Annotated in this window: 41 protein-coding genes (1 of these 41 running past the window's edge); 21 read left to right on the forward strand and 20 right to left on the reverse strand. The window is 74.0% G+C overall.

Features of this window, described 5'->3' with window-relative positions:
* Positions 1 to 55 carry the final stretch of a SigE family RNA polymerase sigma factor gene (locus ACI8AP_RS02635; RefSeq protein WP_456587769.1) on the forward strand. 527 nt of this gene lie to the left of the window's left edge, so the window shows 55 of its 582 coding nt (coding positions 528–582); the start codon falls outside the window, past its left edge; it ends in the stop codon at positions 53 to 55.
* A complete protein-coding gene (locus ACI8AP_RS02640) occupies positions 52 to 726 on the forward strand; it encodes a hypothetical protein (protein ID WP_456587770.1) in 675 nt (224 codons plus the stop codon). The genes ACI8AP_RS02635 and ACI8AP_RS02640 overlap by 4 nt, the downstream gene beginning before the upstream one ends.
* Positions 727 to 837: 111 nt before the next feature.
* Here ACI8AP_RS02640 and ACI8AP_RS02645 read toward each other — a convergent pair whose 3' ends face one another.
* Positions 838 to 1,428: a TetR family transcriptional regulator gene (locus tag ACI8AP_RS02645; RefSeq protein WP_456587771.1), complete on the reverse strand. Its 591-nt coding sequence runs from the start codon at positions 1,426 to 1,428 to the stop codon at positions 838 to 840.
* A gap of 78 nt (positions 1,429 to 1,506) precedes the next feature.
* Between ACI8AP_RS02645 and ACI8AP_RS02650 the strand changes: the two genes are divergently transcribed.
* On the forward strand, positions 1,507 to 1,911 hold the full coding sequence (locus ACI8AP_RS02650; RefSeq protein ID WP_456587772.1) for a VOC family protein: 405 nt from the start codon (positions 1,507 to 1,509) through the stop codon (positions 1,909 to 1,911).
* Between the two features lie 116 nt (positions 1,912 to 2,027).
* Here ACI8AP_RS02650 and ACI8AP_RS02655 read toward each other — a convergent pair whose 3' ends face one another.
* Positions 2,028 to 4,133, reverse strand: coding sequence for a 3-hydroxyacyl-CoA dehydrogenase NAD-binding domain-containing protein (locus ACI8AP_RS02655; protein ID WP_456587773.1), 2,106 nt, complete (start codon positions 4,131 to 4,133; stop codon positions 2,028 to 2,030).
* On the reverse strand, positions 4,130 to 5,335 hold the full coding sequence (locus ACI8AP_RS02660) for a thiolase family protein (RefSeq protein ID WP_456587774.1): 1,206 nt from the start codon (positions 5,333 to 5,335) through the stop codon (positions 4,130 to 4,132). Before ACI8AP_RS02660 ends, ACI8AP_RS02655 begins: the two co-directional genes overlap by 4 nt.
* A 220-nt stretch (positions 5,336 to 5,555) precedes the next feature.
* On the opposite strand from ACI8AP_RS02660, the gene ACI8AP_RS02665 reads away from it, so the two are divergent.
* The 3 genes from ACI8AP_RS02665 (at position 5,556) to ACI8AP_RS02675 (ending at position 8,900) form a co-directional block, all read left to right on the forward strand.
* Positions 5,556 to 6,650 carry a sugar ABC transporter substrate-binding protein gene (locus tag ACI8AP_RS02665; protein WP_456587775.1) on the forward strand — a complete coding sequence of 365 codons (1,095 nt, stop codon included), beginning with the start codon at positions 5,556 to 5,558 and terminating at the stop codon, positions 6,648 to 6,650.
* Positions 6,651 to 6,796: 146 nt separating this feature from the next.
* Positions 6,797 to 7,603 (forward strand): ATP-binding cassette domain-containing protein, encoded by an 807-nt coding sequence (locus ACI8AP_RS02670; RefSeq protein WP_456587776.1) that lies wholly within the window; start codon positions 6,797 to 6,799, stop codon positions 7,601 to 7,603.
* Positions 7,604 to 7,613: 10 nt separating this feature from the next.
* Positions 7,614 to 8,900: a sugar ABC transporter permease gene (locus tag ACI8AP_RS02675; RefSeq protein ID WP_456587777.1), complete on the forward strand. Its 1,287-nt coding sequence runs from the start codon at positions 7,614 to 7,616 to the stop codon at positions 8,898 to 8,900.
* A 208-nt stretch (positions 8,901 to 9,108) separates the two neighbouring features.
* Here the strand turns inward: ACI8AP_RS02675 and ACI8AP_RS02680 are convergent, their stop codons facing one another.
* Together ACI8AP_RS02680 and ACI8AP_RS02685 are read right to left on the reverse strand one after the other, a co-directional pair.
* Positions 9,109 to 10,236, reverse strand: coding sequence for an HRDC domain-containing protein (locus tag ACI8AP_RS02680; protein WP_456587778.1), 1,128 nt, complete (start codon positions 10,234 to 10,236; stop codon positions 9,109 to 9,111).
* 257 nt (positions 10,237 to 10,493) lie between these two features.
* Positions 10,494 to 11,126 (reverse strand): DUF3000 domain-containing protein, encoded by a 633-nt coding sequence (locus tag ACI8AP_RS02685; protein ID WP_456587779.1) that lies wholly within the window; start codon positions 11,124 to 11,126, stop codon positions 10,494 to 10,496.
* Positions 11,127 to 11,230: 104 nt separating this feature from the next.
* Between ACI8AP_RS02685 and hemE the strand changes: the two genes are divergently transcribed.
* The 5 genes from hemE to hemQ all read left to right on the forward strand — a co-directional run bounded on the left by hemE (position 11,231) and on the right by hemQ (position 15,694).
* Positions 11,231 to 12,283, forward strand: a complete 1,053-nt coding sequence (hemE, locus tag ACI8AP_RS02690) for a uroporphyrinogen decarboxylase (protein WP_456587780.1) — start codon at positions 11,231 to 11,233, stop codon at positions 12,281 to 12,283.
* A complete protein-coding gene (hemG, locus tag ACI8AP_RS02695) occupies positions 12,280 to 13,650 on the forward strand; it encodes a protoporphyrinogen oxidase (RefSeq protein ID WP_456587781.1) in 1,371 nt (456 codons plus the stop codon). The genes hemE and hemG overlap by 4 nt, the downstream gene beginning before the upstream one ends.
* Positions 13,651 to 13,724: 74 nt before the next feature.
* On the forward strand, positions 13,725 to 13,910 hold the full coding sequence (locus ACI8AP_RS02700) for a hypothetical protein (RefSeq protein WP_456587782.1): 186 nt from the start codon (positions 13,725 to 13,727) through the stop codon (positions 13,908 to 13,910).
* A 43-nt stretch (positions 13,911 to 13,953) separates the two neighbouring features.
* Complete coding sequence (locus tag ACI8AP_RS02705; RefSeq protein WP_456587783.1) at positions 13,954 to 14,928, forward strand: hypothetical protein; 975 nt, start codon at positions 13,954 to 13,956, stop codon at positions 14,926 to 14,928.
* 46 nt (positions 14,929 to 14,974) lie between these two features.
* Complete coding sequence (gene hemQ, locus ACI8AP_RS02710) at positions 14,975 to 15,694, forward strand: hydrogen peroxide-dependent heme synthase (RefSeq protein ID WP_456587784.1); 720 nt, start codon at positions 14,975 to 14,977, stop codon at positions 15,692 to 15,694.
* A gap of 153 nt (positions 15,695 to 15,847) precedes the next feature.
* On the opposite strand, the gene msrB is transcribed toward hemQ, so the two are convergent.
* From msrB to ACI8AP_RS02725, 3 genes are read right to left on the reverse strand one after another with little or no spacing between them, the layout of a single operon-like run.
* Positions 15,848 to 16,270, reverse strand: coding sequence for a peptide-methionine (R)-S-oxide reductase MsrB (gene msrB, locus ACI8AP_RS02715; protein ID WP_456587785.1), 423 nt, complete (start codon positions 16,268 to 16,270; stop codon positions 15,848 to 15,850).
* A gap of 41 nt (positions 16,271 to 16,311) precedes the next feature.
* Positions 16,312 to 16,968, reverse strand: a complete 657-nt coding sequence (locus ACI8AP_RS02720; protein ID WP_456587786.1) for a response regulator — start codon at positions 16,966 to 16,968, stop codon at positions 16,312 to 16,314.
* Complete coding sequence (locus tag ACI8AP_RS02725; RefSeq protein ID WP_456587787.1) at positions 16,968 to 19,097, reverse strand: sensor histidine kinase; 2,130 nt, start codon at positions 19,095 to 19,097, stop codon at positions 16,968 to 16,970. The genes ACI8AP_RS02720 and ACI8AP_RS02725 overlap by 1 nt, the downstream gene beginning before the upstream one ends.
* Positions 19,098 to 19,271: 174 nt before the next feature.
* Here ACI8AP_RS02725 and ACI8AP_RS02730 point away from each other — a divergent pair, with 174 nt between their 5' ends.
* Positions 19,272 to 19,913, forward strand: coding sequence for a hypothetical protein (locus ACI8AP_RS02730; protein ID WP_456587788.1), 642 nt, complete (start codon positions 19,272 to 19,274; stop codon positions 19,911 to 19,913).
* 72 nt (positions 19,914 to 19,985) lie between these two features.
* Positions 19,986 to 20,462, forward strand: coding sequence for a hypothetical protein (locus tag ACI8AP_RS02735; RefSeq protein ID WP_456587789.1), 477 nt, complete (start codon positions 19,986 to 19,988; stop codon positions 20,460 to 20,462).
* 75 nt (positions 20,463 to 20,537) lie between these two features.
* On the opposite strand, the gene ACI8AP_RS02740 is transcribed toward ACI8AP_RS02735, so the two are convergent.
* On the reverse strand, positions 20,538 to 20,741 hold the full coding sequence (locus ACI8AP_RS02740; protein ID WP_014377016.1) for a cold-shock protein: 204 nt from the start codon (positions 20,739 to 20,741) through the stop codon (positions 20,538 to 20,540).
* A 158-nt stretch (positions 20,742 to 20,899) separates the two neighbouring features.
* Positions 20,900 to 21,307 (reverse strand): hypothetical protein, encoded by a 408-nt coding sequence (locus ACI8AP_RS02745; protein ID WP_456587790.1) that lies wholly within the window; start codon positions 21,305 to 21,307, stop codon positions 20,900 to 20,902.
* Positions 21,308 to 21,574: 267 nt separating this feature from the next.
* Between ACI8AP_RS02745 and ACI8AP_RS02750 the strand changes: the two genes are divergently transcribed.
* Complete coding sequence (locus tag ACI8AP_RS02750) at positions 21,575 to 21,820, forward strand: hypothetical protein (protein ID WP_456587791.1); 246 nt, start codon at positions 21,575 to 21,577, stop codon at positions 21,818 to 21,820.
* A gap of 132 nt (positions 21,821 to 21,952) precedes the next feature.
* On the opposite strand, the gene ACI8AP_RS02755 is transcribed toward ACI8AP_RS02750, so the two are convergent.
* The 6 genes from ACI8AP_RS02755 to ACI8AP_RS02780 all read right to left on the reverse strand — a co-directional run bounded on the left by ACI8AP_RS02755 (position 21,953) and on the right by ACI8AP_RS02780 (position 29,429).
* The gene (locus ACI8AP_RS02755) at positions 21,953 to 23,056 is read right to left on the reverse strand and encodes a glycerophosphodiester phosphodiesterase family protein (protein WP_456587792.1); all 1,104 of its coding nucleotides are present in this window, start codon (positions 23,054 to 23,056) and stop codon (positions 21,953 to 21,955) included.
* Positions 23,057 to 23,232: 176 nt separating this feature from the next.
* On the reverse strand, positions 23,233 to 24,813 hold the full coding sequence (locus tag ACI8AP_RS02760; protein WP_456587793.1) for an alkaline phosphatase D family protein: 1,581 nt from the start codon (positions 24,811 to 24,813) through the stop codon (positions 23,233 to 23,235).
* 134 nt (positions 24,814 to 24,947) lie between these two features.
* Positions 24,948 to 26,015, reverse strand: a complete 1,068-nt coding sequence (locus ACI8AP_RS02765) for a DNA polymerase domain-containing protein (protein WP_456587794.1) — start codon at positions 26,013 to 26,015, stop codon at positions 24,948 to 24,950.
* Between the two features lie 34 nt (positions 26,016 to 26,049).
* Entirely contained in the window at positions 26,050 to 27,609 is a 1,560-nt protein-coding gene (locus ACI8AP_RS02770; RefSeq protein ID WP_456587795.1) for an alpha/beta hydrolase, read from the reverse strand.
* Between the two features lie 86 nt (positions 27,610 to 27,695).
* Complete coding sequence (locus ACI8AP_RS02775) at positions 27,696 to 28,766, reverse strand: ATP-dependent DNA ligase (RefSeq protein WP_456587796.1); 1,071 nt, start codon at positions 28,764 to 28,766, stop codon at positions 27,696 to 27,698.
* A gap of 60 nt (positions 28,767 to 28,826) precedes the next feature.
* Positions 28,827 to 29,429: an NUDIX hydrolase gene (locus ACI8AP_RS02780; protein ID WP_456587797.1), complete on the reverse strand. Its 603-nt coding sequence runs from the start codon at positions 29,427 to 29,429 to the stop codon at positions 28,827 to 28,829.
* Positions 29,430 to 29,522: 93 nt separating this feature from the next.
* On the opposite strand from ACI8AP_RS02780, the gene ACI8AP_RS02785 reads away from it, so the two are divergent.
* Positions 29,523 to 30,107: a maltokinase N-terminal cap-like domain-containing protein gene (locus tag ACI8AP_RS02785; RefSeq protein ID WP_456587798.1), complete on the forward strand. Its 585-nt coding sequence runs from the start codon at positions 29,523 to 29,525 to the stop codon at positions 30,105 to 30,107.
* 21 nt (positions 30,108 to 30,128) lie between these two features.
* Here ACI8AP_RS02785 and ACI8AP_RS02790 read toward each other — a convergent pair whose 3' ends face one another.
* Both ACI8AP_RS02790 and treZ read right to left on the reverse strand, forming a co-directional pair.
* Positions 30,129 to 30,869, reverse strand: coding sequence for a dihydrofolate reductase family protein (locus tag ACI8AP_RS02790; RefSeq protein ID WP_456587799.1), 741 nt, complete (start codon positions 30,867 to 30,869; stop codon positions 30,129 to 30,131).
* A 1-nt stretch (position 30,870) separates the two neighbouring features.
* Positions 30,871 to 32,625 carry a malto-oligosyltrehalose trehalohydrolase gene (treZ, locus tag ACI8AP_RS02795; RefSeq protein ID WP_456587800.1) on the reverse strand — a complete coding sequence of 585 codons (1,755 nt, stop codon included), beginning with the start codon at positions 32,623 to 32,625 and terminating at the stop codon, positions 30,871 to 30,873.
* A 264-nt stretch (positions 32,626 to 32,889) separates the two neighbouring features.
* On the opposite strand from treZ, the gene ACI8AP_RS02800 reads away from it, so the two are divergent.
* The 4 genes from ACI8AP_RS02800 to ACI8AP_RS02815 all read left to right on the forward strand — a co-directional run bounded on the left by ACI8AP_RS02800 (position 32,890) and on the right by ACI8AP_RS02815 (position 36,970).
* Entirely contained in the window at positions 32,890 to 33,906 is a 1,017-nt protein-coding gene (locus ACI8AP_RS02800) for an HlyD family efflux transporter periplasmic adaptor subunit (protein ID WP_456587801.1), read from the forward strand.
* Positions 33,903 to 34,631 carry an ABC transporter ATP-binding protein gene (locus ACI8AP_RS02805; protein WP_456587802.1) on the forward strand — a complete coding sequence of 243 codons (729 nt, stop codon included), beginning with the start codon at positions 33,903 to 33,905 and terminating at the stop codon, positions 34,629 to 34,631. Before ACI8AP_RS02800 ends, ACI8AP_RS02805 begins: the two co-directional genes overlap by 4 nt.
* Positions 34,628 to 35,851 (forward strand): ABC transporter permease, encoded by a 1,224-nt coding sequence (locus ACI8AP_RS02810; protein WP_456587803.1) that lies wholly within the window; start codon positions 34,628 to 34,630, stop codon positions 35,849 to 35,851. Before ACI8AP_RS02805 ends, ACI8AP_RS02810 begins: the two co-directional genes overlap by 4 nt.
* Before the next feature lie 159 nt (positions 35,852 to 36,010).
* Positions 36,011 to 36,970, forward strand: coding sequence for an ATP-grasp fold amidoligase family protein (locus tag ACI8AP_RS02815; protein WP_456587804.1), 960 nt, complete (start codon positions 36,011 to 36,013; stop codon positions 36,968 to 36,970).
* Between the two features lie 49 nt (positions 36,971 to 37,019).
* On the opposite strand, the gene treY is transcribed toward ACI8AP_RS02815, so the two are convergent.
* Positions 37,020 to 39,368, reverse strand: a complete 2,349-nt coding sequence (gene treY, locus ACI8AP_RS02820) for a malto-oligosyltrehalose synthase (RefSeq protein ID WP_456587805.1) — start codon at positions 39,366 to 39,368, stop codon at positions 37,020 to 37,022.
* Entirely contained in the window at positions 39,365 to 41,476 is a 2,112-nt protein-coding gene (glgX, locus tag ACI8AP_RS02825; protein ID WP_456587806.1) for a glycogen debranching protein GlgX, read from the reverse strand. The genes treY and glgX overlap by 4 nt, the downstream gene beginning before the upstream one ends.
* A gap of 505 nt (positions 41,477 to 41,981) precedes the next feature.
* On the opposite strand from glgX, the gene uvrB reads away from it, so the two are divergent.
* Together uvrB and ACI8AP_RS02835 are read left to right on the forward strand one after the other, a co-directional pair.
* Positions 41,982 to 44,096, forward strand: coding sequence for an excinuclease ABC subunit UvrB (gene uvrB, locus ACI8AP_RS02830; RefSeq protein ID WP_456587807.1), 2,115 nt, complete (start codon positions 41,982 to 41,984; stop codon positions 44,094 to 44,096).
* Between the two features lie 286 nt (positions 44,097 to 44,382).
* Positions 44,383 to 45,528, forward strand: coding sequence for a TerC family protein (locus ACI8AP_RS02835; RefSeq protein WP_456587808.1), 1,146 nt, complete (start codon positions 44,383 to 44,385; stop codon positions 45,526 to 45,528).
* Positions 45,529 to 45,636 lie beyond the last annotated feature (108 nt).

Consider the following 45,636-nt stretch of genomic DNA (forward strand, 5'->3'; position numbering starts at 1 on the left):
TCCGGTACCCGTCGACGACAACCGCACCGCCTCGACCTGCGGGAGGAACCGGTGAACCTCTCCGCGCTGCTCCGCGAGGCCGCCGCCTCGGTCGACACCACCGTGCGACCCGAGACCGTGCGGGCCGACCTCGCCCGCGGTCGTCGTGCGCTGGCCCGTCGGCGGGTCCGGCGTTCCGGCGTCGCCGGGCTGCTCGCGGCCGGCGCGCTGGCCGGCGCCGCTCTGCTGGGCGGCGGTGCGGTGCCGCCGTCCGCGCCGCCGGACGAGCCGCCCCGGATCGCGACGGCCGGGATCGCGCTGGTCGACTACACCGGTGTCCAGCCGGCCGGCTTCGTGGTGGACGCGGTGCCGCAGGGGTGGGTCGTGCAGGGGGTCACCGAGCACGCGCTCACCATCGCGCCGGCCGACGCGGAGAACACCGACCCGGCGCAGTACGCGGGAAAGCTGACCGTGCTGCTGCGCTCGACGCACGCTCCCGCCCCGTCCGGGGGAGTGCCGGTCCGTGTCGGGACGACCGACGGCGTGGTCGTGGACGGCGGTGTCGATCCGGACTCGCCGGGAGCCGTCGACATCGGCGTCGAGCACCTGCTGCACTACGTCGACCCGGTGACCGGCCAGCCGGTCGCCGTCCAGGTCCCGCGGGCGCTGGGCTGGTCGCCGGAGCAGGCCGCCCGCTTCGCCGAGGGGGTTCACATCACCGAGGAGGCCGTGCGCGGCGTCGGGTGAGCCGCTCCTGACCGGAGGGGGCTGCGCGGTCGGTCCCGGCGCGCCGAGCGGTACGGGACCGGGCACGGGCGTCCCACCCCGGGCGTCGCAGCACGGCGGGCGGGTGCCGGTTCAGTCGCGGCGCAGGGCGCGGAGCATGTCGCACAGGGGCGCCCAGGCCTCCTCGATCGCCGCGGCCGTGTCCGGCTCCGCCGCGATCCACAGCGCGGCCTCGTTCATCGCCCCCGACAGCAGGGCTGCGGTGGCGCCAACCGGACGGTCCCCGAGCCGGCCGGCGTCGTGCAGCTGGGTGAGCGCCTCGGCCAGCAGCCGCCCCGACCCGGCGGCGTCCGCCGTCCGCCACTCCTGCCAGCCGAGGACGGCGGGCGCGTCGACGAGCACGATCCGCCGCATCCCCGGCGCGGAGCTCGCCGCGAGGAACGCCCGGCAGCCCGCCTCGAGCCCGCGCCACGGGTCGGTCTCCGCCTCGGCTGCGGCTGCGACCGCATCGGCCACCCGCAACTGGACGCCGCCGACCACGGCGCGGAACAGCTCGGCCTTGCCCGCGTAGTGGTGGTAGACGGCGCCCCGCGTGACCCCGGCCGCCGCGGCGACCGCCTCGAGGGCCACCCGGGCGTACCCGTCACGGGCGAACAGCTCGGTGGCCGCCTCCAGCACGCGTGCGGCGGTGGCCTCGCTCTCCTCCCGGCTGCGTCGTGGCACCGGACCTCCTTGTATACGTACAGCGTGCAGGTATAACGTCGGCGACACTTACCGACAGACTGTACGTAAGGAGCCGTCATGTCCGTGACGAGCGTGTACCCCGTGCTGATGAGCCACGACGTCGAGGCGACCGCCGGGTTCTTCCGGCAGCACCTCGGCTTCGAGCCGACGTTCGAGTCCGACTGGTACGTCAGCCTCCGCCGGGAGCGCTGGGAGCTCGCCGTGCTCGATCCCGACCACCCGACCGTGCCGGCATCCCACCGCGGGGCAGCCGCCACCGGGGTGCTGGTCAACGTCGAGGTCGACGACGTGGACGCCGAGTACCGCCGGCTCGTCCTCGACGCCGGGCTCACCGCGGTGCTGCCGCTGCGCACCGAGGCGTTCGGGCAGCGGCACTTCGTGCTCGCGGGCCCGGAGGGCGTGCTGGTCGACGTCATCACGGTGATCCCGCCCTCGGGGGAGTACGTCGACAGCTACCGCTGAGCGGTGGGGGACGACGAACGGCCCCGCGCGTCGTCGTCGACGTGCGGGGCCGTGCGTCCTGGCTCACCGTGTGGGGTCCTGGCTCAGCGCTGACCGTGAGCCAGGACCCGTAACGATCAGGTCACCTGATCATCATCACGCGGGAGGGAGGCGACGCCCTGGGGGAGGAACCGCGAGCCGGTGACCTTCTCCGAGACGTCTGTGCGGTCCAGGTAGGCCGAGATGCCGCCCAGCCAGAACGGCCACCCCGCACCGAGGATCATGCAGAGGTCGATGTCCTGCACCGCCTGCACGACGCCCTCGTCCAGCATCAGCCGGATCTCCTGCGCCAGCGCCTCGACCGCGCGGTCGTGCACCTGCTCCGCGGTGAGCGGCTGGTCGCCGGCGAAGGCGTCCGCCAGCTCCGGGTCGACGACGCCCGGCTCGACGAAGACGCTCGACTTGCCGAGCTCGACGACGCGCTTGAGCCCCTCGCCGACGGCGAACCGGTCCGGGAAGGCCTCGTGCATGCGCTCGGCGACGTGCAGCGCGACCGCGGGGCCGACGAGCGAGAGCAGCTCGAACGGCGTCATGGGCAGGCCCAGCGGGTCGAGCGCCCGCTCCGCCACCTCGACCGGCGTCCCCTGCTCCACGGCCGAGGTGACCTCGCCCAGGAACCGGGTGAGCAGCCGGTTGACGACGAACGCCGGGGCGTCGGCCACCAGCACGCAGCTCTTCTTCAGCGACCTGCCGACGGCGAAGGCGGTGGCCAGCGAGGCGTCGTCGGTCTGCTCGGCGCGCACGACCTCCAGGAGCGGGAGGACGGCGACCGGGTTGAAGAAGTGCAGGCCGACCACGCGCTCGGGGTGCTCGAGCTTGGCGGCCATCTCGGTCACCGACAGCGCCGAGGTGTTGGTCGCCAGCACGCAGGTCTCGGACACGATCGCCTCGACCTCGGCGAACACCTGCTGCTTCACCGACATCTCCTCGAAGACCGCCTCGATGACGAGGTCGGCGTCGGCGAAGACGTCCTTGGACAGCGAGCCGGTGACCAGGCCCTTGAGCTGGTTGAGCTTGTCGGAGCTCAGCCGCCCCCGCTGGGCCAGCTTGTCCAGCTCGCCGTGCACGTAGGCCACGCCCTTGTCCACGCGCGCCTGGTCGATGTCGGTGAGCACCACCGGCACCTTCAGCTGGCGCACGAAGAGCATCGCCAGCTGCGAGGCCATCAGCCCGGCGCCCACGACGCCGACCTTGGTGACCTTCCGGGCCAGCGACTTGTCCGGCGCGCCGGCCGGCCGCTTGGCCCGCTTGTTCACCAGGTCGAACGAGTAGAGCGAGGCCCGCAGCGGGTCGCTCATCAGCAGCTCGGTGAGTGCGTCGTCCTCGGCGGCGGTGCCGGCGGTGAAGGCCTCGCCCTCGACACCGGCCCGGGCCAGGTCGAGCAGCTCGACGGTGCGGACGGCGCCGGGGGAGGCGTTGCGGGTGCGGGCCGCCACGATGCCGCGGGCGCGGGTGATCGCGTCGTCCCAGGCCGAGCGGTCGATCTCGGGCCGGGAGACCGCCACCGAGCCGTCGAGCACGCCGACGGCCCACTCGATCGACCGCTCCAGGAAGTCGGCCGGCTCGAACAGGGCGTCGGCGATGCCCAGCTTCGCGGCCTTCGGCGCCGGCGTCATCTTGTTCTGCGCCAGGGCGTTCTCGACGATGACGGTGACGGCGGCGTCGATGCCGATCAGGTTCGGCAGCAGCTGGGTGCCGCCCCAGCCGGGCACCAGCCCGAGGAACGCCTCGGGGAAGGCGACCGCGGCCGTGCCGCTGATCGTCCGGTAGTGGCAGTGCAGCGCCAGCTCCAGCCCGCCGCCCAGCGCCACGCCGTTGACGAACGCGAACGTCGGGATCGTCGAGTCCTTGAGCCGCCGGAACACCCGGTGGCCGGTCTCGGCGATCTGCCGTGCCGTCGCCTCGTCGGTCACCGACGGGACGCCGGAGAGGTCGGCGCCGACGGCGAAGATGAACGGCTTCCCGGTGACGGCGATCGCCGCCGGGGCCGGCGTGTGCGCCGCGACCTCGTCCAGCGCGGCGTCCAGGGACGCGAGGCCGCCCGGGCCGAAGGTGGAGGGGCGGGTGTGGTCGTGCCCGTTGTCCAGGGTGATCAGCGCGATCTCCCCGGCCAGGCCCGGGTGGGTCACGAACCGCACCAGGGCGCGCGTCACGACCTCGTTCTCGAAGACGGCGTTCGTCACTTCTGGAACCCCTCCCAGTTCGGGTTCTCCCAGATCACGGTGGCGCCCATGCCGAGGCCGACGCACATGGCGGTCAGCCCGTAGCGGACGTCGGGCCGCTCGGCGAACTGGCGGGACAGTTGGGTCATGAGGCGGACGCCGGAGGACGCCAGCGGGTGGCCGACGGCGATCGCGCCACCCCACGGGTTGACGCGCTCGTCGTCGTCGGCGATGCCGAAGTGGTCGAGGAACGCCAGCACCTGGATGGCGAAGGCCTCGTTCAGCTCGAACAGGCCGATGTCGGAGATGGAGAGGCCGGTGCGGGCCAGCGCCTTCTCGGTCGAGGGCACCGGGCCGATGCCCATGACCTCGGGCTCGACGCCGGCGAAGCCGTAGCCGACCAGGCGCATGCCGATGTCGAGGCCCAGCTCCTGGGCGACGTCCTCGGCCGCGAGCAGGCAGCCGGTGGCGCCGTCGTTGAGACCGGCGGCGTTGCCGGCGGTCACGTGCCCGTGCGGGCGGAACGGCGTCTTGAGCGTGCCCAGACCCTCGAGGGTGGTCTGCGGCCGCGGCGGCTCGTCGACGGTGGCGACGCCCCAGCCGTGCTCGGCCGAGCGGGTCGCCACGGTCACCAGCTCCGGGCCGATCTGCCCGTTGGCGACGGCCTTGGCGTACTTCTGCTGGCTGGCCAGCGCGAACGCGTCGGCGCGCTCCTTGGTCAGGTGCGGGAACCGGTCGTGCAGGTTCTCGGCGGTGGAGCCCATGACCAGCGCGGAGGGGTCGACCAGCTTCTCGCTCACGATCCGCGGGTTCGGGTCCACGCCCTCGCCCATGGGGTGGTTGCCCATGTGCTCGACGCCGCCGGCGATGGCGACGTCGTAGGCGCCGAAGGCGATGCCGGACGCGGTGGTGGTCACCGCGGTCATCGCGCCGGCGCACATGCGGTCGATCGAGTAGCCGGGGACCGTCTTCGGCAGCCCGGCCAGCAGCGCGGCCGTGCGGCCGAGGGTCAGGCCCTGGTCGCCGATCTGGGTGGTGGCGGCGATGGCCACCTCGTCGACCCGGTCGGCCGGCAGCGCCGGGTTGCGGCGCAGCAGCTCGCGGATGCACCGCACGACGAGGTCGTCGGCGCGCGTCTCGGCGTAGATGCCCTTCGGACCGGCCTTGCCGAAGGGGGTGCGCACGCCGTCGACGAAGACGACCTCACGCAGCGAGCGGGACATGGGACCTCCGCAGGAGTTCGTAGCGGGCCCGGCAGGGACCGTCCGGCTAGAAGTTACCCGCCGGTAACCGGAGGTCCAAGCGCGGCACGAACCCGATCGAGGGGGTTCCGGATCACGGTCCGGCAACGGCTCTGGGGTGTGCTTGCGGTCACAACCGACAGCTGCGCAAGATGACCCGCCGGAATTTCTCTGCAACCCCAACGAAATAGAGGTCCCTCTCATGGCGCGACGGCGCACGGTGACGACGGCGATCGCTGCGGCCCTGGTCTTCGGGCTGGCCGCGTGTGGTGGCGACGACAGCGGCGGCAATGGCGGCAGCGGTGGCGGCAACGGCGGTGACGCCGCCGGCAAGATCGGTGTCATCCTCCCCGACACCGCGTCCTCCGCCCGCTGGGAGTCCGCGGACCGCCCGCTCCTGGAGGCCGCCTTCGACGAGGCCGGCGTCGAGTACGACATCCAGAACGCGCAGGGCGACGCCCAGCGGATGAACACCATCGCCGAGCAGATGATCACCGAGGGCGTCACCGTCCTGGCGATCACGAACCTCGACTCGGCCTCCGGTGCGGCCATCCAGCGCCAGGCCGAGAGCCAGGGCGTGCAGACCATCGACTACGACCGGCTGACCCTCGGCGGGGAGAGCGACTACTACGTCTCCTTCGACAACGTGCAGGTCGGTCGCCTGCAGGGCGAGGGCCTGGCCCAGTGCCTGGGCGACGAGCCGGCGAACATCGCCTTCCTCAACGGCTCGCCCGACGACAACAACGCCACCCTCTTCTCGCAGGGGGCGCACGAGGTCCTCGACCCGATGGACCAGTACACCGTCGTGGCCGAGCAGGCCGTGCCGGACTGGGACAACCAGCAGGCCGCCACCATCTTCGAGCAGATGTACACCCAGGCCGGCGGTGACATCCAGGGCGTGCTGGCCGCCAACGACGGCCTGGCCAACGCGGTCGTGTCGATCCTGGCCCGCAACAACGTCGCCGGGCAGGTGCCGGTGACCGGTCAGGACGCGACGGTCGAGGGGCTGCAGAACATCCTCGCCGGGCGCCAGTGCATGACCGTCTACAAGCCGATCGAGGAGGAGGCCAACGCCCTGGCCGAGCTCGCGGTCGCCCTCGTCAACGGCGAGGAGCCCGAGGTCGACGGCTCGGTCGAGGACCCCGAGGGTGAGCGCGAGGTGCCGGCGGTGCTGCTCGAGCCGGTCTCCATCTTCCGGGACAACGTGAACCAGGTCATCGAGGACGGCTACCAGTCGGCCGAGGACGTCTGCACGGGCGAGTACGCGGCTGCCTGCGAGGAGCTCGGCATCTCCTGAGCCGGTCCGGCCGGGGCGCCCACCAGTCGGGCGCCCCGGCCGTCTGCCGCCCGCCCTGCGGGTCCCCGGCCACCCGCGGACCCCAGGGCACCAGACTGTCTCCCTCCGGCCCCCGACGGGCCGGCCCCCTGCGGAAGGACGCATCGGTGTCCGCACTCGAACAGAGCCCGACCACCACGACCTCGGAGCATCCCACGCTCAGCCTGCGCGGGGTCAACAAGAGCTTCGGGGCCGTCCAGGTCCTGCACGACGTCCACCTCGACGTCTACCCCGGCAAGGTCACCGCGCTCGTCGGTGACAACGGCGCGGGCAAGAGCACGCTGATCAAGTCGATCGCCGGCATCCACCCGATCGACTCCGGCACCGTCGAGTTCGAGGGTCGGCCGGTGCAGCTGCACGGCCCGCGCGACGCGGCGCGCCTGGGCATCGAGGTCGTCTACCAGGACCTCGCGCTGGCCGACAACCTCGACGTCGTCCAGAACATGTTCCTCGGCCGGGAGCGCAAGCGTGGCATCGTCCTGGACGAGGCCTCGATGGAGGAGGCCGCGCGGGACACGCTCACCAAGCTGTCGGTGCGCACGCTGAAGTCGGTGCGCCAGCTGGTGTCCAGCCTCTCCGGTGGGCAGCGGCAGACGGTCGCCATCGCCAAGGCCGTCCTCTGGGAGTCCAAGCTGGTCATCCTGGACGAGCCCACCGCCGCGCTCGGCGTCGCGCAGACCCGTCAGGTGCTCGACCTGGTCCGCCGCCTCGCCGACACCGGCCACGCCGTCGTGTTCATCACCCACAACATGGTCGACGTGTTCGAGGTCGCCGACCGGGTCGCCGCCCTGTACCTGGGTCGGGTCGCCGCGGACGTCCCCATCTCCGAGGTCGACCGCACCCAGGTCATCGAGCTGATCACCTCTGGCCGCTCCGGCGAGCTGGGGCTCGCGCCGGACGCGCTCGAGGACTGAGAGGACTTCCATGTCGAGCAACACCCTGACCGCCGCGGAGGCGAGCGGGCCGCACAAGCCGGCCGCCGGCTTCGAGGGCGACCGGCAGGACAACTCCCTGGGCGGCGCCGTCCGCGGCTACGTGAACAAGCTGCGGGCCGGTGACCTCGGCGCGCTGCCGGCCATCCTGGGCATCGTCGTCCTGGGAGTCCTGTTCACCGTGCTGCGGCCGGACACGTTCCTGACACCGATCAACCTGGCCAACCTGCTCACCCAGGCCGTCCCGATCACGGTGCTGGCGATGGGCCTGGTCTTCGTCCTGCTGCTGGGGGAGATCGACCTCTCCGCCGGCGTCGTGAGCGGTGTCTGCGCCGCCGTCCTCGCCCAGCTGCTGGTGCAGGCGGACGTGGCCTGGTACGTCGCCGTGCTGGCCGCGGTCGCGGTCGGCGCGCTCATCGGGCTGTTCACCGGCAGCCTCGTCGGCATCGTCGGGATCCCCTCCTTCGTGGTCACCCTGGCGCTGTTCCTGGGCTGGCAGGGCGTCACCCTCTGGCTGATCGGCCAGGGTGGGACCGTGCCCGTCCGGGACGAGGTCATCGTCGGCCTGATCAACCAGAACCTCCCGGTCGTGTGGGGCTGGGTGCTGGCGATCGGGGTCGTGGTCGTCTACGCCGTCGCCGAGCTGTGGCGGTGGCGCAGCCAGCGGGCGCGGGGGCTGGCGCACCAGTCGCTGGTCGTCGTCCTGCTCCGCGTCGCGGTCATCTCGGCGGTCGTGCTGGCGGCGACGGCGATCCTCAGCGTCGACCGGGCGCTGGCCGCCGCGATCGACCTGCAGGGCATCCCCTACGCGGTGCCGATCGTCATCGTGCTCCTGCTGCTGCTCACCTTCGTGCTGAGCCGCACCAGCTACGGCCGGCACATCTACGCGGTCGGGGGGAACGCGGAGGCGGCGCGGCGCGCGGGTATCAACGTCACCCGCATCCGGGTGAGCGTCTTCGTCCTGTCCTCCAGCCTGGCGGCGCTCAGCGGCATCTTCGCCGTCTCCCGGCTCAGCTCGGTCACCCCGGACGCCGGTGCCGGCAACACCCTGCTCTACGCGGTGGGGGCCGCGGTGATCGGTGGCACCAGCCTCTTCGGTGGGCGTGGCCGGGCCCGGGACGCCGTCCTGGGTGGGCTCGTCATCGCGATCATCGCCAACGGGCTCGGGCTGCTGGGGGTGGCCGCGTACCTCAACTTCATCATCACCGGCGGGGTGCTCCTGCTCGCCGCGGGCGTCGACGCGCTCGCCCGCCGACGGGCCGCCACGGCCCGACGATGACCCCTGCCGCCCGCCGTGCTCAGCGCCGGCGGGCGGCAGGTGACCACGCCGGCGCCGGCGTCGTCCGCACCCCGCGGGCGGCGCCGGCGTCGTCGTCCGCCCCCTGGGGACCCGGCGCAGGCCTGGGCCCAGGCAGCACAGGCACAGGAAGCTTCACGTGCGGATGGGGACGCCGATCCGCACGTAGAGCTTCCTGTGCCCGGGGGTGTCAGGCGCGGGTGATCGCGTCGGCGAGCAGGTCGCGGGTGAGCTCGATCTGCCACTCGCGGGCGCCGCCGGCCCGCAGCGCATCCGCCACGGCGCCGGGCTCCCGAGGCTCCGGCGGGCTCCACATCAGCCGGCGCACCAGGTCGGGGGAGAGGATGTTCTCCACCGGCACGGCATGCTTCTCCGACAGCTCGGCGAGCCCTGCGCGGACCACCTGCAGCCGGGCGGCGGCCGCCGGATCGCGGTCGGCCCACCGGTTCACCGGCGGTGGCCCGTCACCGGGCCTGCTGTGCGGCGGCAGCTCGTCCTCCGGCAGCGCCTTGCCGCGGGCCAGCGCGTTGTACCAGTGCGCCACCAGCCGGCGGTTGGCCCGGCCGCGGAACACCGGCAGCTCCAGCAGGGCGCCCTCGTTCTTCGGGTCGGCCTGGACGGCGGCGACCATCGCCGAGTCGGGCAGCACCCGGCCGGGCGCGACGTCCCGCTTGCGGGCCAGCTCGTCGCGCGCCTCCCAGATGGCCTTGAGCATGCCGAGCTGGCGCCGGCTGCGCAGGCCGTGCACGCCCGAGGTGCGGCGCCACGGGTCCTGCCGGGGCGCCGGCGGGCCGGCGGCGAGGATCGCCTCGAACTCCTGCCGCGCCCACTCGGTCTTGCCCTGCTCCTCGAGGATGGCGGCCAGCGCGTCCCGCAGGTCGACCAGCACCTCCACGTCGAGCGCGGCGTAGACCAGCCACTCCTCGGGGAGCGGGCGGGTGCTCCAGTCGGCGGCGGAGTGCCCCTTCTGCAGCGAGAAGCCGAGCAGCGACTCGACCACGGCGCCGAGCCCGACCCGGGGCAGTCCCGCGAGGCGGGCAGCCAGCTCGGTGTCGAAGATCCGGGCGGGGACCAGACCGATCTCGGCCAGGCAGGGCAGGTCCTGGTTCGCCGCGTGCAGCACCCACTCGGCGTCGGCGATCGCCTCCTGCAGCACCGACAGGTCGGGCAGGGGGATCGGGTCGAGCAGGCCGGTGCCCGACCCGTCGCGGCGCAGCTGCACCAGGTAGGCCCGCTGCCCGTAGCGGTAGCCGGAGGCCCGCTCGGCGTCGACGGCGACGGGGCCGCGACCCGCGCGCAGCGCTTCGGCGTACTCCACCAGCTGGGTGGAGGTCTCGATGACCGGCGGCAGCCCGTCGCGGGGGGCCAGCAGCGGGGTCGGTTCGGGGGCCGCAGCGGCCGCCGGGTCCTCCGGTGGCTGGGGGGTGGGCTCGGTGCTCAGTTGCCGTCCACCTTCTTGCCGCTCCTCGTCTGTCGGTCACCGGCGCCCGGGCCGGGGTCCACCGCGGCCGACCGCGCCGATCCTGGGGAGGAGCACCGGCGCAACGGGCTCCGCGCCGCTGTGCCGCACCGATGTTAGAGAGTCTCGCTACCGACCCGGTCGGAGGGACCCAGTAGCCGGACACCGGGCGGCGGGAGCCCGGCGGCGTTGCCGAGCACCTCCAGCCAGGCCAGCAGGTGCCGGTCCAGGTCAGCGCCGTCGGCCGTCCAGGAGGCGCGGATCTCGACGTCGACGGAGTGCTCGGGCCCGGCCAGCTCGCCGAACCGGGTCGAGGCGGTGCGGGTGACGGTGCCGCCGACGGTGTGGTGCGCCGCGCCGGAGTCCGACAGCGCGTCGGTGAGCCAGCTCCACGCCACCTCGGAGAACATCGCGTCGTCGACCAGCTGCTCGTCGGTGGCGGCGGAGAGGTAGCCGACGCAGCGCGTGGTGCCGTGCCACGCCTCGTGGCCCTCCGGGTCGAACAGCACGATGAACCGCGCGCTGGCGATCTCCAGGTCGTCCTCGTCGTCCCCGGCGTCGGGGTCGGGCACCCGGGCACCGATCGCGTAGGCGAAGGGGGCCAGCCGCTGCGGGGCGGGGATGCGGCCCAGTTCGATCTCCGGGCGGACGCGCACCACGGCCAGCGACTCCAGGGCGGCGCGGAAGGCGGCCGGGACGGCGTCGTCCCGGCTCCCGTCCCCGGCCTCGGCCCGGTTGCGCGGCTCCACGTCCGCAGAGTAGGCCCGGAGGCGGCGCGGCGGCGCCGACGCGCCGCAGGCCCGCAGGACGCGGCGGACCGGTGCCGCCCGGCCGTCTGGGAGGATCGGCGGTCGTGAGTCCCGCTCCCGCGTCGGCGTCCCCGGCCGATTCCGACCTCGTCCGTGCCGCTCGCGGCCTCCCGGTGAGCCGCACGCCCGTCTGGTTCATGCGCCAGGCCGGGCGCTCGCTGCCGGAGTACCGGGCCCTGCGCGCCGGCACGGCGATGCTGGCGGCCTGCCAGGATCCCGACCTGGTCACCGAGATCACCCTGCAGCCGGTCCGCCGGCACGGGGTGGACGCCGCCATCCTCTTCTCCGACATCGTGCTGCCGCTGGTCGTCGCCGGTGTGGACATCGAGATCAAGCCGGGCATCGGGCCGGTGGTCGCCGACCCGGTGCGCACCGTCGCCGACGTCGACGCGCTGCCCGACCTGGCGCCCGAGCAGCTCGGCTTCCTCCAGACGGCGGTGCGCTCGCTGGTCGCGGAGCTCGGTCCCACGCCGCTCATCGGCTTCGCCGGGGCGCCGTTCACCCTGGCCACCTACCTGATCGAGGGCGGTCCCTCCAAGGAGCACGCCCGCACGAAGGCGTTCATGTACGCGGAGCCGGAGGCGTGGAGCCGGTTGCTGCAGCGGCTCTCGGCGTCGGCGGCGACCTTCCTGCGCGCCCAGGTGGACGCCGGGGCGTCGGCGGTGCAGCTCTTCGACTCCTGGGCCGGCGTGCTGTCGGCCGCCGACTACGCCGAGCGGGTGCTGCCGCACTCGCGCGCGGCGTTCGACGGGCTGGGGGAGCGGGACGTCCCCCGGATCCACTTCGGGGTGGGCACCGGGGAGCTGCTGCCGCTCATCGGCGAGGCCGGGGCCGACGTCGTGGGGGTCGACTGGCGGGTGCCGCTGGACGAGGCCGCGCGGCGCGTGGGCCCCGACCGCTCCCTGCAGGGCAACCTGGACCCCGCGGTCCTGCTGGCCGACCGGGCGACGGTCGACCGGGAGGTGCGCCGGGTCGTGCGGCAGGCGGAGGCCGCCCGCGGCCACATCTTCAACCTCGGGCACGGGGTGCTGCCCGAGACCGACCCGGACGTGCTCACCCACGTCGTCGAGCTCGTCCACGAGCTGACCACGCGATGACCCGGTCCCGGCTCGTCGTCGTGGGGGCCGGCATCACCGGGCTGGCCGCAGCCTTCGAGTGGCGCCGCCGGCGTCCCGACGACGAGATCGTCGTGCTCGAGGCCGGTGACCGGATCGGCGGGAAGCTGCACCGCATCGAGCTGGCCGGGCACTGGTACGACACCGGGCCCGAGGCGATGCTGGCCCGCGTGCCCGAGGCGATCGGCCTGGTCGAGGCCCTCGGGCTGGGGGACCGGCTCGTCGCGCCGGCCACCACCCAGGCGTCGGTCGTGCTGCCCGACGGCCGCTTCCCGCTCCCGGCCGGCACCGTGCTCGGCGTGCCGGCGTCGGCGGACGGGCTCGACGGCATCCTCTCGCCCGCGGGCGTCGCCCGGGTGCGGGCCGAGGTGGAGCTGCCGCCGCTCGCCGTGGACGGCGACGTCGCGGTCGGCGGGCTGCTGCGCGAGCGGCTCGGCGACGAGGTGGTCGACCGGCTGGTCGAGCCGCTGCTGGGCGGTGTCTACGCCGGCCGGGCCGACGAGCTCTCCCTGCAGGCGACCATGCCGGCGCTGTTCGCCCACCTGCCGGGCGCGGAGTCGGTGCTGGCCGCGGCCGCGGCCGCCCGGGAGGCGGGGAACCGGAGCCGGGGCGACGCCGACGGCCCCGTGTTCCAGACGGTCGACGAGGGCATCGGCGCGCTGCCCGCGGCGCTGGTGGCAGCGGCCCGGGCCGACGTCCGGCTGCGCACCCCCGCGCACGGGATCCGGCGGACGCCCGCGGGGTTCGAGGTGTCGGTCGGCCCGGCGGGTGCGCCGGAGGTGCTGCGCGCCGACGCCGTGCTGGTGACCGCTCCCGCCGGCAAGGCGGCCCGGCTGCTCGCCGACGTCGCCCCCGGGGCGGTGCAGCCGCTGCTGGGCATCCCGTACGCCTCGATGGCCGTGGTCGCCATGGCCTTCCCCGCGCAGCCCGTCGACGCCGGCAGCGGGCTGCTCGTGCCGCCGGTCACCGGGCGGCTGGTCAAGGGCGTCACGGTCTCCTCGGCCAAGTGGCCGCACCTGGGCGGGGACGTGCTCCTGGTGCGCTCGTCGGTGGGCCGGTTCCGCGACGAGGGCGAACTGCAGCGTGGCGACGACGACCTGGCCGCCGCGGTGGTGGCCGACGTCGCCGACCTGCTGGGGCTCTCCCGCCCGGAGCCGCTGGAGACCGCCGTCGTCCGCTGGGGCGGTGGCCTGCCGCAGTACCTGGTCGGGCACCAGGCGCGCGTGGACGCCGCCCGCGCGGCCGTCGCGGAGGTCCCGGGACTGGGCATCGCAGGGGCCGCGTTCGGCGGGGTTGGCATCCCCGCGTGCATCCGCGACGCCCACCGGGCACTCGACGCGCTGACCTGATGCCCCGGCCCGCCCGTGGTGCGGACCACGGCCGACCGGGGCATCACCGGTGCCGCCGCGGCGTTGGAAGTCCGGTGAGCACGATCCACCGCCACGACCAGTTCCCCGTCACCCCCGTCCGCTGCCTGCGCCACCACGTGTGGATGGCCGCCTGCCCCGACTGCCGCGACGCCCACCGCACACCCGCCCACCGCACACCCGGCGCGCGCACGCCCGCTCCCCGGCGCGGTGCCGCGACCGCGGAGGAGGCCACCGGCTGAGCCTCCGGTTGCCGGGGCCGCCGTCGCAGCACAGGGTCGGAGCATGACCGGCACCTTCGTCCGTGGCCTGGCGGCCGGTGCTCTGGGCACCGTCGTCCTCGACGCCGTCAACTACCTCGACATGGCTGCGCGCGGGCGCCCGGCGAGCACGGTGCCCGAGCGCTTGGTCGATGCCGTCGCCGCACGGGCGGGACGGGAGATCCCCGGCCGCGGCGCCGCCCGCGACGCCCGGCGGACCGCGCTCGGCGCGCTCGCCGGCACCGTGAACGGCCTGGGCGTGGGTGTCCTGGCCAGCACCGCCCGGTCCCTGGGGGTGCGGTTCTCCGCCCCGGTCGGAGCGGCGCTGGCCGGGGCGGCGTCGGCGGCGGTCACCGACGGCGCGGTGGCCGCCCTGGGCGTGGGCGATCCGCGTACCTGGTCGGGTGCGGACTGGATGGCCGACGCGGTTCCGCACCTCGCGTACGGCAGCGCGGTGCAGGCGGTGCTGGAGGCGGTGCCCACCCCGAGCGAGCGGACGGCTCCGCGCGCCCCGGCAAGGCCGGGCCTGGTCCTGCGTGCGGCGGTGCTCGGGCTGGCCGCCGGGAGCCGCAGCTCGCTCGGCTTCGCGGCGCCGGTGCTGACCGCTCCGGCCAGCCGCGGGGCCGTCGGCCGGATGTCCAGCGCGAAGAAGGCCTTCGCGGCGGCCGGGGTGCTGGTCGAGGTGGTCGCCGACAAGCAGTCGGGCATCCCGCCGCGCACGGAGCCGGCGGCGCTGGTGCCGCGGCTGTTCGCCGGTGCCGAGGGCGCGTGGCGACTGGCGGCGCGGGAGCTGGCGAACGGCGCCCTCCCCGTGGTGGCGGGGGCCGCCGGCACGCTGGCCGGCTCGTTCGGCGGCCTGGCCTGGCGGCGGTGGGCGGCGGAGCGGATGCCCGACACCCAGGCGGCCTTGGTCGAGGACGGCGTCGCGCTGGCGCTGGCCGCGCTCGCCTGCCTGCCGGGACGCACCCGCCGGCACCTGTCGGTGATCCCGAGCACCTGAGCCGCCCGGTCCTCGCGTCGTCCGCGGCGCGGAGGAAGATGGGGGCATGAGCGAGCAGCAGGTGGACGAGCGGAGCACCGGCAAGCGGGCCAACGAGCTCAACGCCACCATCCGGTACACGATGTGGTCGGTGTTCCGGCTGGCGCAGCCCTTCGGCGACGAGCAGCGGTCCGCCGCCGCCGACGAGGCCACCGCGCTGGTCGAGGAGCTGGCCGGCAAGGACGTCGTCGTCCGCGGCACCTACGACGTGAGCGGGCTGCGGGCCGACGCCGACCTCATGGTCTGGTGGCACTCCTCGTCGGCCGAGGCGCTGCAGGACGCCTACACCCGCCTGCGCCGCACCGCCCTGGGCCGGCGCCTGGAGCCGGTGTGGTCGCAGATGGCGCTGCACCGGCCGGCGGAGTTCAACCGCAGCCACATCCCGGCCTTCCTGGCCGACGAGGAGCCGCGGCGGTTCGTCTGCGTCTACCCGTTCGTGCGGTCCTACGAGTGGTACCTGCTGCCCGACGAGGAGCGGCGGGACATGCTGAAGGAGCACGGCATGCAGGCCCGCCCCTACCCCGACGTGCGGGCCAACACGGTGGCCTCGTTCGGGCTGGGCGACTACGAGTGGATGCTCGCCTTCGAGGCCGACGAGCTGCACCGCATCGTCGACCTGATGCGCGACCTGCGGGCCAGCCGCGCCCGGCGGCACGTGCGCGAGGAGGTGCCGTTCTACACCGGCACCCGCAAGCCGGTCGCCGAGCTGGTCCGCGACCTCGCGTAGTGAGCCCGGCGGTCGGCGTCGCGGGGGCCGGAGGCCTCCCGACGCCGACCGCGGAACAGCTCAGCGCAGCCCGGCCGCGGCACCTGGTCGCGGTGTGATCCGGAGGATCGCCGTGTCAGAGCACGGCTCCTGGCCGCGGTGTGGTCCGGAGGATCACGATGTCGTAGCGGGCTGCAACCTGATGCTCACCGAGTTGATGCAGTAGCGGTCGCCGGTCGGCGTCTGCGGGGCGTCGTCGAACAGGTGGCCCAGGTGGCTGTGGCACGTCGCGCACAGCACCTCGGTGCGGATCATGCCGAAGCTTCGGTCCTCGCGGAGGATGACGTTGTCCTCGGCGGAGGCCTCGTAGAACGACGGCCAGCCGCAGTGCGAGTCGAACTTGGTCTCCGAGCGGAACAGCTCGGCGCCGCACGCGCGGCACTCGTAGACGCCGACGGTCTTGGTGTCGACGTACTCACCGGTCCAGGCGCGCTCGGTGCCGGCCTGGCGGAGCACCGCGTACTCCTCCGGGGACAGCTGCGCCCGCCACTCCTCATCGGTCTTGGTGACCTGGGGCTTCTCGGGGGAGGTCGTCATGCCAGGTCGAACGAGCCGCGCCGCAGCACCATTCCCGGTGCTCAGCGGCCCAGGCCGGCGTCGCGGGCGCGCACGATCGCCTGCGCCCGGTCGGTGACCTGCAGCTTGCTCAGCACGTTCGACACGTTGTTGCGCACCGTCTTGGGGGAGAGGTAGAGCGCGGCCGCGATCTGCGCGTTGGACCGCCCGGCGGCGACCAGGTCGAGCACCTCCCGCTCGCGGGCGGTCAGCTGGGGGAACGCCGATCCGGGGCCGGCCGGCCCGGCGGCGAAGAAGTCGGTGATCCGCCGGGCCAGCGCCGCCCCGAACACGGCGCCGCCGGAGGCCACCGTGGTCACCGCCCGCACGACCTCCTCCTGGTCGGCGCCCTTGAGCAGGTAACCGCGGGCCCCGGCGCGGACGGCGGCGAACACGGTGCCGTCGTCCTCGCTCATGGTCAGCACGACGACGCCGACCGACGGCGACTCGGTGGTGATCCGGCGGGTGGCCTCGATGCCGTCCAGCCGCGGCATCTGCACGTCCATGACCACGACGTCGGGCTGCTCCTCGCGGGCCAGCGCGACCGCGTCGATGCCGTCGGCGGCGGTGCCCACGACGAGCAGTCCCGGCACCGAGCCCAGCAGCATCGCCAGGCCGTCGCGGTACACCGGGTGGTCGTCGACCACCACCACCCGCAGGGGCTCCTCGGACGAGGTCATCACCGGGTCCTCTCCACGGGCAGGATCGCCCGCACCACCGTGCCGCCCTCGTCGGGGCACTCCACCGTGCACCGGCCGCCCAGTTCCGCGGCCCGCTCCCGCAGCGATACCAGGCCGACGCCCGCGGGTGCCGCAGGATCGATCCCGGCCCCGTCGTCGGCGACCCGGAGGACCAGCGCCCCGTCGTCGTCACGGTGCAGCGAGACGGTGGCGGAACCGGCCCGGGAGTGCTTCGCCACGTTGGCCAGCGCCTCGGAGGCGATCCGGTAGGCGGCGACCTCCACGGCGGCCGGCAGCTCGTCGGCACCGGGACCGGCGGTGACCGAGACGGCGACCCGTGGCGCGAGGAGCCGATCCGCCTGCTGCCGTACGGCACCGGCCAGGCCGAGGTCGTCCAGCGCCGGCGGCCGCAGGTCGTGCACCAGCCGGCGGACGTCGGCCAGGGCGCCGGCGACGTCGTCCCTGACCGCGCGCAGCAGCCGGTCGCCGTCCTCCGCGCGCCCCGCGGAGGTCAGGTTGCGGGCGGTGTCGATGCGGAGGACCACGGCGCCGAGGCTGGGGCCCAGCCCGTCGTGCAGATCCCGGCGCAGCCGGCGCCGTTCCTCCTCGCGGGCGGCCACCAGCTCTTCCCGGCTCCGCTGCAGCTGGGCGGCGAGCGAGCTGGCCCGGGCGGCGGCCGCAGCCTGGCGCACGACGTCGGCCAGCAGCCCCTCGTCGCGGGTGACCAGGTGCGCCCGGACGCCGTCCCTGGGCAGGAGGAGCCGGCCGACCTCCTCGCCGCGGTAGGCGATCGGGAGGGACTGGACCGCCGCCGGGCGCCGGCCGTGCTCGGCCACCAGCCGCTCGCCCCCGGCGTGCTCGACCTCGACGCCGACGTAGGGCGACCGGAACGCCTCCGCGACCGCCGCCGCGATCGCCACGAGCTGCGCCTCGACGCCGTCGGACCGCTCCAGCCGGGCCGCGAGCTGGGAGACCACCCGGTAGGGATCGTCCCGCTCCCCGAGGACCCAACGCCGGACGAGGCGCCACAACGGGGCCCGGAGGGGCACGTAGACGGCGGCGACGAGCAGCAGCGTCAGCAGCGTGGCATCGCGCTCGCCGAACCGGTCGCCGAGCAGCGCGCCGGCTCCGGCCAGCACGGCCAGGTCGAGGAGGACCACGCCGATCCCGAGCACGCCGTAGACGACGGTGCCGCCGAGCAGCCGGTCGATGTCGACCGCCCGCGGGCGCAGGATGCCGAGGGTGACCGCCGTCCCGGTCAGCGCGACGGCGACGGAGAGCGCCGCGGTGCTCGTCCCGCCGGGCAGGAGCAGCGTGGACAGCATCACGAGCACGTCGACGACGGCCGCCCAGAGCAGCCACCGCATCCGGCGGCGCTGCTCGCCGTGGGCCCTCCGGTACCGCGCGACGACCGCGGCGGCCGGCACGGCGACGCCCAGCAGCGCGAGCGGGAAGGCGATCCGGAGCAGCGGTTGCGCGACGTCCGGCGGGATCGGCAGGGTCGTGAGGTCCAGGTCGAGCCCGGCGTAGACGTCGGGCGTGCCGGTGCCCTCCCGGGAGTAGGCCACCTCGGAGGGGACGACGAGCAGCAGCGCCGGCAGCAGCGCGCTGGACACGAGGCTCGCCACGGCCAGGCGGCGCAGCCGGCCGGTGGGCAGCCGGCCGTCGGGGTAGAGCAGCAGGAGCAGCGGCAGGCCCAGCAGCAGGAAGGCGCCGAGCCGCTCCACGGTCCACGAGGCGAGGCTGGCACCGGGGAGGGGAGGGTCGCTGCGCAGCGCGTAGGTGAGCCACGACTCGGCCAGACCGTCCGTGGCCCAGAGCACCGCCGTCCCGGTGACCACCCACGAGAGCGCGTTGCGCGGGACCCGGGTGAGCAGCAGCCACGCGGGGCCGGCGAGGGCGAGCCCCGGCAGCGCGACGACCCAGCCGAGCTCGGCGCCGGGGCGGGCGGCCCGCGCGACCTCCGGGGTGACCGCGTCGAGGACTGCTGCCGCGGCCGTCGAGCCGAACACCACCGCGACGACGAGCCAGGCGGCGACCCGCGGGCGGCGGCGCGCTGGGGAGGGGGCGACGTCGCCCGCCGGGGTCCCCGCGTCGGTGGACTCGGCCACCGGGATCCTCGCCTGCACGCGCAGATACTGGCCGTCCGGTGTCCCGGACGTCACGAGGCCGGTGTCCCGTATTTCTCGGGACACGCTCCGGGACCGAATCGGGGGCGCGCGGCCCTGGGTGCCCGGGACGCCGCCCCGAGACGGTTCTCCCAGGCGGTGCACAGGGCACCGCACGAGACCACGGGAGACGAGATGTCCCTCAGCACCACCCCCGCCCCGGCCCGCACGGACCTCGACGCGCCCGCCGGCGGCGTCCCCGGCGCCTCCGCGAGCCTGGTCCGACGCGCCGGGATCGCCCTCTCCGCCGGCGCCGGGAGCTGGGCGGTCGCCTGCGCGTTCCTGGGTACGACGCCACCCGCCGGCACCTGGCAGGCCACCGTCGTCAACCTGGCCGCGGTCGCCTTCCAGATCGGCCTGGTGCTCCTCGTGACCGTGCAGATGCGGACCGGTGCGATCGGCACCGGCCGCCTGGCCCGGCGGATCCTGCACGTCGAGCACGGCCTGCTCGCGGTAGCGATCGTGTCCTCGCTCATGTGGGCGCTGACGCCCGGGCTGTACGACACCGGGTTCTTCTTCGCGATCGACCTCTTCTGGCCGCTGTCCATGCTGGGCATGGCCGCGCTCGGGGTCCGCATCGCGATCGCCGGCCGCTGGACGGGCGTCGCCCGCTTCTGGCCGATGGTCGCCGAGAGCTGGGCGCCGGTCACCGTCCCGACCGCCTTCCTGCTGCCGGCGATCACCCAGTACGTGGGTGCCGCGCACCTGCTGATCGGGTACGTCGCCCTGGGCGTCATCCTCGCCACCCGGCCACACCTCACCGGCGCCCGCGCCTGAACCGCCGACGGCGCCCCGCCCCTCCGGGGAGGCGGGGCGCCGTCGCGTCCGGGGCCGGGAGAGACTGGGGGAGTGACTTCCGCGCCCCCACCGCCCGACGGCGCCCTGCCCGACGTCTGGTTCACCCGTGACCTGCCCGTGCTCCGGGCGATCGCCCGGCTGGTCGACGAGCCCAAGCACGGCGGCGCGCCGTACCTGCTCGGCTCCGTCGTGCCGGGGAGCGGGCTGCCCAAGGCGGAGGTCATCGCCGCGGCGAAGGCGCTGGCGTCCGCGGGGTACATCGAGCCGCTGACCAACCACGCCGGCGACATCGTGCGCATCACGGCGATCTCGGCGGAGGCCCGGCGGCTGGCCGGGCTCTGGCCGACCCCCCAGGGGGAGTGGGAACGGCTGCTCGAGCAGCTCGCTACCCGGGCGGAGAACGCCCCGACCGAGCTGGAGCGGCAGCGCTGGCGGGCCTTCGCCGACGCGGCGGCCGCGGTCGGCGAGCACGACGGGGCCCTGCTCATGTCCGCGCTCATCGGTGGGTACGTGCCGCGGGCCCGCTGACCGGCGGCCCGGCCCACGAACGACAGCGCCCCCCGCCCGGAGAACCGGGCGGGGGGCGCTGTGCTGATCAGACGATCAGAGCGGGGTGACGTTCGCAGCCTGCGGGCCCTTCTGGCCCTGCTCGATGTCGAACGCGATCCGCTGGCCTTCATCGAGCGAGCGGTACCCGCTGGACTGGATGGCCGAGTAGTGGACGAAGACGTCCGGTCCGCCGCCGTCCGGGGTGGCGAAGCCGAACCCCTTCTCCGCGTTGAACCACTTGACAGTTCCTTCGGGCATTGCTCGCTCCTAGCTGAGGTGGTACATCGGGGTCCTGCCATAGCGCGGGGCCTTCCCGACGTCCTCACCCTAGCCGTCGATCGGGGGATGAGGACACCGGTGCCGCAGAACTGTGACCTGGGACTCTTCTCCGGGCCGGTCGTGAGGGCACCCGGGCCTCAGAGCAGGTGGCCGGGCTCCTCCGGGAACGCGGGGGCCACCCGGCGTCCGCGGCGGCTCCACGCCGGCCCGTAGGCGCCCACCGAGTACGGGCTGCGCGCGGAGGTGGCGGCCGGCAGGGCGAGGGGCTCGGCGCGCCACGAGCGGACGCCGAGCGGCCGGTCGACGAGGAACGCCGGAGGCGCCGGGGGGTGCAGCCGCGCGGCCACCACCGGGGCCCAGCGGCGCAGCCCCAGCTGCCCGGCCAGCAGCACGGCGAGGACGATCGAGACGGTGAGGAACGCGTCGGTGACCGCGGTCGCCACGTCGAGGGCGGTGATCCGGGCCCAGCCGACGCTCTCCAGCTGGTGACCGACGATCTCCACGACGACGTACAGCACGCCGTACGCCAGCAACCAGATCCTCACCCGTGCTCCTCCGCCATGGTCGACACCTGCATCGACCACCGCTACCCCCGGCTGGAGCGCCCGGAGCCGCCCGGGGGCCGGCGCTCACCCGTTGGGGGGACGGGCGCCGCCCCCGCGGCGGAGCAGGCCGGCGACGTGGTCGCGCAGCGCGGCGACCGGGCGGTCTTGCGGCTTTCCTGCGGTTCTCTCGGCGCCGCCGTGCGGCTGCTCCCCGACGGTGGGACCTGCCGGACGGATCCGGCGCACCACCGATCCAGGAGAACCGCCATGCACCCGCTCGTCGCCTCGCCCGTGTCCTCCCGCGTCGCCGCCCCGAGCGGCGCCGTCTTCCTCCGCGACGTCGAGGACCTGCACGACGCCGACCTGGACCTGGTCCTCGCCGACCGGCTGGCCGAGTCCGCCGACGCGCTGCGCGCCGCGGTGACCGCCGCCCAGCTGGCGCAGGAGATCTCCCAGCGGGGCCCGCTGCCGGTGCACGCCCTGGGCCCGGCCGCGCACCGGCTGGCCGGCTGACCGGGCGGGCGCACGCTCACCGGCTCCGGTCAGCCGACCGGGGCAGGACGGGGCGTGGCCGCCAGGACGACGTGGCGGGCCCCGCCGCCCGGACGGGCGCACCGCCCGCCATCGGCGGGCGGTGCGCAGTGGTCAGGAACGGTCGATCCGCGGCGGCTGGTAGGCCCGCGGCAGCCGGAACCCGCGCTCCGCGAGGATCTCGCGCAGCAGGTCGGGCCGGTCGGTGATCAGCCCGTCCACCCCGATGCCGATGAGGTGTTCCATGGTGGGGCGGTCGTTGACCGTCCACGGGACGACGTCCATGCCGGCGGCGTGCGCGGCGTCGACGAGCTCCGGCGTGGTGAACGGCACGTACCCCGCGTCGGCGACCGAGCCGCCCTGCGGCGTGCCGTGCACGGGGGAGACCGCGTCGGCACCGAAGGAGGCGGCCGCGGCGACGTAGGCCTCCTGCAGGGAACGGCCTTCGGTCATGAAGTCGTCGATGTCGATGCCGCCGAGCCACGGGGAGGCGCCCGGCTGGCCGGCCTGCAGGAACTGCTGACCGTTGGTGAGCGCGACCACCGGCAGCTTCGGCGCGACCTCCCGCATCCGCATCAACGCGCCCCAGTCGAAGGACTGGATGGTCACGTGGCGGGCGACCTTCGCCCGCATCACGAGGTCGGCGACCACCTGGACGAACTGCTCGCGGGGCGCCGTCTCGTGCGGTGCTCCCGCCTCCACCTTCGTCTCGATGTTGAACGTCACCTGCCGGGCCTTGTAGGCCCGGACGAGGTCGAACACCTCGGACAGCAGGGGCATCGGCTCGCCCGGCGCCAGCTCCTGCTCCGGATGGGCGGGGTGGCGCTGCGACCCGCAGTCCAGCGTGCGCACCTGCGCCAGGGTCAGCGTGTGGACGTAGTCGCCGACGTAGGGGAACTCGGGGTCGCCCGGGGTGGCCGGCCCGGTGTCCTGGCACTTGGTGGCGGAGATCTGCCGGTCGTGGGTGACGACGGCCTGCTGGTCCTCGGTGATCTGGACGTCGAGCTCGAGCGTGCTGACCCCCAGTTCGAGGGCGTTGGCGAAGGCCGGGAGGGTGTTCTCCACGGTGAGCGCGAGGCCACCGCGGTGCGCCTGCAGGTCGAAGTCGCGCGGGGACTGGGCGGCGGCCGGGGCGGCGGTCGCCACGAGGGCCAGGAGGGCGGGGACGGCGGTCAGGGCCAGGAGGGGTCGTCGCGGGGACGACGGGAGGAGTGACATGGGGTGAGTCGACCGCACCACCGTGACCTCCTCGTGACCTCCAGGGGGCGACTCGCCGTGCACCGGCCCACCAGCAGGAGCGGGGCGCGGAGGCGCGCCGCGACGGCGGGCGGCCGAGGCCGCACGGACGCGTTCCCGGGAGGCGGCCGCGCTCGCGGCCGCCTCCCGGGAGCCGGTCAGGCCGGGGTCAGGTCTGTCTGGTGCAGGACGTTCCCGGCGACGTCGCGCAGCTGCACCGTCATCGTGCCGCTGCCCCCGTCGACGCGCACGTGGCCGACGAACTGCAGGCCGTCGCTGGGCGGCTGGTTCGGGCGGTCGGCGGCCCGGTTGAAGACGACCTGCGGGCCGAAGGTGGCGTCGAGCTCGTTCGGGCCGAAGGTGCCGGCGTGCAGCGGGCCGGACACGAACTCCCAGAACGGGTCGAAGTCGGTGAACGTCGCCCGTGCCGGGTCGTAGTGGTGCGCCGCGGTGTAGTGGACGTCGGCGGTGAACCAGACGACGTTGCGGACCCCGTGCCGCTTGAGGTCGGACAGCAGGCGGGCGATCTCCAGCTCCCGGCCCGCGGGCAGACCGGGGTCGCGGTTGGCGATGCCCTCGTGGTTCACCGGACCGTCCGGCACGACCAGCCCGATCGGCATGTCGGAGGCGATCACCTTCCACAGGGCCCGGGAGTTGCGGAGCTGCCGGGCGAGCTGGCCCAGCTGGCTGGTGCCGAAGATCCGGGCCTCGGGGCCACCCTGCGCCAGGTTGGGCGAGTTGGGGCCGCGGTAGGTGCGCAGGTCCAGGGTGAACACGTCCACCAGCGGGCCGTACGGCAGCACCCGGTCGATCCGCTTGCCCCCGATGGGCATGTACTCGAGGAACGCCCGCCGGCCGCGGGCGGCCAGCGTGTCGACGTCCTTGACCGTGTACCGCTCGTCGGTGAGCACCTCGCCCGGGTACCAGTTGTTGGTCACCTCGTGGTCGTCCCACTGGACCAGTTGCGGGACCTCCGCCGCGAAGCGCCGCACGTTGTCGTCGAGCAGGTTGTACCGGTACTGGCCGCGGTACTCGTCCAGCGTCTCGGCGACCTTGCTCTTCTCCGGGGTGACCACGTTGCGCCAGACCGTGCCGTCGGGCAGGACGACGCGCTCCTCCAGCGGTCCGTCGGCGTACACGCTGTCGCCGGAGTGGATGAAGAAGTCCGGGGAGAGCCGGCGAACCGCCTCGAACCCGGTCATGCCGCCGGTGTCGGGGTTGATGCCCCACCCCTGGCCGGCGACGTCCCCGGACCAGGCAAAGCTCACGTCCCGGCGGTCGCCCGGGGCGGTGCGGAGCCGACCGGTCAGCGGCTCGCTGGTCTGCCCCGCGTCGTGCTCGGCGAAGCTGACCCGGTAGAACAGCTCGGTCCCGGCCGGCAGGCCGGAGAGGAGCACCTTGCCCGTGTGGTCGGTGTGCGGCCCGACGTCGACCGACCACCGGCCACGGGGCGTGCGGAAGTCCTCGGTCGCCGCCACCTCGACCACCATGCGCGCGGGGCGGTCGGTCTTGGACCAGACGACCGCCGAGCGCGCGGTGACGTCCCCGCTCTGCACGCCCCAGCGCACCTCCGGCCGCGACCGGGCCAGGCCCGGCGCGGCGAAGGCCCGGGGGGCGGGGCCCAGCACGGTGCCCGCCCCGATGCCGGCCCCGACCACGGCGGCGGCCTGCAGCAGGCGCCTCCGGGTCAGCGCGGCCTCGGCCGACGAGCCGTCCAGGGAACTCGATGATCCGGTCACGTGTGCCTCCTCGACGTGGGGTGTCCGGCGGACAGCGTCGTGTCCGGGGAGGACGCCGGGAGGACGGCATGGCGACCCGCGGAGGAGCATCCGGTGAACGCAGTGACCGCCGGCTCCGGGGAGGCGCTCGGGGATCAGTCCCCGGTGGGGGCGGTGCGGCGGGCGCGGCTGGGCTGCACCCTCATGGGCTCGCCCGGCATCTTCGGGTAGTCCGGTGGATAGGGCAGGTCGCCGAGGCCGTCGTCGGCGGCCTGGCGCTCGGCCAGCTCCAGCAGCGGTTCGATGCCGAAGGCGTGCTCGGCCAGCCCGGCGTGCTTGTCACCCACGGCCGCGAAGCGGGCCGGCATGCTCAGCACGTCGAAGTCGGTGGGGTGCACGTCGGGCAGCTCGTCCCAGTCGACCGGCGCGGAGACGGGGGCGTGCGGCCGGGGCCGGATCGAGTAGGCCGACGCGATCGTGCGGTCCCGGGCCATCTGGTTGTAGTCGATGAAGATCTTCTCGCCGCGCTCCTCCTTCCACCAGGACATCGTCACGCGGTCGGGGAGACGGCGTTCCAGCTCGCGGCCGAAGGCGATCACCGCCCGGCGGACGTCGGTGAAGGTCCAGCGCGGCTGGATGGGCACGTAGACGTGCACCCCGCGGCCGCCCGAGGTCTTCGGCCACCCCTCCATGCCGAACTCGTGCAGCAGCTCCCGCACGTGCGGCGCCACCCACACCGCGTCGGAGAAGTCGGTGCCCGGCTGGGGGTCGAGGTCGATGCGGATCTGGTTCGGCGACTCGACGTCGGTCTTGTCCACCGGCCAGGGGTGGAACGTGAGCGTGCCGAGGTTCGCGCACCACGCGACGACGGCGACCGAGTCCGGGGCGATCTCGTCCGCGGTGCGCCCGCTGGGGAAGGTGATGTGCGCGGTCGGCACCCAGTCCGGGGCGTTCTTGGGCACCCGCTTCTGGTAGAACGCGTCGCCGTGGGTGTCCGCCCGCGTGGCCATCTTCGCGTCGGGGGAGTAGCCGCCGGGCCAGCGCTCCAGCGTCGTCGGCCGGTCCTTCAGCGCGAAGAGGATCCCCTCGCCCACGGCGAGGAAGTACTGCACGACGTCGATCTTGCGGATCCCGCGATCGGGGAAGTAGGGCTTCTCCGGGTTGGACACCCGCACCTCGTGCCCGTCGACGTCGAGGACGACGGCGTCCTTGCTCGTGGCCATGCAGCTGCTCCGCTCGCTCCGGGGCCGACGAGTGTCACGCCGGACAGGTCAGCCCGTCCATGGGGGGCGCCAGGTCGATGAGGTAGGCGTTGATCGCCCCGGTGACGCAGTCGGTCTTGGGGTAGGCGGTGTGGCCCTGCCCCTCCCAGGTCAGCAGCACGCCGTTGTCGAGGTCCTCGGCGAGGTCGACGGCGCCGGCCAGCGGGGTCACCGGGTCACCGGCGTTCCCCGCGACGACGATCGGGTTGCTGCCCTCGGCGTCGCGCTCCGGAACCGGGGTGCGGTCGGCCTCCCACACCGAGCAGGTGAACAGCCCGGCGGCGGAACCGGCGCCGAAGAGCGGGTACCGCTCGCCCCACTCGGCGGCGAGCTGGCGGACCCGGCTCTCCTCCACCGTCTCCTCGGTGTCGGCGCAGTTGATGGCCACGTTGGCGTCGAGGAGGTTGGAGTACGACCCGTCCTCCAGCCGCCCGCTGTAGTCGTCGGCCAGCGAGAAGAGCGCCCGGGCGTCGCCGTCGCGGGCGGCGGCGAGGCCCTGCGCCAGCTGCGGCCACGACGCGGTGTCGTAGAGCGCCGCCTGCACCGCGGTGAGGACGACGCCGGGCGTGGCCTGGCGGGTCTCGCCCTCCTCGCTGCTCGGGATCGGCGCGGCCTGTGCCTGTGCGAGCAGGTCCTCGAGGAAGCGCCGGGGGTCGTCGCCCAGCGGGCAGCCGGCGATCAGGCCCCGGCAGTTCTCGGCGAAGGCGTCGAAGCCGGCCTCGAACCCGGCGGCGCTGGCCTCCGCCTCGGCGATGGCGTCGTCGTCGGGGTCGACCGCGGCGTCGAGGACCATGGCGCGCACCCGGTCGGGGTAGAGCTCGGCGTAGGTGGAGCCCAGCGTGGTGCCGTAGGAGTAGCCGAGGTAGTTGAGCTGCTCCTCGCCCAGGGCCTCGCGCAGCCGCTCCATGTCATGCGCGGTGTCCACGGTGTTAAACGTGCCGAGCGCCTCGCCGTACTCCTCGGCGCAGCCCTCGGCGATCTCGCGGGAGAGTGCGAAGACGCTGTCGAGCTGCTCGTCGGTGGTGGGGCGGGGCTCCGCGGCGATCGCGCGGTCCTTGAGCTCCTTCGGGATGCACTCGACGGGTGTGGACAGACCCACGCCGCGCGGGTCGAAGCCGACGACGTCGAAGCGGCGCAGCACGTCCTCGGGGAGGGTGAGCGCCAGCCCGATGGCGGCGTCCGCGCCGGAGCCGCCCGGTCCACCGGGGTTGACCATGAGGGAGCCGATGCGGTCGGTCTGCCCGGCCAGCACGGCGCGCACCAGGAAGAGCGGCAGCGTGGCGCCCCCGGGCTCGTCGTAGCTGATCGGCACGTCGGTGCGGCCGCACTCGAAGGCGATGTCGCGCTCGCTGCCGGGCTGGCCCTCGATCAGCGGCTCGATCTGCGCGTCGCAGTCGGTCCACTCGATCGGCGCCGCCTCGGGCTCGGCCGGTGCTGTGGTGGTCGCCGCCGGTTCCTCGGCGCTCTCCCCGAACGACGTGCAGCCGCTCAGCGCGAGGGGCAAGGCCAGCAGCAGGCCGGACGCGGCGGCCGGGAGGCCTCGGTGCAGACGCATGATCACGAGCATAGGGACCTTTCTGCCCCCCACCGCTCGCACGCTCGCGGCGGGCCCCAGCAGAAAGGCCGCCGCGGAGCACCGTCTCAGCCCTCCAGGACCTCGCCCAGGTCGTAGCGGACCGGCACCTCGAGCTGGTCGTACGTGCAGCTGCGGGGGTCGCGGTCGGGGCGCCAGCGGAGGAACTGACCGGTGTGACGGAGTCGACGGCCCTCGAGCTGGTCGTACTTGATCTCCACGACCAGCTCCGGCCGCAGCGGGACCCACGAGAGGTCCTTCTTCGCGTTCCACCGGCTCACCGCTCCGGGCATCCGCTGCTCGCCGTCGGCCTGCACCTGGGCGTTCGCCCAGTCCTGCCAGGGGTGGCCGTCGAGCGCCTCGGCGCGGTAGGGCGCGAGCTCCTCGACCAGCTCGGCCCGGCGCTTCATCGGGAAGGACGCCGCGACGCCGATGTGCTGCAGCTCGCCGCCGTCGTAGAGCCCGAGCAGCAGCGAGCCGACGATCGGCCCGCTCTTGTGCCAGCGGAAACCCGCGACGACGCAGTCCGCCGTCCGCACGTGCTTCACCTTGGTCATCAGCCGCTGGTCGGGGCCGTAGGGCAGGGCGGCCGACTTGGCGACGACGCCGTCCAGGCCGGCGCCCTCGAAGGTCTCGAACCAGCGCTCGGCGGTCGCGGGGTCGCGGGTGACGCCGGTCAGGTACACGGGCGCCCGGGCGCCGGCCAGCGCGGTCTCCAGCCGGGCCCGCCGGTCGGCGAACGGCGTCTCGAGCAGCGACTCGTCGCCCACGGCCAGCAGGTCGAACGCCACGAACGACGCCGGCGTCTGCTCGGCGAGCAGGGTGACGCGGGACTCGGCGGGGTGGATGCGCTGCAGCAGCGCCTCGAAGTGCAGCCGGTCGCCCCGCGGCACGATGATCTCGCCGTCGACGACGCAGCGCTCCGGCAGGTTGGCCTTGACCGCCGCCACGACGTCGGGGAAGTAGCGGGTGAGCGGGCGCTCGTTGCGGCTGCCCAGCTCCACCTCGTCGCCGTCGCGGAACACGATGCAGCGGAAGCCGTCCCACTTGGGCTCGTAGAACCAGTCGTCGCCGGTCGGCACCTTCGTCGCGGCCTTGGCCAGCATCGGCTTCACCGGCGGCTGCACGGGCAGATCCATGCCGGTCAGTCAAGCAGCACCACCGCACCGGCGGCGGCCGCGTCGCGGCGGTGGCCACGGCTAGCGCCAGGCGAAGACCGGCTGCTCGTAGTGGACGACCCGCTGCACCTCGCCGCGGCAGGCGATCCGGCAGAACTGGTGGACCACCGCCGCCGTGGGCGCGTGCACGTGGCCGCCCAGCAGCGGCAGCCGGATCACCGGCGCCTCGGACTCGGGGATGGTCTCGACGACCGGGTCGACGTCGAGGTCGGCCAGCGGCACCTCGTGGACGGCGGCCACCTCGCGTTCGGACCCGGTGAGGCGGTCGACCGGACCGGCCCAGCAGGCCACCGGCGTCATCACGTAGCCCGAGCGCGTCACGTAGTCGTCGAGCAGCCCGAGGACGGCCGAGGGCCCCAGGTCGAGCCCGACCTCCTCGCGCAGCTCGCGGAGGGCGCCCTCGACGGGGCCCTCACCGGCGTCGAGCCGCCCGCCGGGCAGCGCCCACTGACCCGCGTGCGCCCGCAGCCCCGCGGCGCGGCGGGTGATCACCAGGCAGGGAGCGCCGTCGCGGACGGTCACGCACACGGCGACGGCCCCCTGCTTCAGCTCGGGCCGCTCCGCGGCCACCCGCGGGAAGCCGGCGAGACGCCCGGCCATGCCGTCCCGGTCCAGCGGTTCCACGGGCTCTCCTCGTACCGGCTCGCGGGCCTCGTCCGTCGCCCCACCCTCGCACGCCACCTGCTGCGGTGCCGTCCACGGGAGCAGGATGGGGCCATGGCGACGATCCACCGGACGACGATGGTGCCGACCAAGCTCGAGCTGATCGGCGGGTGGCTGCCCCGCCAGCCCTGGTACCGCCCGCCGGGCGCGCCGCCGGCGCTGCGGCGCGCCGGGGGGTTCCGGCTGGACGACCCCGCGGGCGAGGTCGGGCTCGAGTTCATCGTGGTCGCCGACGGCCCCCCAGGGCGGGAGACGACCTACTTCGTGCCGCTGAGCTACCGCGGCGCACCCCTCGCCGGGGCGGAGGAGGGGCTGCTCGGCACGTCCGAGCACGGCGTCCTCGGCACGCGCTGGATCTACGACGCCGCGCACGACCCGGTCGCCGTCGCCCAGGTGCGGGCATTCGTCGCGGGGGCGGCCGAGGCGCAGCACCAGGACGACAGCGACACACCCGATCCCTCGGTGGCGCGCCGCTGGACCGGTGCCGGCGCGCCGGAGGCCACCGGCTCGGTCGAGTTCGTCCGGGTGCTGCAGCCCGGCGACGGCGCACCGGGGGAGGGCGCGGGCTCGATCGAGGCCGAGTGGACCGCGGCGGACGGCACCGTCGTGCGCGGGACCGTCGCCGTCGTCCGGGCGTGACCCCGGGCCGACGGTTCCTCCCTACGCGAGCGACGCGCCGTCCACGCCGTACCGGGTGAAGAGCATCCCGTCCTCCTCGAGCACCTGGCGCAGCGTCAACCGCACCGGTGCCGGCAGGGCTGCGTCGAGCAGCCGGGCCTCGCCGCCGACCAGCGCCGGTGACACCGACAGGTCCAGCTCGTCGACGACCCCGGCCGCCAGCGCGGTGCGCAGCAGCTGCGGGCCGCCCTCGCAGGTCACCTGCTCCAGCCCGCGCCCGGCGAGCGCCTCCAGGGCGGCGGGCAGGTCCACGTCGTCGTCGCCGCACACCAGCACGTCGACACCGGCATCGGCCAGCGCCGAGCGGCGGCCGGGGTCGGCCGCCGCGCAGGTGACCAGGACGGTCGGGCGGACGGCGTCGGCCACCAGCCTGCTCGCGGGGTCCAGCGACGCCCGCCGGGACACCACGGCGACCGGCATCGCGGGCGTGCGGCCGAGGGACTCCCGCAGCCGGCCGACCGGCGAGTCGGGCAGCACCGGCCGGTAGCCCTCGGTCGCCGCCGTGCCGTGCCCGACGAGGACGACGTCGGCGAGCGCGCGCAGCACGCGGAACACCCGGCGGTCGCCGGGCGATCCCAGGCCGGCGCTCACCCCGTCGACGGTGACGGCGCCGTCGAGCGAGGCGATGAAGTCCATGCGCAGCCACCGCCCGGGCGGGCAGCGGTAGGCCTCGACGAGGCCGGCGTCGTCGAGCTCGGCCGGCTCGGGGAACAGCCGGCGCACGTCAGCGGGTGCCGAGCACGGCCGCGCTCTCCGGCGGGAGCGTCACCGTGCGTCCGTCGAGGTCCGGCAGCTCACCGGTCGCGAAGAGCACGTCACCGGCCGGCACGTCGAGGTCGATCTCCCGCGGCTGGTCCGCCAGGTTCGCCACCACCCGCAGGGAGCCCCGGTGCACGACCAGCCAGCGGTCGGCGTCGTCCCAGTTGACCTGCACGGCGGAGAGGTCGGCGTCCACCAGGTCCGGGTGCGCCCGGCGCAGGGCGAGCAGCGAGCGGTGCACGGCCAGCAGCCGGTCGTGGGGCTCCGCGCCCAGCTCCGACCAGTCCAGCTTCGACCGGGTGAAGGTCTCGGGGTCCTGCGGGTCGGGCACCTCGTCGGCGTCCCAGCCGTGCTCGGCGAACTCGCCCTTGCGCCCCTCCGCCGTCGCCCGGCCGATCTCGGGGTCGGTGTGGCTGGTGAAGAACTGCCACGGCGTGGCGGCGCCCCACTCCTCGCCCATGAACAGCATGGGGGTGAACGGGCTGGTCAGCACGAGCGTCGCACCGACGGCCAGCAGCCCGGGGGAGAGGGAGGCCGAGATCCGGTCGCCCACGGCACGGTTGCCGATCTGGTCGTGGTCCTGCAGATAGGTGACGAACTTCCAGCCCGGCAGCCGTGCGGTGTCCACCGGCCGGCCGTGGTGCCGGCGCCGGAAGCTCGACCACGCGCCGTCGTGGAAGAAGGCGCCGGTGAGGGTCTTGGCCAGGCCGCCCAGCCCGGCCTGCGCGAAGTCCCGGTAGTAGCCCTGGTCCTCGCCGGTCAGCGTGGCGTGCAGCGCGTGGTGGAAGTCGTCGCTCCACTGGGCGTGGATGCCCGTGCCGCCCGCCACCCGCGGGGTCACCATCCGGGGGTCGTTGAGGTCGCTCTCCGCGATCAGGGTCAGCGGCCGCCCGACGGCCGCCGAGAGGCGGTCCACCTCCTGCGCCATCTCCTCCAGGAGATGGGTGGCCCGCTCGTCGACCAGGGCGTGGACGGCGTCCAGCCGCAACCCGTCGACGTGCATGTCGCGCAGCCACATCAGCGCGTTGTCGAGGATGTAGCGGCGCACCTCGTCGGAGTCCGGCCCCGAGAGGTTGACCGATTCCCCCCAGGTGTTCGCGCCGCCCTCGCTGAAGATCGGCATGAACAGCGGCAGGTAGTTCCCCGACGGGCCGAGGTGGTTGTAGACGACGTCCTGGATCACGCCCAGGCCGCGCTGGTGGCAGGCGTCGACGAAGCGCTGGTAGGCGGCGGGGCCGCCGTAGGTCTCCTGCACCGCGTACCAGAGCACGCCGTCGTAGCCCCAGTTGTGGGTGCCGTCGAAGGCGTTGACCGGCAGCAGCTCGACGAAGTCGATCCCGAGGTCGACCAGGTGGTCCAGCCGCGCGACCGCGGCGTCCAGCGTCCCCTCCGGGGTGAAGGTGCCCACGTGCAGCTCGTAGACGGAGCCGCCGGCGAGCTGGCGGCCGGTCCACGCACCGTCGCCCCAGCGGTGGGCGGACGGGTCGAACCGGCGGGACAGCCCGTGCACGCCCTCGGGCTGGCGACGGGACCGCGGGTCGGGGCGGGGCGTGCTGTCGTCGTCCGCGAGGAAGCCGTAGTCGGCCTCCGGCCCGGCCTCCACCTCGGCGCGCCACCAGCCGCCCTCGTCCCGGCGCATGTCGTGGACGGTGCCGTCGACCTGGACCCGCACGCGCTCGGGCAGCGGGGCCCAGACGGAGAACTCGACGGGTGCGGACATGCGGGGGCCTCCAGGGGGGCGGGCGGGACGGACCTGGCCGAGGGGTTCCAGGCGCGAGCTTCATGCCCGCACCGCCGCCGCCCAACCACGCGATCGGCCGCGACCGGCAGCTGCTCCCCGTGGCGCCCACGCCGAGGGCCGCACCGGGGCGCCCGCGGGAACCCGCGCCGCGTGGCGCGACCGGAACGGGCCGTGACCGGCCGGGCACGCGTTATCGTCCCGCACCACCGGTACCGGTGGGTACCCGTTCATCGGAGGTCGCCCGTGGGCACGGTCCGCACCCTGGTCTTCCCCGCCCTGCGGCTGCTGGTGTGGTCGGTCATCGCCGTGGCGCTCGTGGTGCTCGCCTTCCGGGGCGGCGGGACCGGCGGCGGCCCGGCCGGGTCGGGCGCGCCGACGCTCGACCTCACCGCCCCGGTGGTCCCGGTCGCCCGCGGCACGGTGGCCAACACGGTCACGGTGGCGGGCACCGTCGTCGCCGACGACCCGGTGCCGGTCCGTGCGACCGCCGCCGGCACGGTGCGGCGGGTCCTCGTCCCTCGGGGCGGGACGCTCGCGGCCGGGCAGGCGGTGCTGGAGATCCGGGTCGAGGAGGAGCAGGAGCCGGTCACCGGCACCGACGCCGAGGGCAATCCCACGGTCACCCCGCGGCCGCCGAAGGTCCGGACGGTCACCGTGCCCGCCCCCAGCGGCGGCACCGTGACGGCGATGGACGCGCTCGTCGACCAGGTGGTGTCGGTGGGCGACGAGCTCGGCGAGATCTCCCCGGGCACGCTGTCGGTCACGGCCTCGCTGACCCAGGCAGAGCAGTTCCGGCTGCTGGCGCCGCCCTCCACCGCGGAGGTGACGGTGCAGGGCGGCCCCGCGCCGTTCACCTGCACCGCGCTGGCGCTCGGTGCGGGAGCGCCGGCGGCGGCAGGGGACGACGCCGGCGGATTCCCCGTGCCTGCGCAGTCCGGCGGCACCACCGCCCGCTGCGCGGTGCCGCCGGAGGTGACCGTGTTCGCCGGCATGGCGGCGACGGTCGCGGTCGCCGCCGGCACCGCCGAGGGGGTCCTGGTCGTGCCGATCACCGCGGTGCAGGGCTCGGTGCAGCAGGGCAACGTCTGGGTCGTCGGCGCCGACGGCGCCCAGGAGCAGCGGTCGGTCGCCCTCGGGCTCAGCGACGGCGACCAGATCGAGGTCCGGGACGGCGTGGCGGAGGGCGAGCAGGTGCTGCAGTTCGTGCCGGTGCCCGACGACTCGGTGGACGACCCGATGATGGGCGGGCCGTACGGATGAGCCTGCTGTCCCTGCGCGGCGTCAGCCGGGAGGTCGGCCTCCCGGATGGCACCGTGCTGCCGATCCTCACCGGCGTCGACCTCGACGTGGCGCCCGGCGAGCACGTGTCGATCGTCGGCCGCTCGGGGTCGGGCAAGTCGACGCTGCTGAACATCCTCGGCCTGCTGGACGCCCCCACCGCCGGCAGCTACCTCCTCGACGGCGAGCCCACCGACCACCTCCGGGCCCGCCGCCGCTCGCGGCTGCGCGGCGAGGTCTTCGGCTTCGTCTTCCAGCAGTTCAACCTGCTCCCGAGACGGACCGCGGTGGAGAACGTGGCCGCCCCCCTGCTGTACGCCCGCGGCCGCGAGTTCCTGCGGCGCCGCCGCACCGCGGCCGAGATGCTCGACCGGGTCGGTCTGGGCGCCCGGGCCGACCAGGTCCCCGAACGGCTCTCCGGTGGGGAGCAGCAGCGGGTCGCGATCGCCCGGGCGCTGGTCCGCGCGCCGCGGGTCGTGCTGGCCGACGAGCCGACCGGCGCGCTCGACGTGGAGACCGGGGCACAGGTGATGGAGCTGCTCGCCCGGGCCACCGCGGAGAACGGTGCCGCGCTCGTCACCATCACGCACGACCTCTCGGTGGCCGCGCTGGCCGACCGGCGGTTCCGGCTCGACGGGGGCCGGCTCTCCCCGCTGGTCGAGGTCGGCGCCCTCGACGCCGCGACCGCCGACCGGGGCACCGCGTGACCGGCGTCCTCGGCGCGCTGTCGGAGGCCTGGGACGAGGTGCGGGTCCACAAGAGCCGCGTGGTCCTGTCCCTGGTCGGGGTGTTCCTGGCGGTCTTCGCGATGACCACGGTGACGGCGCTCGGGCTCATCGTGGCCCAGGTGCAGCAGGAGTCCGCCGAGCGCGGCTCGGGCCGGCCGGCGACGGTCGCCGTCAACGCCTACGACCCGGTGACCGGCATGCCGCCCGACCCGGCGGAGTGGGACGCCGCCGTGGCCGACCTGGTGGAGCGCTACGACATCGCGACGGCGGCCAGCATCTCCTACGGCGAGGGGCTCTACCGGCTGCCCGGGGGCACCCAGCGGGTGCAGACGATGCGGGTGTCGCCGTCCTTCGGCGGGCTGCACCGCAAGGAGCCGGTGCAGGGCCGGTGGTTCCGGGAGGGCGACCGCACGTCCCTGAGCCCGGCGCTCGTGGTCAACGAGGCGTTCCTCGAGGTCCTCGGCGTCCCCGACCTGTCGGCCCGGCCCACCGTGGTCCTGGGCGGGCCGGCCCCGGTGCGGGCGACCATCGTGGGCGTAGTCCGCGAAGGGTGGGGTACCGAGCCCATCGTCTACCGCGTCGACCGGTCCGGTGGGGCGTGGGACGACGCCGGCGCGGTCGATCCTGCCCAGGCGATGTACGGCGGGCCCAGCACGCTGGAGCTGTGGGTGCCGCCGGACCAGGCCGAGCAGGTGATGGAGACGGTGTCCCGCGATCTCGGTGCCGCGCTGGGCGGGGTGCAGGTGGACACCTTCCGGCAGGACGCCTCCGGGATGGAGGAGACCCTGGCCATGCTGCGGTTGGCCATCCGCGGGGCCGGCATCGTCGTGCTGGTGCTCGGTGGTCTCGGGGTGCTCAACATCGGGCTGGTCACCGTGCGGCAGCGGATCCGCGAGATCGGCGTCCGGCGCAGTTTCGGGGCGACGTCCGGCCGGATCTTCTCCGCGGTGATGCTGGAGAGCGTCTGCGCGACCGCGCTCGCCGGCGTCGCCGCGGTGGGTGCGTCGATCGTGCTGGTGCGCAACCTGCCGCTCGAGCAGTGGCTCAACGATGGCATCCCGCTCGCCGACGCCCCCGGTTTCCCGGTCGCCGCGGCGGTGGAGGGCCTGGTCGCCGCGACGGCGGTGGGCGCGCTTGCCGGCCTGCTGCCCGCGATCATCGCCGTCCGCGCCAAGGTGATCGATGCGATCCGCTTCTGAGCTGCCCGGAGCACCGGTCCCGCGGGTGGCGCCTCGCTCGACGGGGGGACGTCGGGCGGTGCTTTCCCCACTAGCCTCTCCGCCACGGTGGGATACCTGTGTCCACCACGGTCAGGAGAACGTCGGACGAACAGGTGCCCCGCGCGGAAGGAGCTCGTGATGCCCCGGAGCCAGCTCAACGCGGTTCTCCGCTCGCGCCTGCAGCCCGCGCACCGCCGGTTCGCCGGCTTCCTGCCGCCGGCCGCCCGGCGGCGGTACCTCTACCTGGCCGGGCAGCGGCGCCTCCCTCGGCTCCGCGACCCGCGGACGTTCACCGAGAAGGTCAGCTGGCGCATCCTCCGGGACCGCCGGCCCGAACTGGAGTGGACCTGCGACAAGCTGGCGATGAAGGAGCACGCGCGTTGTCTCCAGCAGGAGGCCGGCGTGCTGGTGCCCGAGACCCTGTGGTGGGGCGAGGACCTGGGCGAGGTGGTCGGTCGCGCGTTCGACCGCCCGTGGGTGCTCAAGCCGAACCACCGCAGCGGCCTGGTGCGCTTCGGGGCGGCCTCGGAGGTGATCGACGCGTCGACCGTGGCGGCGACGCGGGAGTGGCTGCGGGACGACCAGAGTGCGCTGCTGGGGGAGTGGGCCTACAGCAGGGCGCGCAAGCTGTTCGTGCTCGAGGAGCACATCGCCGGGGGAGCGCGCCTGGACGACTTCAAGTTCCTCGTCTTCGACGGCGAGGTCGCCGCGATCCAGGTGGACCGGGGCAGGTTCACGCGCGAGCAGACGCGCAGCTACTACACCCCCGAGTGGGAGCAGATCCCCGTCCAGCTCGTCGCCCCGTGCGGGCCGCCGATGGCGGCGCCGGAGAACCTGGCCGCCATGCTGCACGCCGCGCGGGTCCTCGGGCGGTCCTTCGACTTCATGCGGGTCGACCTCTACACCACGGGGAACGCGGTCTGGTTCGGCGAGTTCACGCCGTACCCGAGCGGGGGCACGATGCGGTACGAGCCCCGTTCGTTCGATGCCTGGCTCGGGGAGCACTGGTCCCTGCCGACGGCACCGCACCCGGTGCCGGAGCCAGGACCCCGGCGGCGTCGTGCGACCGCACCGCCCGAGGCCCGGATGGTGTCGTGACGTCGGCCGGTGGCGCGGGAGGATGCTCCGGCGCCACCGGCGGTGCCGCCTACTCCCGCACGAGCAGCGCCACCGGCAGGCGGGAGAGCACGACGTCGGCAGCGATACCGGCGACGTCCGAGACCGCCCGTCCACCGGTGAGCAGGTCCCGCCACGCGCCGTTCGGCAGCTGGAGCGCGGTGTCGCCCCAGCCGTCCTGCGCCAGCTTCGCCGGCAGCCGCGTGCCGACCACGACGACACCGCCGCGGTCGTAGGCGATCACGTGGTCGGCCGCCGCCCCGGTGACCGCCACCGGCTCGTAGGCGGTGAACCACTCGGGGTGGTCCCGGCGGGCGCGCAGGGTGCGCGACACGACCAGCAGCTTCGCCGCGCCGGACTCGTCCACCGCGGGCACCTCCCCGCCGTCGAGCCGGGCGAGCAGCTGCCGGCGCAGGGCGTAGTCCACGGGGCGGCGGTTGTCCGGGTCGACCAGGGAGAAGTCCCACAGCTCGGTGCCCTGGTAGACGTCGGGGACACCGGGCATCGTCAGCTGCAGGAGCTTCTGGGTCAGCGAGTTCGACCAGCCCAGCGGCGCGATCCGGGTGACGAAGGCGTCGATCTCCGACCGCGTCGTGGGGTCGTCGAACGCGGCGTCGACCAGGGCGTGCAGCTGCTCCTCGAACTCCTGGTCCGGAGCGGTCCAGGTGGTCGAGGTGCCGGCCTCGCGGGCCGCCTTCTCCGCGTAGGTGTGCGCCCGCTCCCGGGAGAGCGGCCACGCGCCGACCAGGTTCTGCCACACCAGGTGGGCCAGCGATCGGTCGGCCAGCGGGTGCCGGGTGATCCAGCCCCGCACGAGCCGCGCCCAGTCGGCGGGGAGCTCGGCGAGTACCGCCAGCCGGGCGCGCACGTCCTCGCTGCGCTTGGTGTCGTGCGTGGACAGCGTGGTCATCGACCGCGGCCGCAACGCCAGCCGCCGGCGCTGTGCCTCGTGGAACTCGGCCACCGTGCTGCCGAAGCGGGCCGGGTCACCGCCCACCTCGTTCAGCGCCGCGAAGCGCGCCCACCGGTAGTACGCGCTGTCCTCGACGCCCTTGGCCATGACCGGCCCGCTGGTCTGCTCGAAGCGGGTGGCCGCCTCGGTACCGGCCTGCGAGAGCACCGGGTGCAGCGCCTCCAGCGCCGGCGCCAGGTCGGGGCGGCGTTCCCGGACCGCGGCCACGGTCCGGTCCAGGTGCTCCCGGCCGTCGGGCAGGTAGCTCCGGTAGACCGGGAAGGAGGCGAGCAGCTCGGCCAGCGCCTCGGTCTCCTGCTCCCGGTCGACCGCGCCGCCGCCCGCCCCTCCGAGCGCGCCGATGACCCGGACCAGCCGGGCGACCTCCGAGCCGAGCATCCCATCGGTGACCTCGCGCTTGCAGTCGTGGACCAGCTGGGCGTAGTCGACCCGCCGGCCGGCGAGTTCGGTGTCCAGCGCGGTCAGCGCCGGCTCCCCGGCCGGGTCGACGAGCACCTCGTCCACCTCGGCGAGGGCGTCGTAACCCGTCGTCCCCGCCGTCGCCCAGCTCTCGGGGAGGTCCTCCCCGGGTTCGAGGATCTTCTCCACGACCGTCCACCGGCCGTCCGACGCCTGGGCCAGGCGGTCCAGGTAGCCCTTCGGGTCGGCCAGCCCGTCCGGGTGGTCGATGCGCAGCCCGTCGACGGCGCCGTCGTGCACCAGTCGCAGCACCAGCTCGTGCGTGGCCTGGAAGACCGCCGGGTCCTCGACCCGCAGCCCGGCGAGCGTGTTGATCGCGAAGAAGCGCCGGTAGTTCAGGTCGCTGTCCGCGCGGCGCCAGTCCACCAGCTCGTAGTGCTGCCGCGCGTGCACCTCCTGCGGCGTTCCGTCCCCGGTTCCGGGGGCGATGGGGAAGCGGTTGTCGTAGTAGCGGAGCTCCCCGTCCACCACCTCGAGCTTCTCGACGTCGTCCGCGGAGCCCAGGACGGGGATGCGGACCTTCCCGCCGCCGAAGTCCCAGTCGATGTCGAAGGCGTCCGCGTGCGCGCTGTCCCGGCCGTGCTGCAGCACGTCCCACCACCACGGCGCCGCCGCCGGGTCGTCGACGCCCATGTGGTTGGGCACCAGGTCGAGCACCAGCCCGAGCCCGTGCTCGTGCAGCGCGGCGACGAACCGGTCGAAGCCGGCCTGCCCGCCCCGCGCCTCGTCGATGTGCGCGTGGTCCACGGTGTCGTACCCGTGGTTGCTGCCCTCGGCCGAGCGGAGCAGCGGGGAGGAGTAGGCGTGGGTGACGCCGAGGTCCGCGAGGTAGCCCGCGACCTCGGCGGCGTCCTGCAGCGGGAAGCCGGCGTGCACCTGCAGCCGGTACGTCGCCGTGGGGTCCGCGCGGCGACGCTCGTCCCCGGGCACCTGGATGGGCTCGCTCACTGGGCGGGACCCGTCAGGACGATGATCGAGCGGGCCTGCACGGTCACCGTCTCGCCGGGCTTCACCTCGACCGGCTCCACCTCGTGCATCTCGGCGGTGTCGAGCACCGGCGTCCAGCTCCGCGAGTAGTCGGCGCTGGGCAGGGTGAACTCGATCGGCTCGTGCGAGGCGTTGAACGCCAGGTAGAAGTGGTCGTCGGAGACGTACTCGCCGCGCTCGTCGGTCTCCCGGATCCCGACGCCGTTGAGGTAGACCGCCAGCGACTTGGCGTAGGCGGCGTCCCAGTCCTCGTCGGCCATCTCCTCGCCGGTCGGGGCGAGCCAGGCGATGTCGGGCACCGGGTCGCCCAGCCCGCGGCGGACCGGCCGGCCGTGGAAGAACCGGCGACGGCGGAACGTCGGGTGGTCGGCGCGGAGCTTGGTGACCTTCTTGGTGAACTCCAGCAGCCCCTCGTCGACGTTCTCCCAGTCGATCCACGTCAGCGGCGAGTCCTGGCAGTAGCCGTTGTTGTTGCCGCCCTGCGAGCGGCCGAGCTCGTCACCGTGCAGCAGCATCGGCACGCCCTGGCTCAACATCAGGGTGGTGATGAAGTTGCGCTGCTGGCGGGCCCGGCAGGCCAGCACGTCGGGGTCGTCGGTCTCGCCCTCGACCCCGCAGTTCCAGCTGCGGTTGTGGCTCTCGCCGTCGTTGTTGCCCTCACCGTTCGCCTCGTTGTGCTTCTCGTTGTAGGAGACGAGGTCGCGCATGGTGAAGCCGTCGTGCGCGGTGACGAAGTTGATGCTGGCCACCGGCCGCCGGCCCGAGTGCTGGTAGAGGTCGGAGGAGCCGGAGATTCGGTCGGCGAACTCCCCGATCGTGCCGCCTTCGCCGCGCCAGAAGTCGCGGACCGTGTCGCGGTACTTGCCGTTCCACTCGGTCCACAGGGCCGGGAAGTTGCCGACCTGGTACCCGCCCTCGCCGACGTCCCAGGGCTCGGCGATCAGCTTCACCTGGCTGACGACCGGGTCCTGGTGCACGAGGTCGAAGAAGGTGGCCAGCCGGTCGACGGCGTGCAGCTCGCGGGCCAGGGCGGAGGCGAGGTCGAAGCGGAAGCCGTCGACGTGCATCTCGGTGACCCAGTAGCGCAGCGAGTCCATGATGAGCTGCAGCGCCTGCGGCGTCCGGACGTTGAGCGTGTTGCCGGTGCCGGTGTAGTCCATGTAGTACTGCTCGTCGCCCTCGACGAGCTTGTAGTACGCCCGGTTGTCGATGCCCTTGAACGACAGGGTCGGGCCCAGGTGGTTGCCCTCGGCCGTGTGGTTGTAGACGACGTCGAGGATGACCTCGATGCCCGCCTCGTGCAGGGCGCGCACCATGCCCTTGAACTCCTGCACCTGCTGACCCGCCGTCGTGTCGCTGGCGTACTCGTCGTGCGGCGCGAAGAAGCCGATCGAGTTGTAGCCCCAGTAGTTGCGCAGGCCCTTCTGCTGCAGGGTGTCGTCCTGCACGAAGCGGTGCACCGGCAGCAGCTCGAGGGCGGTGATGCCCAGGTCGGTGAGGTGCTCGATCGTCGCCGGGTGGGCGATGCCGGCGTACGTACCGCGCAGCTCCTCGGGGATCCGCGGGTTGGTCATCGTCAGCCCCTTGACGTGGGCCTCGTAGATGACCGTCTTGTTGTAGGGGGTCTTCGGCGGGCGGTCGACGCCCCAGTCGAAGAACGGGTTGACGACGACGGACTTCGGCATGTGCGGGGCCGAGTCCTCGTCGTTGCGCTCCTGGGTCTCGAAGTCGTAGCCGAAGACCGAGGGGTGCCAGGCGACCTGGCCGTCGATCGCCTTGGCATACGGATCGAGCAGCAGCTTGTTCGGGTTGCAGCGCAGGCCCTGCGAGGGGTCGTAGGGCCCGTGCACCCGGAAGCCGTACTTCTGGCCCGGGTGGACGCCGGGGAGGAACGCGTGCCAGACGTACCCGTCCATCTCGGGCAGCCGGACCCGCTCCTCGTTGCCGTCCTCGTCGAACAGGCACAGCTCCACCTTCTCGGCCACCTCGCTGAAGATCGCGAAGTTGGTGCCGGTGCCGTCGTACGTGGCACCGAGGGGATAGGCGCTACCGGGCCACACCTGGGTCATCTGGGTCGTTCCTCCTGCGCAGGGCGCCCCGGGGCTGGGGGCGGGAGACCCGGGCGCGTGCTCGCGTGACCGGGTCGGGACGGACGTCGGGACCCCGGTGCCCGCGTCCGGGGCTCGCCACACCTCCGGCGGGCGTGAGACCGGCGACCGTGCCCCGGGTCTCCGGCGGGACGCCGCTCCGACGGACGACGACGCCCCCCGCGGCGGACCGCGGGGGGCGTCGTGCGCAGGTCCGGCCGGGATGCCACCGGGGGCCCGGCCGACCGGGGGGCGGCGGTGCCACCTGCCCGGTGGGGTGGGGCCGGCGGCGCGCCGGGTCCGACCTCGCCCGGGGAGCCCCGGGTGGCGCTGGTCCTCGGCGCGGACCGCTCCTGCGACTGGGCACGCTAGGGGTGCGAGCCGGAGCAGACAAGTACCGGCCCCGCCGCCGCCGTCCCCTCCGCCCCAGCCATCGCCCGGTGCGCGCGCGACGCCTTCTGTCACACCGCCGACGTACCGTCGTCGCGTGCGCACGACCACCGATCTCCGGCCCACGCAGGGGCGCTTCCGCGTCGTCAGCGAGTTCGAGCCCGCGGGCGACCAGCCGGCGGCGATCAAGGCGCTCGCCGAGCGGGTGAACGCCGGGGAGAAGGACGTGGTCCTGCTCGGCGCCACCGGCACCGGCAAGTCCGCGACCACGGCGTGGCTGATCGAGCAGGTGCAGCGCCCGACGCTGGTGATGGCCCCGAACAAGACCCTCGCCGCGCAGCTGGCCAACGAGTTCCGCGAGCTGCTGCCCGACGCGGCGGTCGAGTACTTCGTCTCCTACTACGACTACTACCAGCCCGAGGCCTACGTCCCGCAGACGGACACCTACATCGAGAAGGACTCCTCGATCAACGAGGAGGTCGAGCGGCTGCGGCACTCGGCCACGAACAGCCTGCTCACCCGGCGCGACGTCGTGGTGGTGTCCACGGTCTCCTGCATCTACGGCCTGGGCACGCCCGAGGAGTACGTCGACCGCGCGCTGAAGATCTCGGTGGGGGAGGAGCGGGACCGCGACGAGCTGCTGCGCACCCTGGTCACCGAGCAGTACACCCGCAACGACCTCGCCTTCACCCGTGGCACGTTCCGGGTGCGCGGCGACACGATCGAGGTCTTCCCGGTCTACGAGGAGCTCGCCGTCCGGATCGAGATGTTCGGCGACGAGGTGGAGCGGCTGTACTACCTGCACCCGCTCACCGGCGAGGTCGTGCGCGAGGTGGAGGAGCTGTTCGTCTTCCCGGCCAGCCACTACGTGGCCGGCCCCGACCGCATGGAGCGGGCGATCGCCTCCATCGAGGCGGAGCTGGAGGTACGCCTGGCGGAGCTCGAGAAGCAGGGCAAGCTGCTGGAGGCGCAGCGGCTGCGCATGCGCACCACCTACGACATCGAGATGATGCGCCAGGTCGGGTTTTGCTCCGGCATCGAGAACTACTCGCGGCACATCGACGGCCGGGCGGCCGGTAGCGCCGGTGCCTGCCTCATCGACTACTTCCCCGACGACTTCCTGCTGGTCATCGACGAGTCGCACGTGACCGTGCCGCAGATCGGCGGCATGTACGAGGGCGACATGAGCCGCAAGCGCACGCTCGTCGAGCACGGGTTCCGGCTGCCGTCGGCGATGGACAACCGCCCGCTGAAGTGGGAGGAGTTCGCCGACCGGATCGGCCAGACGGTGTACCTCTCGGCAACGCCCGGGGACTACGAGCTCGGCCGCGTCCAGGGCGACGTCGTCGAGCAGGTCATCCGGCCGACGGGGCTGGTCGACCCGGAGGTGGTGGTGAAGCCGACGAAGGGGCAGATCGACGACCTGGTGCACGAGATCCGCCTGCGCACCGAGAAGGACGAGCGGATCCTGGTCACCACGCTCACCAAGAAGATGGCCGAGGACCTGACCGACTACCTGCTCGAGCTGGGCATCAAGGTGCGGTACCTGCACTCCGAGGTCGACACCCTGCGCCGCGTCGAGCTGCTCCGGGAACTCCGGCAGGGCGAGTACGACGTGCTCGTCGGCATCAACCTGCTGCGCGAGGGGCTGGACCTGCCCGAGGTGTCGCTGGTGGCGATCCTCGACGCCGACAAGGAGGGCTTCCTCCGGTCGGGCAAGTCGCTGATCCAGACGATCGGCCGCGCGGCGCGCAACGTCTCCGGCCAGGTGCACATGTACGCCGACAAGATCACCCCGTCCATGGCCCAGGCGATCGACGAGACCAGCCGCCGGCGCGAGAAGCAGATCGCCTACAACACCGAGCGGGGCATCGACCCCCAGCCGCTGCGGAAGAAGATCGTCGACATCCTCGACGGCATCTACCGCGAGGCGGAGGACTCGGAGTCGGTCGAGCTCGTCGGCGGATCGGGGCGGCAGCAGTCCCGCGGCAAGGCCCCGGTGCCGGGGCTGTCGTCGAAGGGCAAGGTCAAGGCCGGCTCGATCGACGTGCAGGGCCTGCCGCGTGCCGAGCTGGCCGACCTGATCACGCAGATGAACGAGCAGATGCTCGCCGCCGCCCGCGAGCTGCAGTTCGAGGTCGCCGCCCGCCTGCGGGACGAGCTGAACGAGCTGAAGAAGGAGCTGCGCCAGTTCGACGCCGCGCACGCCTGACGGCGGCCGGTCGGTGGGCCCGGGAGCGGGGCCGGGCGGCGCGCCTGGACGCACGGGCGGTGGTTCCGGCGCCCTCGGGGTAGCGTGTCGCCCAGCACCCCGGCGCCCGCATCCGACGACGTCTGCACGGCGGCGGGATGCACAATGGAGGGGAGTATCCCCGCGCGGCAGCGTCGTCATCACGAGGTCCCATGGCCTCCGGTGCTGCCGGCCGCAGGCCTCGGGCCGGCGGCGGGAGAGACCTCCGGTGCCGGATGGCTGGCAGTGATACCGGAGGTCTTCTGCAATGGACGTGCCCTTCTGGGTGTGGGCGGTCACGGTCGGCGCGATCGTGGGCATGCTCGTGTTCGACTTCTACGGGCACGTGCGCACGCCGCACGCGCCGACCCTGCGGGAATCGGCCACCTGGTCGGCCATCTACGTCGGGATCGCGGTCGTCTTCGGACTGCTGATCCTGTGGGCCTACGGCGGCACGTACGGCGGTGAGTACTTCGCCGGCTACATCACCGAGAAGAGCCTCTCGGTGGACAACCTGTTCGTCTTCGTGCTGATCATGGCGAGCTTCGCGGTACCGCGGGAGCTGCAGCAGAAGGTGCTGCTGTTCGGGATCGCGTTCGCGCTGGTCCTGCGGACCGCCTTCATCCTCGTCGGCGCCGCGGCGATCAACAACTTCAGCTGGGTCTTCTACCTCTTCGGCGGATTCCTCATCTACACCGCCTGGGCGCAGGCGCGCAGCGGCGGGCACAACGAGGACGAGGAGTTCAAGGAGAACCTCCTCCTCCGCCTCACCCGCAAGGCCGTGCCGACGACGAAGGAGTACCACGGCGACCGGATGGTCACGAAGCTCGAGGGCAAGCGCTACATCACGCCCCTGGCGATCGCACTGGTGGCCATCGGCAGCGCCGACATCCTCTTCGCCGTCGACTCCATCCCGGCGATCTTCGGGCTGACCCAGGAGACCTACCTGGTGTTCAGCGCCAACGCCTTCGCGCTGCTCGGGCTGCGGCAGCTCTTCTTCCTGATCGACGGCCTGCTCGACCGCTTGGTCTACCTGGCCTACGGCCTCGCGGTGATCCTCGGCTTCATCGGGATCAAGCTGCTCATCCACGCCCTGCACGAGAACGAGCTGCCGTTCATCAACGGTGGGGAGCACGTCACCGTGGTGCCCGAGATCCCGACGTGGCTGTCCCTGACGGTCATCCTCGTCACCCTGCTGATCACCACCGTCGCCAGCCTGGCCAAGAACAAGCGCGACGAGGCAGCCGGCTACACCAGCCCGACGGGTGCCGGGGACCCGGGCGCCGACCGGACCGGGCGCAACGTGCCCGCTCCGGGGAGCCACGACGGTCTGGACACCCCCGGGCGCGGCGAGGGTCCGCCGGACCCGAGGAACGCCCCGGTGACTTCGCGGGACGACGGCTCGACGGACTGAGCCCCGGGGGGGGGGGGGGGGGGGGGGGGGGGGGGGGGGGGGGGGGGGGGGGGGGGGGGGGGGGGGGGGGGGGGGGGGGGGGGGGGGGTGGGGCGGGGCGGCCGGGCG

It is taken from the genome of Blastococcus sp. SYSU DS1021 (assembly GCF_054050995.1).

Excerpts from the sequence above, each read along its gene's own strand:
- ACI8AP_RS02650 (WP_456587772.1), top strand. The coding sequence starts at position 1,507 with ATGTCCGTGACGAGCGTGTACCCCGTGCTGATGAGCCACGACGTCGAG.
- ACI8AP_RS02660 (WP_456587774.1), bottom strand. The coding sequence starts at position 5,335 with ATGTCCCGCTCGCTGCGTGAGGTCGTCTTCGTCGACGGCGTGCGCACC.
- ACI8AP_RS02665 (WP_456587775.1), top strand. The coding sequence starts at position 5,556 with ATGGCGCGACGGCGCACGGTGACGACGGCGATCGCTGCGGCCCTGGTC.
- ACI8AP_RS02675 (WP_456587777.1), top strand. The coding sequence starts at position 7,614 with ATGTCGAGCAACACCCTGACCGCCGCGGAGGCGAGCGGGCCGCACAAG.
- hemG (WP_456587781.1), top strand. The coding sequence starts at position 12,280 with ATGACCCGGTCCCGGCTCGTCGTCGTGGGGGCCGGCATCACCGGGCTG.
- ACI8AP_RS02705 (WP_456587783.1), top strand. The coding sequence starts at position 13,954 with ATGACCGGCACCTTCGTCCGTGGCCTGGCGGCCGGTGCTCTGGGCACC.
- hemQ (WP_456587784.1), top strand. The coding sequence starts at position 14,975 with ATGAGCGAGCAGCAGGTGGACGAGCGGAGCACCGGCAAGCGGGCCAAC.
- msrB (WP_456587785.1), bottom strand. The coding sequence starts at position 16,270 with ATGACGACCTCCCCCGAGAAGCCCCAGGTCACCAAGACCGATGAGGAG.
- ACI8AP_RS02720 (WP_456587786.1), bottom strand. The coding sequence starts at position 16,968 with ATGACCTCGTCCGAGGAGCCCCTGCGGGTGGTGGTGGTCGACGACCAC.
- ACI8AP_RS02730 (WP_456587788.1), top strand. The coding sequence starts at position 19,272 with ATGTCCCTCAGCACCACCCCCGCCCCGGCCCGCACGGACCTCGACGCG.
- ACI8AP_RS02740 (WP_014377016.1), bottom strand. The coding sequence starts at position 20,741 with ATGCCCGAAGGAACTGTCAAGTGGTTCAACGCGGAGAAGGGGTTCGGC.
- ACI8AP_RS02750 (WP_456587791.1), top strand. The coding sequence starts at position 21,575 with ATGCACCCGCTCGTCGCCTCGCCCGTGTCCTCCCGCGTCGCCGCCCCG.
- ACI8AP_RS02755 (WP_456587792.1), bottom strand. The coding sequence starts at position 23,056 with ATGTCACTCCTCCCGTCGTCCCCGCGACGACCCCTCCTGGCCCTGACC.
- ACI8AP_RS02765 (WP_456587794.1), bottom strand. The coding sequence starts at position 26,015 with ATGGCCACGAGCAAGGACGCCGTCGTCCTCGACGTCGACGGGCACGAG.
- ACI8AP_RS02770 (WP_456587795.1), bottom strand. The coding sequence starts at position 27,609 with ATGCGTCTGCACCGAGGCCTCCCGGCCGCCGCGTCCGGCCTGCTGCTG.
- ACI8AP_RS02775 (WP_456587796.1), bottom strand. The coding sequence starts at position 28,766 with ATGGATCTGCCCGTGCAGCCGCCGGTGAAGCCGATGCTGGCCAAGGCC.
- ACI8AP_RS02785 (WP_456587798.1), top strand. The coding sequence starts at position 29,523 with ATGGCGACGATCCACCGGACGACGATGGTGCCGACCAAGCTCGAGCTG.
- treZ (WP_456587800.1), bottom strand. The coding sequence starts at position 32,625 with ATGTCCGCACCCGTCGAGTTCTCCGTCTGGGCCCCGCTGCCCGAGCGC.
- ACI8AP_RS02805 (WP_456587802.1), top strand. The coding sequence starts at position 33,903 with ATGAGCCTGCTGTCCCTGCGCGGCGTCAGCCGGGAGGTCGGCCTCCCG.
- ACI8AP_RS02815 (WP_456587804.1), top strand. The coding sequence starts at position 36,011 with ATGCCCCGGAGCCAGCTCAACGCGGTTCTCCGCTCGCGCCTGCAGCCC.
- glgX (WP_456587806.1), bottom strand. The coding sequence starts at position 41,476 with ATGACCCAGGTGTGGCCCGGTAGCGCCTATCCCCTCGGTGCCACGTAC.
- ACI8AP_RS02835 (WP_456587808.1), top strand. The coding sequence starts at position 44,383 with ATGGACGTGCCCTTCTGGGTGTGGGCGGTCACGGTCGGCGCGATCGTG.